Here is a 51,516-nt window from a genome sequence, read left to right as displayed (position 1 = left end):
TAATTCATTGTATCAGCTAATTAACTTTCTTGCAAGCGTTTTTTTAAATTATTTTAATTCGTTTTCGCTCGTTTTGTTCCTTAGCAGAACAGTTATTAACTATACTATTTAAACTTAATTATGTCAACAACCTTTTTTATTTTAATATTTTAATAAAATATTTGTCTCCTTAACGACAAGGAATATCTTACCAAGAATTTAATTCTTCGTCAATAAAAATCTTAAATTATTATAAAATTAAAATTTATTTTTATTTTGTTTATCAATTTTCTGATATATTTGATTACAATACTAAAAACAAAAAGGAGATTACATATGGAAGTAATTAACTATTTAATAAGTTTCGTGTTACACATTGATCAACATTTAATTGAAATCGTCAATAATTTCGGTGATTGGACTTACCTTATCATATTTTTAATCATTTTTGTAGAAACTGGAGCTGTTATTTTACCTTTTCTACCAGGAGATTCTTTATTATTCGCTGCTGCGGCATTATCAGCCAATGCATCATATAATCTAGATATATGGATTTTCATAGTAATTTTCTTAACAGCATGTATATTAGGTGACTCTCTTAACTTTTTAATTGGTCATAAAATAGGAAACAAAATAACACAAAACAGAATATTAGGTAAATTTATAAAACAAGAGAACTTAGATCAAGCAAATAAATTCTTCGAAAAACATGGTCCAATTGCAATCTTCTTTGCAAGATTCTTACCTATCATAAGAACATTTGCACCTTTAGTTGGTGCAACAAGTGGATACAAATATAAAAAGTTTTTAAAATATAATTTAATTGCTGCCTTTTCATGGGTGACTTTATGTTGTGGTGCAGGATATTTCTTTGGAAACATACCAGTAGTTCAAGATAATTTCTCTTTAGTTGTTCTACTAATCATCATAATTTCGCTATTACCAATCTTTATTACATTTATAAAAAGCAAATTATCAAAAAAAGAAGTTGATTAAATCAACTTCTTTTTCTTTTAAAAATAAATAATATAGTTATAATCATATAAAAAATCATTAATATAAAAAAATATTGAAAATAATATTCTGGAAATACATTAATTATTGGATCCTTATCTGGATTAATCATCCAATAATTATTATTAAATAAAAGTTCGTGCAAACAATAAAATATTTCTTTAAAATCGGCTACTATAAAAACAATTAATATAATTAAGCTTAATTTATACTTATAAATAATTTTTAGAGGATTTATAAATAAATAACGATTGAAAAAAAATACATAAACACTAAGAAAACCACTAAATAATAATATTACGTTATTAAATTCAATTAAATGTTTTACTTCTTTAAAATGTGTAACTACATTATTAGAAATAAAAACATTATGTACTTTCAAATAATACTCAGCAGGAGAATTAAGATATTCAATAACAGATTTATACATACCATAATAAGATATATTTAGTTCATGACATTTTATCATTAATAAATATAGAAAATTAGAATTTAATGTTAAATAAAAACTAAAACTAATTATGAATAGATAAATAATTAGATTAGTAATTAAAATCTTATACTTCCCAAGTATCAAGACTATTTACCTCATAAGTAGGTTTATTTAATTGTTTATCAACGAAACTACTATTAGAAACACCCGTATAGACTATTAATGTATCAATACCAAAATTAATCCCAGCTTTAATATCAGTATTGTAATTATCACCAACCATTATTACTTCATCTTTATTTAATTGTAACTTTTCTAATGCTTTATTAAGAATTAATGTTTCGGGCTTACCTATTATTACTGGATTTTTTTGAGTAGAATATTTAACAAAATCAACAAGGGCACCAGCTCCTGGAAGCATCCCTCTTTCATTTGGAATGTTTGTATCTATATTTGTACCAATAAATTTAGCACCATTTTGAATTAATAATGTAGCACGAGTAAGTTTCTCATAAGTTACATCCCAATCTAAACCAATGACTACATATTTTGGATTATCAATAAATAAATTAAATCCTTTTTTTGAAACTGCATCTTTTAGTCCATCTTCCCCAATTACATATGCACTTTTATCTTCTACATTAGCATCTTGAGCTAAATAATCAGCAGTTGCCATAGCATTTGTATATACATTACTTTCATTTACTACGATATTATGATACTTCTTTAAAAAATCAACCACTTCATATGCTTTTTTGGTTGTATTGTTAGTTACAAATAAAAAAGGAATATGTTTATCTTTTAATTTATCTATAAATCTTTTAGCTGCATCAATTGATTCTTTACCTTTATAAATTGTTCCATCTAAATCAATTAAATAACCTTTATAATTTTTCATAACCTACTCCATTTTATTTTTTTGTACTATCTTAAATCCTCGATGTGCTCCATTTTTATATCTTGAATTAATATTAGATTTCTTAATCATATCTTTATCTACATATTTGGATTTTTTTGTTTGCTGTCTATTTTTTCTTACGTTATTATTTGAACTTTTTAAATCAACATTATGAAGGATAAAGTAAGGAGCACCAACATTTGACTTTTCAATCAAATAATCATCAATTGCTGAATATTTAAGAGCCTTACTAACCTTCTTAAAATCACTATAAAATCCTTTTAATCTTAATTGTCCATAACCCCAATCACCAACAATAAAATCATATTTGGTAAATATAGGATTAAATTTATTACTAAAATCTGAAAAGTGAAACGCATCTAATTTATTCGCAATAATTTTATATAAATGATTATTTATATAAATGCTTTCATTATCATTTTTTTCAATTCTAGCTAAATTTTTCCTTTCCTCATTTCTATTTGCTATTAAATCTTCAATTTCTTTATGACTCATATTAAACACCTTACCTAATCGGGTATATTTTTGAAAGCTTATCTGCAAAAACATCTCTTAATGATTGATTATAAATAATCCTATTTTTACCGGAAATTTCAATTGATGGAAAAAATGGAATAAATAAATAATGATCTAAAAGTGCAATTGTATAAAATTCATCTAATTTAACTAATTCATTATTATAAAATAATTTATTATCTTTATATTCTAATTTATCATATTTTAATAAACCAAAATACAAACCTCTAAATCCCATTCCTTTTTGTTCAAATTTTTTCAAAAACATCTTATTCTTTTCCATTTCTTTAAATAACCTAATTAAATCAGATCCTTTAAATGTTGAAACCATAACATGCATTGAATGAGGCAACATAGAATGAATATCTTTTTTAGTAATAATACCTTTTTTTAATTGATGTAAAAATAAACCATAATTCAAAACTCCAACACTTGCACCAGCCTTTTCTTCTATACCTTCTAAACCTATTTTTATCAATTCGTCATAAGACAAATTATGATCTAATTTAGCAACTTCAATTTCATCTAATTTTTCATTTCCTAATTTTTCAAGATTATAGACTTCCTTTTTATTTTCCAATCTTTTTAAATCATTAACAGACTCAACCATAGCTTTTTGTTTTATAGGCTTATTATAATTAAATTCAATTTTAATTTCACCAATATAATTTCCGTATTTACCAGCAGCAGTTAACAAACTATAATTTACTAACTTTCCTTCTTTTAATAAATGATGAGTATGACTTCCAATAATTAAATTTATTTCAGGAAATTCATCTGCAATCTTTTCATCATTACTAATCCCTAAATGTGAAAGTAATATTAAATAATCAAAATTATTTTGCCACTTATCTAATAATTTATGAATAGTATCGAATATATTTAATGGTATCCAATTCATATATTCATAAGTTGCATAAGGAAAAGTTAATCCAAAAATTCTAACTTTAGTTCCATCATTTAAATATATATCCTTTTTTTCAATTCCAAATTCTGGTATTTTACCTGTACTTTCATCAAGAATATTAGAAAGTAAAACATCAAAATTTTTATTAGAATACAAATCTAATAATTGTTGATGAGAATTAGTTAAAGCTTCATTATTTCCAATAGTTACCGCATCATAACCAACCTCATTTAAAAGTTTTGTATTATATTTACCATCAGTAGCCTCAGTTAATGGATGAAAGCGATCCATTGCATCTCCATCATCAAACTTTAAAACTTGGTAACCTTTATTTTGATATTTATCAGTTTCTTCTTTTATATACGCTTTTATTTGTGGCCAATGTTCAAAATGTGAATGTAAATCATTAGTATGTAAAATTAATAGCTTTTGTTTCATAAATATTCAACCTTCTATAATCAATCTTTATATCTATAATAACAAAAAATAAAAAAGGATGACTAAATTGTCATCCCTTTTTTACTTAATTTTATTTTTCTTATCTATATTAATTTTAAAAATAAATAGAACCGAAATCCAAATAATAGCACCTATTAAAGCAAATGCTGTTTCACGTTTCATTAACATTACTAATGCTACAAATACCATAAAACCAACTACAAAGAAATTAGTATATGGGAAAAATGGCATTTTAAATGTTAATTTACTAGTTTCTTCTTTAGTCAATGATTTACGATACTTATAATGTGCTAATGAAATTAATGACCAAGTAAATAGTAAACAAGTAGTGGCCACACTTGATATTAATTCAAATACACCATCAGGAATAACAATATTTAAAATAACGGCAATTGCTACAACGATTGAAGACAAAAGTACAGAGTTTCTTGGAACATGTCTATCAGATAATGTATTTAACTTCTTACCAAAAGTAGTTTTACTATCTGAAGTAAGCGTATAAAGCATTCTACCTGTTGTATAGATAGCACTGTTACATGCAGATGCAGCAGCAGTTAATACAACAAAGTTAATAATTGTAGCTGCTGATGTAATTCCTATACTTTGGAAAACTTGAACGAATGGACTAGTATTTGGTGAAATATTTTCCCAAGGGAAGATAGACATTAAAATAACTAATGATCCTAAATAAAATAAGATAATTCTAACTGGAATATCATTAATTGCTTTTGGTAAAACTTTTTCTGGATTTTGAGTTTCAGAAGCGGTCATCCCTACCATTTCAATTCCTGCAAAACTAAAAATAACCATTTGAAATGATAACAAGAAACCTGTAATTTGATGATTAAAAAAATGACCAGAAGCTAAGTTAGCAAATGTTGCATGTCCAACCGGTGTTTTATAATGGATAGCAATCAAAACTAATCCAGTAACAATTAATGCAATAATGGCAACAATCTTAATAATTGAGAACCAAAATTCAGTTTCACCAAAAGCCGCTACACTAATTGAATTCAATAAATAAATTAATAATAAAACTACCAGTCCAGTAACCCATTGCGGCAAATCAGGAAACCAGAATTTCATATAAATTCCTGTAGCTGTAATTTCAGCCATTGCAATTGAAATCCAAGTAAACCAATATGTCCAACCAGCAACAAACCCTACTTTATCACCTAAGTATTTAGTGATAAATGTTATAAATGATGGACTATCAATATCTGATAATAACAATTCACCTAATGCTCTCATAAATAAAAAACATGCAAGACCAGCAATTAGATATGCTAAAACAATTGATGGACCAGCGGAATGGATTGATTGACCAGCTCCAAGAAACAATCCAGTTCCGATTGTTCCTCCTAATGCAATCAATTGAACATGTCGTCCTTTCAAATTACGAGCCATTTTATTATTATTTGTGTTTTCTGACAATTTCTTCACTCCTTAATTCTTAATTGTTTAAAATTATACACACATTTGTATTTAAATGTTAAACATTTTGTTAAGCATACATTACATTCTAAATAATAAATGCTTTTAAATCAATAAAATTAAACGAAAAAATAATTAAATGAATTTTTTTCATTAAAGGTTGAAAAAAATACACTTCTATAGATAAGAAGTGTACCCATATAATTTATTTTTCTTGCTCTAATCTTTGAACATCTCTTACAATCATTAATTCTTCATTTGTAGGTACTAATAAAGTTTTTACTTTGGCGTCATCTGAACTAAGATCAATATCTTTGCCTCTAACATTATTCTTTTCAGTATCAATGGAAATACCTAAAAATGATAATTTTTCAGTGACCTCTTCTCTAATCATAATATCATTTTCACCAACACCTGCAGTAAATACAATAGCATCTAGTCCATTCATTTCTGCAGCATAAGATCCAATATATTTAATTACACGATTCATCCAAATATCTCTGGCTAATTTAGCTTTATGATTTTCTGCTTGAACTTTTTCTAAATCTCTCATATCTGCTGAAACTTCAGAAACACCAACTAATCCTGATTTTTTATTTAAAATATTCATCATATCATCGATATTATCAATACCTTCTTTTTTCATTAAGAATGGTAATAATGATGGATCAATATCTCCAGATCTAGTAGCCATTGTTAATCCTGCTAATGGTGTGAATCCCATTGATGTATCATATGACTTTCCATCTTTAATTGCACAAACTGAAGCTCCTGCACCTAAATGTAATACAATTAATTTAAGCTCTTCAAGTGGTTTACCAAGCATGTTAGCTGCTTTTTGTGAAACATATCTATATGATGTTCCGTGTGCACCATACTTTCTTGCTCCATATTTTTTATAAAATTCATAAGGAATGCTATACATAAAGTTTTCTTCAGGCAGTGAATTATGAAATGAAGTATCAAAAACAGCGACACTAGTTACATTAGGTAATATTTTCTTAAATGCTCTAATACCCATTAGATTTGCTGGTTCATGTAATGGAGCTAATTCAGTTAATTCTTCGATTTTTTTAATAACATCATCATCAATTACAACTGATTCTTTAAAGAATTCTCCACCCGCAACGATTCGATGACCAACACCTGTTATTTCATTGTAATCTTTAATAATATCAAGTGATAATAACTTATCTAAAACGATCTTAATTGCTTCATCATGAGTTTTAACATCTTGAACATCTTCAAATTTATTATCACCATATTTGATTTCGATTTGTGAATTATCTAATCCAATTCTTTCAATTGCCCCACTAACTAGTAATTTTTCATCAGGCATTGCAAATAATTTAAACTTTAATGTTGAACTACCTGCGTTAATCGCAATAATTTTTTCCATTATTATATTCTCCCTTTATTATCTTAATAAATCATTAGATTCCCATTTAACTAATTGTGAAATGAATTTTTTGACCTGTTTTACTTCTTTAAAAGATGGTAATTCTCCAAGCATAACTTTCTTAACCTGTTTAGAACTATTTCCATGTTTTTGAAGAATAATCAATGATTTTCTTGCACTTTTATTCATAAATAAATCACTTGGCAGATTAATTATTGATTGTAAATATGCATTATCTTGAATAAAAGAAAGTAATTTTTTCGATTCTTGAGTTTCAAATAAATTACTTGGAACTAAAAACAATCCAAAACCTCCATCATTAAGTTTATTAATTGCTTGTTCAATTAATAAATGATGAACATAAGAATGTCCTTGATCTGATTTAGTTACATAATTTTGAATATTTTCATCAATTGGATAATATCCAACTGGTAAATCTGATATTACTAAATCAAATTTATTTTTTAAAATTTGAGAAGTAGCATCTTGATGTATTAAATCAATATCAATATCTTGCATTTCACTACTTATACTTCCAACAGATATTAAAGAATCATCATTGTCAATTCCTGTTAAATCAATTTTTTTATTTTTATCAATTTGATTAAATAAAGCAAATAACAGATTACCACTTCCAATAGATAAATCTAATATTGAAATTTCATCTTTACCTATTTTATTAATAAAATTATCAACTAAAATAGCTATCAAATATGCAATTGAATCAGGAGTTATTTGATGATTAGATTGAATTTTATCTTCTTTTATGGCCTTTAACATTGCCATTTGAATTGATTTTCTTATATTTTCTTTTTCAAGATTTTTATAACTTATTTTTTTATATAATGATTTTAATTCATCTACTATCTTTGAACTAGGTTTATCGTTTTCGACTCTAACATCATTATTGATTAAGTTTTCAGCTGTCTCAATAAAAGCATCTAGATAAGAAGTTTCAAGTTCATTTTTTAAAACTTCACTAGATTGATCAAATATTTGAAATAAATTAATCGTTTCATTCTCTGACAGAACGATTCACCCTTTCTAGTTGCAAGTATATTTTTATGTACAACTATAATCTATAGTACCAGAAAATATAAGAAAAATTCAAGATTTAGAAGATTTCAAGTTAATCTTTATCTTTTTTTCATAATCATTAGCAAGACTATAATTGCTTTGAATTTCAATACTATTTCTTTGTAAAGAGTAAATCATTATTGGGATAAATATAATTAAAAAAATTAAAGATAATGCAGTTACATTTCCTTTTCTCATTATTCACTCTTCTTAAGATATGTTTTAAATATCTTTTTATTTTTATTTGTTTGTATTTCACTGATTAAAAACTCATTTTTATACTGCCAAAAAACATCTTCAACATTATCCATTAATGGTATGTGACCTCCATCTAAAGTTCTTAATCTAATCATATTTTTATATTTTTCTAAAACATATTTTTTATTATTAATTTCACTATAAAAAACTGGGGAATCATTATTCATTTCACAAAAAGTAAAATCGTAATTTTTATTTTCAATATTTTGAATATAAAAAAAGAAATCAGAAAAATCATCATTCTTTATTTTCTTTTGAATATATAAATAACTTGTAATTAATAATAATGAAATTGAAAAAATAAAAAGAGATACAATTGTTTCTATAACTGTAAATCCACTTTTATTCATCAAAACTTTTTTCATATTCAATTCTTCTTATCTCAAGATTTCTTCGACTATCTTTCAATTTTTTTTGAGAAATATTATCGAAAGACAAAAAAGATATAATTGCTATAGAAATAATTGTAATGCCGACAATTGAATCCATAATCGTAAATCCTTTTCTTTTATTCATAAATTTTATAAACTCCCCAACCTAATTGAAATGTCTGTCTTATATTCTTTTTTTTATTTTTAGAAGACCACATGATCGTTTTAGGACTAACAAATCCATTTTCACTAATTCTAACTGTATCATATTTTGTTGGTACTAAATCACTACTCAATTTTATAGTTTTAGTATGCATTTTTTTATTATAAAAATTTTTAAATATTATTTTTTCATCAGTAAAAAAATAAACGTTTGTTTCACATTTATGTTTTTTAGAAATCATAATTTCATACTGCCAAACTGAATGGAAATTATTCCAAAAATAATCATATTTTTGATTCATTCTTAATAAATTTAATCCTATAAAAAATAATCCTGAAAAAAAGCAAAAAATAATTAATACAATTAAACTTTCCAAAATACTAAAACCATTTTTATTTTGATTTAACTTGATTATCAATAATTTCAATTCCTTCTTTTCTTGCTGAATTAATTTGTTTTGAACTTAAATATTTATCTTTTTCTAATATTTCATATGTCACATCTTTACTATCATCATCACCCAAATATGAATCTACTTGTGTTTGAACGACTGACTTCATTGCATCTACATGAATTTTCTTTGCATTATTTTTTTGACCAATCACATTTGGAATAATAATCAAAATTAATAAAGAAATAATAAATAAGACAATTGTCATTTCGATTAGTGTAAAACCTTTTCTTTTCATTAAAAATCTCCTTTTATTGAACCATACATAGGTAACATAATTTTCAAATACGCTATAACAATTACAATTCCAATCACTAATAAAAATAGTGGTTGAATAAAAGTAATCAACTTATTAGATTTATTAATTAAATCTTGAAATTTTAGTTTAGAATAAACTAAAAAATTATAAGATATTTCAGTCTTAGAATTTCCTTGTTCTAAAAACACTTTAAATTCATCAGGAATAAAACTATATTTTTCAATTATTAAACTATATGAATTCCCCTGAGACATACTTTCATCTAATTCATATGTTAATTCTCTTAATAAACTTTTTTCATCGAAATTCATACATACATTTATAATATCTTTTACTTCTAATCCTTTTTTTAACATCAATGACAGATTCAAAGCCAAATAATAACCTAAATAATCCTTTAACAACAATTTTAATAATGGAATTTTTAGAAGTATCTTTAATTTAGATAAACTATTAAGTTTTTTAAAATGATAATAAAAAATTATTGTTGTAGTAAAAATTATTAAAAAGCATCCAAATATTATATACGTTAAATAAAAATTACTACTAGAATTATCCATATCAAATTGAGGAATAATGAAAGTATTTATACTAAATAAAATCAAAAATAATATAAAGCACAACATAATTGGATACAACATCAAATCCTTGATTTTTTTAATTTGCAACTTTTTCAACTTTAAAAAATCAATTATTTCTTTCAAACCATTAATAAAATTACCTTGTTTTTCAGCAATTATTAGTTGATTTAATATATCATTTTCTAATAAAAAATCTAATGAATCAGAAATTGAACTTCCTCTACGCAATGACATTTCAATATCAATCAAATCAGATAAAAATTTTGGAAACATAACCTTCATAAAATTAATACTTTGTTTTAAAGGAACTCCGGTTTTTAATAGATTATATAAGGTATTTAAAATCAACATTTGTTCTTTTTTATTAACCGAATTCATATTTCTTAAAATTTTCATATGATATTATTCCTTTCTTGCTTAAATCATTTATTTTTTTATTCCAATAATTCATTGCACCGAAATCATCAATACCTTCTTTCATTGTTATTAATCCTTTAATTTTTTTATCTTCTGAAATAATTAATCTTTGATATAAAATAGAATTTAAAGCTGATTCTAAATGATCTCTTTCTATTCCAAAGTTTAAAAATCTTTGAATTACCGATTCAGTATCCTTAGAATGAATTGAGCAAAAAACTAAATGTCCTGACAGTGCGGCTTTAACAGCAGCATTCGCAGTTTCACTATCTCTAACTTCTCCAATAATAAATACATCAGGTCTATGCCTTAATCCAACTTTTATTAAATCTTCATAAGTCATATCTGCTTTTTCATTAACTTCTAATTGTAAAAATTTATTTTCATATATTTCGACCGGATCTTCAATCGTCATTATCAAATTTTCATTAACAATCTTTTTTGCAATATGATATATAGTTGATGTTTTGCCTACACCTGTTGGTCCTGAAAAAATAACCAATCCTCTTCGATTCAAATTATCAAATAATTTATCAATAATTTCATAGTTATAAAATTTTTCATTCAAAGAACTATTATTATATATTATTCTAATTACTAATGATTCGTTTCCATTAAAATCTCCAACAGTTGATATTCTTAAATTAAGTTTTCTATCATTAAATTCATATTCAAATGAACCTAATTGCGGTCTTCTTCGTTCTGACAAAGACATCTTACTTTCAAATTTAAGTAAATTTATTACTTTATCTGCTTCTTTTGAATCTAATTCAATGCAAGTATGAATATTATCTGGTTCTTTATATTTAATAACATAACTAGTGTTACTAGTTGGTAATATATATATATCTGAAACTTGATTAGAAATAGAATATTCAATCATTTGCTTAATTGTATTTGGTATATTTCTCATTTAAATCACCTCTTATTTAAAATACGCAAAAAAAAAGAAACCTATTAAAGGTTTCTTTTTATTGAACATCTTCTTCTGGTAACTTAGCTGCTTCATATACATCTTGTACATCATCATTTTCTTCAAGTTCATCAATTAATCCTGAATATTGTGAAGCTTTTTCTGACGGTACATCAGTTATTGTTTCTGGAAACATAGTTACTTCAGCAGTATCTAATACATATCCAGCATTTTGTAATTGATCTCTAACTTCTGGTAATGAAGCAGTATCAGTGAAAACTTCGAATTTATCATCACTATTTTTCATATCATCAGCACCAGCATCTAATGCTGCCATCAACATAGTATCTTCATCTGTATCTTCAAGTTCATCTTTCAAGATAACAATATATCCCTTACGATTAAACATATATGAAACAGAGCCATTTGTTCCTAAAGATCCACCATGATGAGTAAAAGCTGATCTAACTGCTGATGCAGTTCTATTTTTATTATCAGTTAGAACAGAAACCATAATTGCTGTTCCACCTGGTCCATAACCTTCATAAGTTATTTCTTCGAATTTAACTCCACCTTGACCTGAAGCTTTATCAACAGCACGTTGAACATTATCTTTAGGCATATTAGCGGCACGAGCTTTTTCCATCTCTAAACGAAGTTGAGGGTTACTATCTGGATCAGGGCCACCCGCTTTTGCAGCTTGGTATAAGTTACGTGATATTTTTTGGAAAATTTTTCCACGCTTAGCATCCTGGGCATTTTTTCTCCCTTGAATGTTATGCCATTTTGAATGTCCTGACATGATTCAGCACTCCTCTCTCTTGTTCATAATTAGCAGCTTTAATTGTATCAATTAAAAAATATATTATCAAGTTAAATTATTTTGTTGAATTTCGTTTTTTTAGTGAGAAATTTAATAAGACGTTATTATCATCAACAACATCATCATTCATCAATTTCGTTAAAAGTCTCATTGAAACAGCACCCATATCATATAAAGGCTGGCTTATCGTTGACATTGTTGGCCTTGTAAATTCAGTAATCATAGTATCATTACTTGTGGCAACTTCAAAATCTTCTGGCACTCTCATCCCGGAATCTACTACTCCATTTAAAACACCAGCTGCTAATTCATCGTCACTAACAACAGCAGCAGATATATTAGAATTCTTTATTTTTGAACTTAATAAATATCCAGATTTGTAATCTTGCTTAGTACTTATAACAAGACTTTCATCATATTCAATCCCAAATTTTTTCAAAGCTTGTTTATATCCTGCTAATCGATAATTTTTATTAATTGGCCAATCTAATGATCCGCTAATAAATGAAATTTTTTTATTCCCATTATTTATCAACTCACAGGTTTGTGTAAAAACAGCTTGCTTGTAATCAATATTTACACTTGGTATTTTGTTTTCGTGATCAATAGACCCAGCTAAAACCATTGGTGTTCTCATATTATTTAACATTGATCTAAAATCTTCAGTGATTTTATTTCCCATATAAATAATTCCGTCGACTTGTTTTGATCTAAGTGTTTCGAGCACCTTTAACTCTTTTTCTTCATTTCCATCAGAATTAGTTAAAATAATATTGTAATCATACATAGATGCAATATCATCAATTCCTAATGCCAAAGCTGAAAAAAATAAGTTAGTTACACTTGGAATAATAACTCCAATTGTAGTTGTCTTTTTACTAGCTAATCCTCTAGCAACAGCATTCGGATGATAATTTAAATTTTCAATAACAGCTAAAACTTTTTCTTTTGTTTCTGGTTTAACATTATCATTTCCGTTAACTACACGAGATACAGTAGCCATTGAAACACCTGATTCCCTAGCTACATCATAAATAGTAATGGTCTGTTTTTTCATCAGTGTTATTGACTCACTTTCTATTAATTAATATTAGATAAATATAACAGAAATTTTTTTACCTATCAATAAAAAAAAGCTAGATAAAACTAGCTTTTAATAAGGTTCTTCTGTAGGATAAAAAGTTTCTGTACCATTTTTTAAATCTTTATAATTTAAATTTTCTTTATCAAATGATTCATTTTGCCTAATTTCATTCATACCATCAACAAAACAATCTTTCATATCTTCTTTGTAATCATTAATGTAATAAAATTTATCTAAAACAAAATCTTTTACATTTTCAGTAGCATCTAACAAATTATTTTTTAGTTTTATTTTTTTTAATTGATTTAAACTCTTATAACTAATTAAAGCTGTAGTTCCTGTTACAATTGCACCAAAAAATAAGGCCTTTTTTAGTCCCATAATAAATAATCTCCTATTTATTTTTCTTCTTATTTTTATTAGCAAACATTTTTCCAACAAAGCTTGCTCCAAAAGCAGTTACAGAATTTTTAACAAATGATCCTTTTCTAGATTTAAAACGATCACTTGCATTTCTTGTGGCATTATTTAAATCTGAGACACTTTCACCTAAATCCGAAGCTGCCTTAAATACTGGTTCAACTGTTTCGAGATTTTTATTAACATTTTCTAAAAGAACATTTGTAATTGATAAAATATCCTCTGTATCTTTTGTAATTATATCTAAATCGTTTGTAACAGAATTAATACTTTTATTAGCTTCTTTTAAAGTTTTGTTTAATTGAATAATAAAAATACATATAAACACAACTAATACAGCAAATGCTACTGCTGCAATAAGTGCTGCTATTTGTCCACCTGTCATCATTTTACCTCCTGAAATTTGATAACTTTACAATAGCATTTTGTTATCAATAAAACAATTATTAGACCGTTTTATTTTAGATATGAAAAAAATTTGATACACTAAAATAGCAATAAATAAACGGAGGTTTTTCATGAATTATCTTGCAATTAATATATTTAATAATAAAAATTTTGTTACTAAATATTTATCAAAATTCGATTGGGACAAAATTATTGTAACTTTTACTAATAAAATAATATCAATTATTTTGTTATCGATATTTTTTCTTGTAGTTACAAAAATTGGTCAAAGAATTATAAAAAAATTTTTCTATAGTCACGAAAAGAAAAGTAAAACTAAAGTTAGTGCTAAAAGAAATAAAACGTTGTTTACTTTAACTTCTAACTCATTTTCATATCTAATAATCTTCTTTTGGATATACTCTATTTTATCTACAGTTGGTGTTCCAGTTGGTACTCTAGTTGCTGGAGCTGGAGTTTTCAGTTTAGCTTTAGGTTTAGGTGCTCAAGGATTTGTTTCTGACATTGTTAGTGGTTTCTTTATTCTTTCCGAAAGACAACTTGACGTTGGAGAAAGAGTTACAATTAATAATATTTCTGGATTTGTAACTTCAGTTGGATTAAGAACAACTCAAATCACATCAGTAGATGGTACATTAAACTTTATTCCTAATCGAAATATAAGCATAATTTCCAATTTATCTAGAGGAGATATGCTAGCTACTATTGATATTAGAATATTCCCTGATACTCCAATCAATAAATTAGAAGAAATAATTAAAAACGTTAATAACAAACTTATTCCCGATGATGAAAATGTTATTGATGATCCAATTCTATTTGGAACATTAAATGCTCCAAATAATTCACTAGTTTATGAAGTTTTTATTCGAACTAAAAATGAAACTCAATTTGATACACAAAACAAATATTTAGCTGCATATTTAACTGAAATATCAAATAACGGAATAGAATTACCATCAATGGAATTTATTAATACAAAATAAAAAAATTCAAAAACACTAAAAGGATACTATTAAATAGTATCCTTTAATTTTTCTTTTAAATTTTCAATAGCATTTCTTCGATGACTTATTTTATTCTTTTCTGAAAATGAATATTCAGCTAACGTTTTTCCATTGACTACAAATAATGAATCATATCCAAATCCATTTCTTCCTTTTTCTTGATTAGCAATTTTACCATTCAATATACCATTAGCAACAATTTCTTTCCCATCTGGAGTTTCCAAAACTAAAGTACTTTGAAAAAAAGCATCTCTATTGTCTTTATTTATCATATTTTTTAATAACTTTCGATTATTAGCAGCATCATCATGATCTCCTGCATATCTTGCAGAATAAATGCCTGGTTCGCCATTTAAAGCTTTTACAACAAGTCCTGAATCATCAGCTACTACTGGAACATTCAAAGCATTTGCAATCGTTTTAGCCTTAATTCTCGCATTATCTTCAAAAGTTTTCCCATCTTCAATTATTACGGGCAAATTATCAAACTTATTTAATGATTCTATTGTTATATTAAGTTCTTTAAATAACTCTTCAAATTCTTTTATTTTCCCTTTATTTTCACTTGCTACTACAAGTTTATTAATCATAAATTCAAATCATCCTCACTTAAATAAATTTCATCTAAATCAATATTTAACCATTTACTACCAATTTGCTTAAAATTACTGTTATGACTTGTTGTATAAAATTTATATATAGGCATTTCAGACGTTTCATTTTTTAAATCATTTCGCTTTAAAAATAATTCTATTTTTCTAACTAATTCTACACCAGGGTCAATAACTTTAATATTTGGACTTAATTCTTGTTTGATTATATTTTCAATAATAGGAAAATGTGTACATCCTAAAACAAGAGTGTCAATATCAGTTTGATTTACATCAATTAAATTATTAGCAACCATTTTTTTTGATTTAGTACTTTTGTAGTCACCATTTTCCACTAATGAAACTAAATTTGGTTTGGCAAACTGGTGAACATCTATTTCAGCTTCGATTGACTTGATATTATCTTTATATGAATTACTTTTAACTGTAGAATTCGTCGCAATAATACCAATCTTTTTATTTTTTGAAACTTTGACTGCTTCTTGTGAACCAGCTTCAATAACTCCTAAAAAAGGAATATCAAAATGCTCCTCTAAATATGGTAAAGCGGCAGCTGTTGCAGTATTACAAGCAATAACAATTAATTTCACATTTTTTGTTTGTAAAAATTTACTAATTTTATAAGTATAATCAATTATTTGATCATTTGTTTTTTCACCATAAGGCATATGAATTTCATCCCCAACAAAAATAACATTCTCATTTGGAAATTCCTTCATAAACTCTTTTAGAACGGTTAATCCGCCGACACCGGAATCAAAAAAAGCAATTGGATCATTTTTCATATTAATCATTCCTTTTAATTTTTTATATTTCTATTAACTATTATATGATAAAATTAGTATAAAATATTAATTTATATTAATCCAACAGAAAGAAGCGTTTTAAGTTATATGAATAAATTGCAAAAATTTACTCAAGAAAATTCTGGCTCCGATAGTTGGGGAACTGAACTTTTACGAGATGATCTATTTAATCTCATATTTGAAGATGATACTAAAAGTATCATGTATTGGGCAGGAAAAGAATTAGCCCAAAAATATCCAATTATTACAATCGAGGATTTACCAATTTTTTTTGAAAAATCTAATTGGGGCACTTTAGAAAAAAAATCTGAATCTAAAAATGAAATTATTTTTACCTTATCAGGAAAATACAATGAATTAAGAATATCAGAAAATGATAATCCTGACTTCTCATTAGAGACCGGATTTCTTGCAGAATCAATTCAACAAATAATTGAAGCAGATACTGAAGCTGAGTTTAAAATTAAAAAAAATATGATTGAAATTAGATTAGTTTTTGACATAAATGAAAAAAGACCCAATTATAATGATAATAAACCACTTATTTTTGAAAGATAAAAAAAAGAAAGAACTTAATGTTCTTTCTTTTTTTAATATTCAGATAACATTTCTTCTAATTGTTCTTTAGAATGTAATCCAACAATTTGATCAACTACTTTACCATCTTTTTTAACAAGAAGTGTTGGAATACTCATAATTCCAAATTCTTTTGCAGTATCTGGATTATCATCAACATTCATTTTATAAAAATTAACTTTTGACGAAACTGAAGAATTTTCTGCTAACTCTTCAATTATAGGTGACTGCATTTTACATGGAGCACACCATGGAGCCCAAAAATCAGTTAAGCTCAATCCATTTTCAGTATCAGTAACAAATTTATTATCATTAGTATCATTAACCATAATAAAATACCTCCTTCTCTTATTAATAGTAAGTATAACAGTTTAAAAAATTTTTTCAAATAGATTGCATACAACTTATTTAAAGTTAACAACCATTGATCCATCACCACCATTACTTGGTGATGAAAATTCATACGAAGCTATTCTACGATTATTCTTTAAGTGGTTAATTACTCCTTCTCTTAATGCTCCTGTACCTTTTCCATGAATAATTGTAACACTCGGATAACCTGCAAGCATTGCTGAATCTAAATATGATTCTAATCTATTCATAGCATTTTCGTACCTTTCACCTCTCAAATCAAGTGAAGTTGATACTCCAGCTGAAGATGACTTTCTAACTGATGGTTTATATTGATTATTATCAGTATCAACATTAATTTTTTCCAAATCATCTTCATCTATTTTCATTTTTAGGATACCTATTTGAACATTCCATTCAGTTTCACCGGATTTTTTTAATAATACCCCTTTTTGACCATAAGACTTAACTAAAACATCATCATTTTCCTTAAATTGTTTTTTAGCTTTTGCTTTCCTTAAAACACGATTATTTTTTGGAATTGGATTTCTTTCTAAAGAATTAATCTCACCTTTTGCATCAATTAATTCATTTTCTTTTATATTGTGATTTGCTTTTGTTTGTTTGCTACGTAAATCAGCTATTATATCATCAGCTTTTTTCTTTGTCTTTGATACAATTTCATTAGCCTTCTGATCAGCTACAAATAACATGTGCTCTTTATTTTCTTTATATTTGGTATAATTTTTTTCTAAATCATTATACAAATCATTTGTTAATTCTATTGAATTTTCAAGTTCATCAGCTTTATCTTCAGCTCTCTTAGCTTGTGTTGTTAATTTTTCAATCATGTTATTAATTTTTTGACTATCATCATCAAATAAATTATTTGCATTGTCTATTATTTGAGTATTTAATCCTAACCTTTTAGCAATATTTAATGCATTACTTTTTCCAGGAATTCCAATTAATAATTTGTAGGTTGGTTTTAAACTTACATCATCAAATTCCATCGATGCATTAATTGTCTTAGGATGATTATATCCATAAACTTTTAACTCTGGATAATGTGTCGTTGCAATTACTTTAGCACCACAATTACTAATCCATTCTAAAATAGACATTGCAAGTGCTGCACCTTCTTTAGGGTCTGTTCCAGATCCTAATTCATCAATCAAAATTAAACTATTATTATTCATTTGCTTTAAAATATTAATAATATTTTCCATATGAGATGAAAAAGTACTTAGATTTTGCTCAATTGATTGATCATCACCAATATCAGCAAAAATATCATCTAAAACTGCAATCTGACTTTCTTCATTACAACTTATAAACATTCCAGATTGAGCCATTAGTTGTAAAAGACCAATTGTTTTAATTGTAATTGTCTTTCCACCAGTATTTGGTCCAGTTATAACAATTTGATTATATTCTTCTCCAATTGAAATATCATTACCAATAACTTTATTAGCATAAATTAAAGGATGCTTAGCATTTTTTAACTGAATAACATTATTTTCAGAAATAATGGGTTTAGTATAATTATTTATACCAGCATATTTTGCCTTAGCTGAAATTAAATCTAGTTTCGCTAAAGTATCAGAGTTTTGAGTTAATTCTAATTGATATGGTCTAATCATATTAGATAAATCCATTAAAATTTTTTTCTCTTCTTTTATTTCATCTAATTGGAATCTTTTCAAATCATTATTTAAAGAAATAACACTGGATGGTTCTATATAAAGTGTTTGTCCACTAGCACTTTCATCATGAACAATGCCACCAAACATATTTTTATATTCTGCTTTAACTGGGATTACATATCTTGAATTTCTAAAAGTAACAATTCCTTCACTCAAATATTTAGAATATTTACCAGATGTATATTTATTCATTTTCCCTTTAATATCATCTTCAAAACGAATTATTTTTCTTCTAATATTAAATAATTCTCTAGATGCACTATCTAGAATATTTCCTTGATAATCAATTGATATTTTAATTTTCTTAGTTAATTCGGGTAAAGAATAAAGTTCATCTACAACATTATATAATCTTGTTAAATCAACTTTATCATCAGACAATATTTCAAAAAAATTTTTTACTGAATCAGTTGCAATTAAAATTTTTCTAATTGTAGAAAATTCTGTTCCACTTAGATTAGCATCAATTGCTAATCTTTGAACTAATGGATTAATATTTTTAACTTTAGGAATCGGAATTTCTTTATTTAATTGATAAATACGATATCCATCCGCAGTCTCATCAATCATATCTTTTACATTTTCTTTATTATTTGATGGTTCTAATTGATTTAAATCATCTAATCCTTTTTCTGTTAGAATATAATTTGCAATTTTTTCTTTTATTTTATTATATTCTAATGTTTCAATTATTTTTGAATTCATTTTTTATCACTCACCTACTATTCCTATTGATTCAATAAAATTAAGTTAATTTGATTATAAATATATTGAGATATATCTGATTTATAATATTGATCTAAAATTAAATGATTATCATAATGTATACTTAAATAAATGATTAAGTATACTAATAAACAACCTAATATAACCGCAACTAATCCACCTAAAATTGAATTTAATTGTTTTAAAATAGGAAATTTTAAAATATTATCTAATAATTTAAAAATTGCTCTAACTATAATTGAAATAATCACAAATAAAGCAATAAAAATTATTAACTTAGTTAAATTATTTTTAGAATCTATTTCGATAATTGGATATAACCATTTTTTTAAAAATATAGTCATATAATTTAAACTAAAATATGAAATTAATAAAATTATTAAATATCCAAATAAACTTAATATTAGCTTAATTAACCCCTTTTTATATCCTATATAAAAAGAACTACAAAATATTAAAATAATTAAAATCGAAAAATACATATATAACTCCTAATCTTCATTACCTTTTTTTAATTCATCAATTTCAATTTGTTTTTTAATTTGATTAGACATTGAGTTAAAAGCAATTAAAATTGCCAAATCTTCATTACTACTATTAGGAGAACTAACTTTAAGTTGTTCTATTTGTTGATTTAAAAGTTCAGAAACAGCTCGCATATGTTCATCAGATGAATCTCCAATAAAAGTATATGTTTTACCTTGAATATCTGCTTTAAAACGTTTTTTATTGTTCATTCTTTAATACCTCTCTTAAATGATATTTTAGCATGATTTAAAAGAATTGACTAAAAAAGCACTGACATCATATCAGTGCTTTTAATTATTCTTCTTCGTTATCTTGTAAAAATGTATTCAACATTGATTCAACCATATCCCACTCGCCATCATCTTCAATTGGCATTAATTCTCCACCTTGTGGATCAGCTGGATCATCACCTTTTGGTAAGGCATATGCTTCAATATCAACTTCGTCATCTTCATTGCTACTTGCTTGATAAATGAAAATATATGAACGATCATAATCTTCAGATTCGAATGTGAATAAGACATCATAAAGAATTTCATTTCCATTTTCATCAACTAATGTAATTTGGTTTGATTCAGTTTCGTTACTCATAAAAGTCCTCTTTTCCATTATTGCAATAATTTGCCTTTTTTATCTAAATAACTTTGTAATATTAATCCTGCTGCTAATTTATCAATTACTTTTTTTCTCTTATTTCTTGATACATCAGCTTTTTCAATTAACATTCTTTCAGCTTCAACCGTGGTTAATCTTTCATCTTCAAAATCAATTGGTAATCCAAATTTATCTTTTAATAAGGAACCATATTTTTTTGCGGCATCAACTCTTGGACCAGAAGAATTATTCATATTTTTCGGTAAACCAATCACAAATCCAGTAACTTCATGCTCTTTAACTAATTCGCCAATTCGATCTAATCCAAAATATTCATTTTCTTCATCAATTGAAACAATTTCGATTCCTTGAGAAGTCCAACCTAATAAATCACTAATTGCAACTCCAACAGTTTTAGAACCAACATCTAGTCCCATCAATCTCATATAAACCCTACATTTCTTTACTATGATTATTAATATAAAAATTAAAAATCTCTTCAATTATTATATTACGATCATATTTTCTAATTAAATTTCTAGCATCATTATCTTGTGGAATATATCCTGGATCACCAGAAACTAGATATCCGGAAAACTGATCGTATGGATTATAACCTTTATTTATCAAAGTCTGATAAGCCTCTAAAATAATTTTTTGAACATCCTTTTGCTCATCACTTTTTAAATCTAACAAACTTGAATCTTTTTTTATATCCAATACAATCACCCCCGTGAAATTAATTCCTAGAGCTATAATACTAGATTAAACTAAAAACTACAAATTTAATCTCAAATTTCTTAAATATTTTCAAAGTATTTATTTACATTATTAATTGCATCATTTAATCCACTTGGATTGTCTCCACCAGCTTGCGCAAGTGATGGTTTCCCACCACCTTTACCACTAATAGCTAACGACAATTCCTTAATTAAATTTCCAGCTTTTATACCTTTATTTATTCCATCATCTGATACTGCAACTAATAAATTAGCTTTACCATTATCATTAGTTCCTAAAACTAAAACTTGTGATAAGTTTTGTTCTCTCCAATTATCAGAAAGTTTTCTTAATTGTTTCATATTAGTATTTTTAATAACACCTTTAATTACAGTAAAACCATTAATTTCAGAAACTTGTTTAAAAATATCATCTGATTTAGCATTAGTTAATTTGGCTTCTAATGATTCATTAATTTTTTCAAGATTTTTATAATCAGTTTGAATTGAATCTATTTTTTGTGGAATTTCTTCAATATTATTAGCTTTCAGTTTATTAAATACACTGTTTAATAAACTTTCTTTTTTATTAAGATATTCAAATGCATATTTTGAAGTAACGGCTTCAATTCTTCTAACACCTGCACCAACACCAGATTCTGAAACGATTTTAAATAATCCAATTTCATCAGTATTTTTCACATGATTTCCACCACAAAACTCAATTGAATAATTTCCTGCATTCACTACTCGTACTTCATCACCATATTTATCATCAAATAAAGCAATCGCACCCATTTCTTTACCTTTTTCAGGGGTTGTAATAGTTGTTTCTACATTTAAAGAAGCAAAAATTTTATCATTAACTTTTTGTTCAATCTTTAATAAATCTTCATCAGTTAACTGACCAAAATAATTAAAATCAAATCTTAAGTAATTTGGTTGAACTAAGGATCCAGCTTGCTTAGTATGATCATCTAATACATTTCTAAGTGTTTGATCTAATAAATGAGTAGCTGTATGATTTTTTTCAATATATTTATGTTTTATTTCATCTACTTCTAAAATATATTGTTCATTAGCTTTCATATCTTTAATAACTTTAACTGTGTGTAGATTTTGACCATTAGGCGCATGTTGAACGTCTGTAACTTCAGCTACTTTTTCTTTATCTACATTATAAATAAATCCAGTATCAGCAACTTGTCCACCCATTTCAGCATAAAAAGGTGTCTTTTCAAAAATCATTTCTACGACAGTATTTGCTTCTGCTAAATCAACTAATTTTTCATCATATATAATATCAATTAATTTTGAATCGTTAACTTTTAAATCAGTATATCCTACATATTCACTTTTATCAGTTAAATTAAGTAGTAAATCTCTTTGAACTTTCATAGATTTACTATCACTTCTAGCATCTCTAGCACGTTGCTTTTGAGCTTGCATTTCTGCATCAAATTCTTTTTCATCTACTTTAATACCAGATTTTTCTGCATATTCTTCAGTTAAATCTAATGGAAATCCATAAGTATCATATAACTTGAATGCATCTTCTCCGGAAATTAATTTCTGATTATTTTCTTTAGTTTTATCAATCACATCATTAAGTAATTTTAGACCTTCACTTAATGTCTCATTAAAACGATTTTCTTCACTCTCAACAATTTTACTAATGTATTCTTCTTGTTCTGCCACTTCAGGATATTGTGGCTTCATAATTTTGCCAACAATTTTCACTAATTTATTTAAAAATGTTCCATTAATTCCTAATTGATGTCCATTCATAAAGGCTCTTCTTAAAAGTCTTCTAATGACATATCCACGTCCTTCATTTGAAGGTAGTGCTCCATCACCAATTGCAAAAGTAATTGTACGAATATGATCGGCAATTACTTTAAAAGCAACATCTTGTTCTGCATTTTCTCCATATTTTTTACCATTAGTAAACTTTTCAGTTTCTCTAATAATAGGAAGAAATAAATCAGTTTCAAAATTTGTTTTAGCATCTTGAAAAACCGAAACAACTCTTTCAAGTCCCATTCCCGTATCAATATTTTTTCTTGGCAATGGTACATAAGTATTTTCTGGCGTATGGTTAAATTGTGAAAATACAATATTCCAAACTTCTAAATATCTTTCATTTTCACCACCAGGGAAGTTTTCAGGATCGTCATCAGAAACATTATTATATTCCTCACCGCGATCATAAAAAATTTCTGAATCTGGTCCTGAAGGTCCTTGACCAATATCCCAAAAATTATCTTTCATTTCGATAATATGATCATCGGACAATCCAACTTTTTTCCATAATTCTTTTGTTTCTAAATCTTCTGGATAAACAGTTACATAAATTTTTTCTTTATCCCAACCAAACCATTTTTCACTTGTAATTAATTCATATGCCCAAGGAATAACTTCTTGCTTAAAGTAATCTCCGACTGAAAAATTACCTAACATTTCAAATAAAGTTTGATGTCTTGGTGTTACACCAACATTTTCAATATCATTAGTTCTAATACTTTTTTGTGAATTAACTAATCTTGGATTCTTTGGAACAACAGAACCATCAAAATACTTTTTCATTGTTGCAACACCAGAATTAATCCATAATAATGAATCATCATCTTTAGGAATTAATGAAGCACTAGGTTCAACCGAATGTCCTTTTTCCTTAAAAAAATCTAAAAACATTTGTCTAATTTCACTACTAGATAAATTTTTCAATTATAATTCCTCCTTAAACAAAAAACACCCCTGCTAGCAAAGACGCCGGAACGCGGTACCACTTTACTTGCAACGATGTTTTCGTTAACCACTTTTAATGTTTTATTAAATTTATTAAATAGGTAGCACTAAATAAATTATCATCATCCTATTTCACCATTAAAGAATGTCTCTTCAAATAAACTTATTTAGCATGTCCTCATAATTAAAATTATACTGAGTATAATTAATAGTGTCAATTATTAGCGATAACGCTGCGAACTCTTTTTCTTTTGTTTCTTTTTAGCTCGAATATCTTGTTGAATTTTAACACGACGTTGTTGTTCTTCTTTTCTTTTAATAGTTCTTTGAATTTTTTTCTTATAACCAGGTTTTACATTTTTCTTCTTTTTATTAATTGTTCCTAATGTAGAACCATCTAAACTTGATTTAGGTTGATTTCTTTGGGTTCTTCTATTTCTATCATATGAATCAACAATTTCATCATTTTTAATTTCTTTTGGTTTAAACTTAATCTTCATTTTTTCTAAACTTGCAATTTCATCTTCTTCGCCAGGTTCATAAAGTGTAATTGCAGTTCCATTTAAATTATTACGACCAGTTCTTCCCACACGATGAATAAAATATTCTTGATCGGTAGGAATATCATCATTAATAACATGTGATACACCTTCAATATCAATTCCTCTAGCAGCTAAGTCAGAAGCAACAACATATTGATATTCTAAATTTTGAATTTGTTTCATAACTCTTTTTCTTACTCTTGGTTGAATACCACCATGAATTTCTGTAACTTTTAATCCTCGTTCAGTTAAATAATTACTAATTTCTGAAACTCTCTTTTTTGTATTTGCAAAAATAAGTACTAGATAAGGATTTCCAATTGTTAATAATTTATAAATTAAATCATTTTTATCTTTACCTTTGGTTGAAATTAGCCAATTATCAACATTTTTACTAATTACAGATTCTACTGGTACGTCATCTAAAACTGGATTAGACATATATTTTTTTAAGAATGGTTGTAATTTATTCGGAATTGTAGCAGAAAACACCATCATTTGAAGTTTTTCTGCCAAACGACCGGCTATTTTATCTACATCAGGTAAGAAACCTAAATCTAATGTCATATCAGCTTCATCAATTACTAATTTATCAGCCGTATGAATATCTAAACTACCATCATTTACTAAATCTAAAATTCTTCCTGGAGTTCCAATTACAATCTGAGGTTGTTCATTTTCCAGTTTATCTTTTTGTCTTTCCTTATCAGTTCCACCAACATAATTAGCAATTTTAATTGGTTTATCACTAAATTTAATTAACTGTTTTGCATTTTCATAAATTTGATATGACAATTCACGACTAGGTGTTGTAATAATGACTTGAACATATGGTTTAGTTTCCTCGAGCTTATTTAAAATAGGTAATAAAAATGCATGGGTTTTTCCACTACCAGTCGCAGACTTACCTATAACATCTTTTCCATGTGAAATAGTCGGAATAACTTTAGTTTGAATGTCAGTTGGAGTTTTAAAATTTATATCTTCTAAAGCTTTATATAAATAATCTTTAAAATGATAATCTTTAAAGTTGCTCATAAGGTTACCTTCTTTCTTATTGGTTATTAATCAATAATTGATTTAATTCACTAATAATTTGTTTAATTTCTTCACTGTCTTTTGCCTTTGCACCACTAGCAAGTGGATGACCACCACCATCATGTTTCTTCGCAATTTCATTAATTGATAAATCTTTTGATCTTAATCTAACTCGATAACTTTTGTCTTGATCTTCAACAAAAATTGCCCAAGTCTTAACTACATTAATTAGTCCTGGAAGTGGCACAACCGCATTTGTACTATGATCATTTAAATTAAATTGTTCAATTAATTCATCGGTTAATGTTATATAAGCTAGTCCACTAGGTAATATTTCTAAATTATTATATAAATAAGCTGATAATTTAGATAATGGTAAATCAATTTCATCTTCAATTTGAGAAACTTCAGTTGTAGAAAAATTATACTTTGCTAATTCACTTGCAGCATATAATGTTTCAGAAGTAGTCGACTGATATTTAAATCTTCCTGTATCTCCAACAATTCCAGCATATAAACTTTTAGCACCTGCATCAGTAAGTTTCAATTCATTAAATTCTTCAAATAATTGAAAAATAATTTCTGATGTGCTTGAAGCATTTTCTTGAACCAACATTAAATCGCCAAATTGATCATCATTTGGATGGTGATCAATTTTAATTAAATAATCACCAGTATCATATCTCATATCATCAACTCTTGGTTGATTAGCTGTATCAACTACAATAACTAATGCATCGCTATAAATATCATCAGACACATCGTCAGATTCGCCAATCCAATTAAATGTATCATATTGTTTACCAACTCGATAAATATTTTTTTCAGGAAATGATTCTTTTAAAATTTCTGCTAATCCGTTTTGAGATCCCATTGCATCAGGATCTGGATGAGCATGTCGATGAATAATAATATTTTTATAAGCCTTAATTTTTTCTAAAATTAATTGTTGAATTTCCATATAAACTTCCTTTTATTCTAATATATTAGCAATTAAGTATAACCTTTTTTTATTTTTAATTCAAAATTACTTATAATCGAACAAATCTAATTTAATATTTTCATATTTTAAATCAAATAATGTTGTTAAAGTAATGCCAATCAATCTAACTCCATTCTCAAATGATGGAAATTGATTAATTAATTCAAGTGCTAAATTAAAGATAACTTGATAATCATTCTCAATAAAATCATCAAATGATGTTCTTTTCGTAATTGTTTTAAAATCGTGATATCTTATTTTAATCACTATTGTTTTACCATGTAATTTATTTTCTTTAACAGTATTTATAACTTCCTTAGATATCTTCAATAATTCGGATTCAATATCTGATTCATTAGACAATAATTTACCATAAGTTCTTTCTTTTCCAACAGATTTTCTAATTTGATTATAACTAACCTCTCGATTATCAATTCCTCTTACTCGGTTAAATAAAATGTATCCAAATTTGCCAAAATGATGAATTAAATCATTTTGTGACATTTTATATAAATCAAATCCATTTTTTATATTTAATTCATTCATTTTAATTAAAGTTTTCTTACCGACACCTCTATATTTCTCAATTGGTAGAGCCATCAAAAAATCATGACTATCATTTTCAGAAATAACTGTTATACCAGCAGGCTTCTTAAAATCAGAAGCCTCTTTTGCTAAAAACTTACTAAAAGAAATACCAGCAGAACTAGTTAATTTGGTCTTTTCCCATATCTCACTTTGAATTAAATGTGCTAATAAAACTGGATTATCAATATCTTTTTTATTTTTTGTTACATCTAAATATGCTTCATCTAAAGCAACAGTTTCTATAATATCAGTATACTCATGAAAAATATCATGAATTTTTTGTGACATATTACGATATAAATCAAAATCTGGTGGTTGAAAAATACCATCTGGACATAATTTTAATGCTTCAATTGCAGAGATTGCAGAATGAACTCCAAATTTTCTCGCATTATAATTTGCTGTTGTTACAACACCTTTTCCACCATTTTTTCTAGGATCTTTTGCAACTATTAATGGAATTTTTTTATAATCCGGATTTTTTAATTCTTCAATTGAAGCAAAAAATGCATCCATATCAATATGAATTATTTTTTTATTTTTAAAATTATCATTATGCAAAATAAAATCACTTCATTTTATATTATAAATTGTCTTTAAACAAAAAAAATCTGGAAATACCAGATTATTCTTCATCGTCTTTTTCTTCTGTTTTTGTTTCTTCTACTGTTGCTTGACTAGGCTTTGAAGAACTAGCAATTGCATTAAGATCAAAGACTAAGTAGATTCCATCACAATCAAGTGTAACTGTACGGTTAGTTTGATCAATTTCATCAACTACCCCGTGTAGTCTTCCAATTGTTACTACCTTATCACCCTTTTCAAGGCTCTTTAAAGTTTCTTGATGCTTTTGTTGTTGTTTTCTCTGTGGTCTAATCATTAAGAAATACATTAATACAAAAAGAACAATAATTACAATAAAACTACCATATTGACTTGGCATAATTTCACCTCAATCTATTTAATAACATCAATTGTACTAGAAATTAAATCATTAGTCTATTAATTCAAAAAATTTTAATCTTTATTTATAAATGGAATATTAAGATGTTGATATGCTTTTTCAGTAACTACTCGACCTCTTGAAGTCCTCTTCAAAAAACCAATTTGCAATAAGAAAGGCTCGTACATTTCAGCGATTGTATCACTTTCTTCACCTATATTAGCAGCAATTGTATTAATTCCAACAGGACCTCCATTATACAATTCAATCATTGATTCTAATAATTTAACATCTGTACTATCTAACCCTTCACTATCTACCCCTAACATTTCTAAAGATTTATCAACAATTTTAATATCAATTTCATTAGTTTCAGAAACTTGAGCAAAATCTCGAACCCTTTTTAATAATCGATTAGCAATTCTAGGTGTTCCTCTAGATCTTCTTGCTATCTCATGAGTTCCTTGTTGTTGAATTTCTACAGAAAAAATATCAGCAGTTCTTTTTACAATTTCTTCCAAATCACTAATTTTATAATATTGCATTCTTTCAATAATTCCAAATCGATCTCTAAATGGTGCAGCTAAAAAGCCAGCTCTTGTTGTAGCACCAATTAAAGTAAATGGTGGTAATGGAAAATGAACAGGATGTGCTGTAGGTCCTTGACCAACAACAATATCAACAAAGAAATCTTCCATTGCAGAATATAACATTTCCTCAACTGTCTTAGGTAATCGATGAATTTCATCGATAAAAAGAACATCCCCAGGTTGTAATTCATTTAATAATGCTACTAAATCGCCAGGCTTTTCAATTGCTGGTCCATTAGTTGTCTTTAATCCTACTTCCATTTCATTAGCAATTACCATTGCTAATGTTGTTTTACCAAGTCCTGGAGGTCCATATAATAAAACATGATCCAAAGATTCATTTCTTTGCTTTGAAGCTTTGATATAAACATTTAATTTTTCAGTTATATCATCCTGACCAATATATTGATTAAAAAACTTAGGTCTTAATGTTTTCTCAATCTTATTTTCATTATCATCTTGTGCTTCATTTGAAATTATTCTTTCATCTTCCATTTATAAGTCCCTCCTTTTTTTAATTAGTTAGTAATTTAAGCCCTTCACTAATAAATTGATCTGTTGATAGATCACCTAAGGCACTTAAATTTTTAGAGATTTTCTTCACATTTGCATCAGTGAAACCCAAAGCTTTTAAAGCTTCTAAAGCATCATCAAGTTTTTTATTTTCAGTATCAATATTTTTAAATTCAAAAATATCAGTATTTTCAGTTTTAATTTTATCCTTTAAATCTAAAATAATCTGTTTTGCAGTTTTCTTACCAATTCCTGGGAATTTTGTTAAAAATACATCATCTTCATTATTAATTGCATTAATTAATCCTGAATTATCATTCCCCGCCATAATTGCTAAAGCACTTTTAGGTCCGATACCAGATACATTTAATAATTTTTCATATAATTCTTTATCAGCAAAAGTACTAAATCCATATAAAGCTTGCATAGAATCTGTTACTACATGGTGTACATAAACTTTGACTTTATCTTTACCTTCGTAAAAGTATGGATTTGATACATAAATTAAATAACCAACTCCATTACAATCAACCACTATATATTCTGGTGTAACATCAGCAATAGTACCGCTTATATATTCATACATTTTAAATCACCTATTATTTCATTAATCTTCTTCGTTATTTTTATGTGGATCTTGAATTCTTTTAAACATAGTTTCCATATCATTTTCAGAAAAGTGAATTAAAACAGGTCGACCATGTGGACAATTATATGGATTATCACATTCTCTAATATTTTTTAATAATTCTTTTGATTCTAATTCGTCTAAATGATGATTAGCTTTGATAGCTCTTTTACAACTCATCATAATTACAGCTTTTTCTCTAAATTTAGATAAATCTATTTTTTTATCATTTAAAACCCAATCAAGAATTTCTTTAACCGTGGACTCTTCTTGTCCTTCTTTAAACCATGCTGGATAGTTTCTAATAATAAAACTAGATTTACCGAAATTCTCGATTCCAATTCCAAATTGTTCAATTGATGATAAATTGTCATTAATTTTCAATGAATCAGTTATTGAATAATTTAAAACAAGAGGAACTAATAAGGTTTGTCGGTCTTTTGAAGTACTACCTATCTCATTTAAGTAAAATTCATAATTAATTCTTTCTTGAGCTGCATGTTGATCTAAAATATACAATCCATCTTCTGCTTCTGCCAAAATATAAGTCCCATGAAATTGTCCAATGTATTTTAAAATTGGAAAGATTGAATCTTTTATAATATTTTGATCACCAAATGGACTATTAGACTTTTCATTTTTATATTTAATATCAAAATTTTTAACATCTTGCTTTTGTAAATCTTCAATATCATTAATGATAATTTCATTAGGTTTATTTTCATTTAATTGAACTAATTTATCATCATTTTTTTGTTCAAAATTAACTTTAGGTGTTGAGTTTTCAAAACTAATTTCAGTTTGTTTTGTTTCTTTCTTATCAATTATATTTTTATTACATGCATCTGGAATTAAATTTTTAGTTGCTAATCCATTATCAATTAATTTACTGATTAAATTTTGTAATTCATCCTTTTTACTTATTCTAACTTCTTGTTTTGTTGGATGAACATTAACATCAACTAACTTTGGATCCATTTTAATATTTAAAACAGCTATTGGATACCTACCAATCATTAACTTAGATCCATAACCATTAATAATTGATTTATCGAGCATAAAGTCTTTAATATACCTTCCATTAATAATTAAGGATAAATATTTACGACTAGCTCTCGTTAGATCAGGTAAACTAACATATCCTGAGACCTCAAAGTCATTATCTGACCCTTCAATTTTAATCATTTGTTTAATAATATTTTTACCATAAATACCACTTAAAACTTGTTGTAAATCATTTCTACCAGAGGTTCTTAATAATTCTCTTTGATTGTGCTGCAACGAGAATGCAATATCTGGATGACTTAAAGATAAACGATTAACAATATCTGTTATTTTAGCAAGCTCAGTAGATTGAGATTTCATATACTTTAATCTAGCAGGTGTATTAAAAAATAAATTGGAAACAGAAATATAAGTTCCAGTTCTAGACTCTGATGATGAATTTTCAATAAGCTTACCACCATTTATTTCAATTCTTTTACCAACTTTACCTTCTTGAGCAGTTTTCATAATTAAATGTGATACAGAAGAAATACTGGGTAAAGCCTCACCTCTAAAACCTAATGAAGAAATTTGAAATAAATCATCACTGGAGTTTATTTTACTTGTTGCATGACGTTTAAAAGCTAATTCAACATCTGTACTTTTAATTCCATCACCATTATCAATAATCGTAATTTCACTAAGACCGGCATCTTTAACTGTAATATCTATTTGATTACTATTAGCATCAATCGAATTCTCTACTAATTCTTTAACTACTGAAGCAGGTCTTTCAGCTACTTCACCTGCAGCAATTTGATCAGATAATATAACAGGTAATTCATGTATGTCAGCCAAGTTAATCACTCCTTATTGATATTTTTCTTCCAAGTATAAACTTTATTCATTAAATCCATTGGAGTCATTGTCATTAAATCAAGATTCTTTAATTCATTTAAAATATCTTGATTGTTTTCATTATCATCTAAATTAAATAATTGCATTTGTGTTTCTTGTAAATCTTTATTATCTTTTGTTTTTTCAATTACTTCTTGATCTTGATGATTTTCTAAACTTTTTAAAATATTATCTGCTCTATTTAATAAATCATCAGGTAAACCAGCAAGCTTTGCAACATGAATTCCATATGATTTATCAGCTGGTCCATCTTTTATTTTATGAAGAAAAACTAATTTACCATTTTCTTCAACTGCTCCAACATGTACATTTTTTAAGTTATCTAATTCTTCAGATAAATTAGTTAATTCATGATAATGAGTTGAAAACAGAGTCTTAGCTTTTACTCGATTATGAATAAATTCAATAATTGCTTGTGCCAATGCCATCCCATCATAAGTTGCAGTACCTCTTCCAATTTCATCAAATAATAGTAAGCTTCGATCGGTAGCATTAGTTAAAGCATTATTTGCTTCTTTCATTTCAACCATGAAGGTACTTTCTCCTGAAATTAAATCATCAGCAGCACCTATTCTTGTAAAAATTTGATCAAATATAGGTATTTCGGCACTATCAGCTGGAACAAAACAACCAATTTGAGCCATAATTACGGTCAACGCTAATTGTCTCATATAAGTGCTTTTTCCAGACATATTTGGCCCAGTAATTAATAAAATACTTGATTCATCATTTAAATAGATATCATTGGGAACATAACTTTGATTTCCCATTACTTTTTCAACAACAGGATGACGCCCATTCTTGATTTTTAAGTCACGATTATCTAAATTAATTTTAGGTCGATTAAATTTATACTTTTCACTTATATCTGCAAAACTTTGAACTACATCTAGTTCAGAAACAACTGATGCTAAACTTTGAATTCTTGGAATCTGTTGCTTAATTTCATCTCTAATTTTTGTAAAAATCTCATATTCTAATATTTTTGATTTATCTTGAGCTTCAAGAATCATTTTTTCTTTTTCTTTTAATTCTGGAATAGTAAATCTTTCTGCATTAGTTAATGTTTGAACTCTTTCATAACGATCATTAGTTAGCTTAGATAAATTACCTTTTGAAATTTCAATATAATATCCAAATACTCTATTATATCTAATCTTTAAGTTACTTATTCCAGTATTTTCTTTTTCTTTTGTTTCTAAATCAATTAACCAATTTTTACCGTTATCCATTGCATCTCGATAATCATCTAATTTTTGATTAAAACCTGGCTTAATAATATCTCCTTCAGTAATTGAAATAGGAGGCTCATTATTTATTGCATTATCAATTAGATTAAATATATCCTCAATTGGATCTAATTGATCACTAAATTTTTTTAAAACTTTACTATTTAATTCTTCCAACACATAATTAATTTTTGGTATTTGATTTAAAGAAGTTTTTAATTGGATCAAATCTCTCGCATTTACTCCACCAAAAGAAATACGACCAACTAGTCTTTCTAAATCATAAACTTCAACTAAAAATTCTTGAATCTGACTTCTTTCATAATAATTATCTAATAATACTTGTACTAAATCTTGACGAAATTTAATTATATTAGCATCAACTAATGGATTTTCTAACCACTGTTTTAATTTTCTACCACCCATTGCAGTTTTAGTATTATCTAGCAACCAAAGAAGAGTTCCGCTTTTTTTATTTGTACGAATATTTTTCAAAATTTCTAAATTAAATTGTGAATTATGATCGATTTTTAAATATGAATCACTCTCAAACTCAATTGCTTTTTTTATATGCGACAAGCTTCTCTTTTGTGTTTCTAATACATAGCTCATTAACTGTTTAACTGAATCAATTAAAATTTTTTTATCAAGATTTTCAATAATTCCTTGAATATCAATTTCAGAGTTAATATTTTCGTTACTTTTGTTGTAATTTGAAATTAAAATCCCCATTTTTTTCATCATATCAATATATTTTTGTGGAATTTGATCAGAAATTACGATTTCTTTAATATTAAGTGTTATCAATTGATCAAACGCTTTTTGAAATTGATCATAAAAAACTGCTTTTAATTCTCCGGTTGATAAATCTACAAATGAAAAACCAAATTGTTGATTTTCATAATTTAAAGCACCTAAATAGTTATTATCTTTTGAATTTTCTTGTTTAATGGCAGTTTTTGTTCCTGGAGTAATTAATTGAACTACTTCACGTTTAACCATTCCTTTAGTTAATCGAGGATCCTCCATTTGTTCACAAATAGCTACTTTATATCCACTATCCACAAGAATATCAATATAATTTTGAGCTGAATTATGAGGAACTCCGCACATTGGAATTGGAGTTTCTGATTTTGTATTTCTTTTTGTTAAAGTAAGTTCCAATAATTGAGACCCTTTAATTGCATCTTCATTAAACAATTCATAAAAATCTCCTAAACGATAAAACAAAAAAGCATCTGGATATTGATTCTTAATTGCATAATATTGCTTCATCATTGGAGTATCTTCATTAGCCTTTGCCATCTAAAAAACCTCTTTCAAATTAAAGAACATTATATGGTTTACTATTACTAATTAATATTTTATCAATTTTTTTAGTAAATCCATTTTTATCCATATCAATTAAGCAACCAGAAAGAATATTATTCCCATTTTCTTCAACATTAAACCTTGAAGGCCTTTGTGTAAGAAATTTATGAATGACATTTGAATATTGCATTCCAATTACTCCATCGTCCGGTCCTGTCATTCCAACTTCAGTTAAAAATCCAGTTCCATTTTTTAAAACTTGATTATCATTAGTCTGTACATGGGTATGAGTACCTACTATCGCAGATATGCGTCCATCTAAATAAAGTGCCATTGCTTTTTTTTCACTTGTTGTTTCAGCATGAAAATCTATAAATATGTATTTAACATTTTCACTTTTTATTTTTGCTAATAAATCATCAACCTTTGAAAAAGGATCATCAATGGGATCCAAAAAGATACGACCTTGAAGATTAATAATTGCTACTTTTTCACTATTGACGTTCAATATTGTGTATCCTCTTCCAGGAACATTTTTTCCTGGAAAATTTAAAGGTCTTATTAATTTTTTAGTATTATCGATAAAATCAAAAATTTCAGCATTGTTCCAAGCATGATTACCTAAGGTTACTGTATCAGCACCCAGACTCATAATTTTTTTAAAATTTTTTTCTGAAATGCCTCGACCTTGACTTGTAGAATTTTCACCATTTACGACCGTAATCTGAGGTTTTAAATCATGTTTTAATTGTGGTAAATATTTTTCAAGCATTTCCATACCAGAATTACCAACAATATCACCAATAAATAATAGTTTCATTTAATTAACTCCATCTTTTAAATAATATTAATTTTACCACGTTTATAATTAAAATAAAAAAGACCAGAAAACTGATCTTTTATCTCGCATATTTAATTGATCTAACTTCTCTAATAACAGTAACTTTTATATGACCTGGGTGACTCATTTTCTGTTCAATTTCATTTTTAATATCTCTAGATAAAACAATTGCTTCACTATCATTTATTTTATCTGGATCAACAATCACTCTGATTTCTCTACCAGCTTGAATTGCAAAACTCTTTTCAACGTTATCAAAACTATTAGTAATTTCTTCAAGCTCTTCTAATCGATGAACAAAACTTTCAAGAGAATCACTCTTAGCTCCAGGACGAGATACTGAAATTTTATCTGCAACTTGAACCAATTCAGAAATTAGATAATGAGGCTCATATCTAGCACTTCCAGCTTTTATTGAATCAATTATTTCTGGAACCTCATTATATTTCTTAGCTAAATCTACACCTGATTCAACGTATGATGAATTAAGCTCTTCATTTGAAGCTCTTCCAATTTCATGTAATAATCCAGCTCTTCTTGCTAAGGAAACATCTTCATTAATTTCACCAGCAAAAACTCCAGCTAATTTTGATACTTGAATTGCTCTAGCTAATAAATTTTGTCCATAAGAAATCTTATATTTCAAACGTCCTACTAATTTAACTAAATCAGGATGCATTGAATGAATTCCTAAATCAAAGACAACTGTATCACCTGTTTCTTGAATTTGATTTTCGAGTTCTTTTTTACTCTTATCAACCATTTCTTCAATTCTTGCAGGATGAATCCTTCCATCGTTAATTAATTTCTCTAACGCCATCTTAGCAACTTCTCTTCTAATTGGATCAAACCCACTTAAAATAACTGCATTAGGCGTATCATCAATTATAAGATCAATTCCAGTTAATGTTTCAAAGGTTCGAATATTTCGTCCTTCTTTTCCGATAATACGACCTTTCATATCATCATTAGGTAAATTAACTACTGAAACAGTTGTTTCTGAAATAATATCAGCTGAACTTTGTTGAATTGCTTGCACAATTAATTGCTTAGAATTTTTTTCAATGTCCTTTTTAGTAGCAAAATAATTATCTTTAATCATTGCAGATCTTTGTTCTGACAATTCATCTTTAGTTTCATCAATAATTAATTTTTTTGCTTCCTCATGAGTCAAATAAGAAATTCTTTCAACTTCAGCTTTTCTCTGGTCAATCAATAAATCAGTTTGCTTTTGTTGCTTTTCGAGAGTTTTTTTATCGTTATTAAGCTTGTCAGCTTGACGATTTAAATTATTCTCACGCTTTTCAATGATATTATCTTTATGATCTAAAGATTCTTCTCTTTTAAGTAATCGATCTTCTTGTCGTTGAATTTCACTTCTTCTTTGCTTTAGTTCTTTTTCAACTTCAGTTCTATATAAATTACTTTTTTCTTTAGCCTCTAAAGTTGCTTCCTTCAAAGCAGTTTCTGCTTGACGGTTAGCATCTTCAATAATATCTGTAGCAGTTCGATGTGATTCAGATAATTTTTTTTCAACTATCTGCTTATAAAAAAACTGTCCACAAAAAAAACCAATAATAATAGCAATAATAACGATGATCGCGAGGGTTATTCCTGAAAACATATGATAGGACCTCCGACTCATCTATTTAATCATCGTTTATAAAACGATAACAAATTAATTTTAATGTTTGTTATGACTAGTGTCAACTAAACAATCAAAAAAAACCTCATAAGAGGTTTTATTGATTATCTTCATTATTTTCTGATGGTTTAGAATCTTCAGAAGTATCTTCTTCCATACCATAAGCTACTCTAACCTTAGTATTAACTTCATTAAAAATTTCAGGATTATCAGTTAAATATTTTTTTGCATTTTCTCGACCTTGTCCAATTCGATCTTCACCGTATGAATACCAAGATCCTGATTTATTAATTATGTCTTTTTCAACAGCCATATCAACAAGTTCACCACTTTGAGATACACCCTGTCCATACATAATATCAACTTCTGCCTTTTTAAAGGGAGGAGCTACCTTGTTTTTAGCAACCTTTATTCTTGTTCTATTACCAATGATATCACTACCATCTTTAATTTGTTCAGCTCTTCTTACATCTAATCTAATTGTAGAATAAAATTTTAATGCTCTACCACCAGGAGTAGTTTCAGGATTTCCAAACATAATTCCAACTTTTTCACGAATTTGGTTAATAAATAAAGCAATTGTTTTTGTTTTATTTATTGATCCTGATAATTTTCTTAAAGCTTGGGACATTAATCTAGCTTGTAGACCAACATGTGCATCACCCATTTCACCTTCAATTTCAGCTCTAGGTACTAAAGCAGCAACCGAATCCACAACAACTATATCAACGGCACCAGAACTTATTAAGGCATCTGTAATTTGTAACCCTTGCTCACCAGTATCAGGTTGTGATAAAAGTAAATCATCAATATTTACACCTAAATTAGTAGCATAAACTGGATCTAATGCATTTTCAGCATCAATATAAGCAGCAGTCCCACCGGACTTCTGTACTTCAGCAACTGCATGCAAAGCCATAGTTGTTTTACCAGATGATTCTGGTCCATAAACTTCAACAATTCTTCCTCTAGGATATCCACCAACTCCTAAAGCATTATCTAAGGCTAAAGAACCACTAGGAACAGTAGAAATTTGTGTATCAACACGATCTCCCATTCTCATTATTGAACCTTTACCAAACTCTTTTTCAATTTTTTTCAGAGCACCATCAAGTGCTTTTTCACGTTCATCAGCCATGCATAATCCTCCTAGCTTTTAAATAACTATCTTATACTATACTAATGATTATTATTAAAATCAAGAAAAAAAGGAACAAAAGTTCTGCTTTTAAATAATTTCAACTAATTTTTTAATTCCATAAAATACAGATTCATTTCTAATTTCATTTCTTGATAAATTATCATCTAAAGCTAATTCTAATTTAAAAAAATGATTATTTTGATCGATTATTCCAATCCAAACCGTTCCTGGATATTTATTTTCTAATTTATCAGGACCAGCTACTCCACTAAATGAAATTGCTATATCAGAATCGAACAATTCTTTAGAGCCTTTAGCCATAAAATAAACTGTATTTTCAGACACTACTCCATCCTGATTAATTACACTTTGTGGAACTTTTAATAATTTATTTTTAATTTCATTAGAATAAGATACAATCCCACCAAAAAAAACTTTAGATACTCCAGGAATTTCAGTTAGAGAACTTTGAAAAAGTCCTCCAGTTAAAGACTCAGCAGAAGTAATTGATAATTCTTTTTCAGATAATTCTTTTACAAAATATTTGAAATAAAAATCACTAATTACATCATTTTCATCAACATTTAATTTATTTAATAAATTGACACTAGGTTTTTTATCTAAAATTAAATATATTTTTTCATCAGTACTAGTATCCTTAATTAAATATTCATCTTCATCTAATTCATTTTTAATTTGATAAAAAGTATCTTTATTTAAAAATAGACCATATCCATACATAAAATTTACCCCTTTATTAAATACGAATTATTTTTAATTAAAAGAATCAGAAAAAACAGATTTATTTTGTTTAAAATAATCATATCCAGAATAAACTGTAAATATTAGACAAATATACAATAAAATTAAGCCCATTTGAATTCCCATGTTATTAAACAGAACATTATTAAGCATTAAAATAATAATTGCAAACATTTGTGTAAAAGTTTTTATTTTTCCAGGCCATGCTGCTGCTAAAACTTTCCCATTATTTTCAACAATTAATAATCTTAATCCTGTCACAGCTAATTCTCTAGCTATAATAATAACTACAACCCAAAATGGAGCAATATTCTGACTAGTCAAATAAACTAAAGCAGTCATTACTAATAGTTTGTCTGCCATTGGATCCGCGAATTTACCAAAATTAGTCACTAAATTATTTTTTCTTGCGATTTGACCATCTAAAAAATCAGTTAAACATGCAATAACAAAAACAACTGTTGCATATAAATTTGATGTTGGTATTAAAGTATTTAATATATTAACACTACCTAAATTCATTGGTACTGAAACAAGTAATAAAAAAACGGGAATCAAAAAAATTCTAAATACAGTTAATTTGTTTGGTAAATTCAATATGCTATCTCCATTCTTATTATTAAAATAACGATTGAATCTAATCAATCGTTATCTAATAATTTTTATTTAAAACTAAATTTAATTGTTCTAGTGTAAGAATTACCACCATTTTCAGGACTAGGTATTTTTACTTTCTTACCATTAATTACAATATTAGTAGATGCTGCATTGCCTAGATTCAAACTAATATTTTTATCAGTAGAATTAAGTTTAACAGTATGAGGACTATTTGTATCAACAATTCCAGACCAAGTATTATCTCCATCAGAAGTTAATGAAGTCCATGCTCTATTGTTACTACTTAATTTAATAATATTAACTTTTTTACTTGTAGAAACTTTAAAAGATACATCACTACCACTTTGACTAACTTTTGAAATTGAAGTAGTTTTTGATTTGTTTTTTATTTTTTTATTTTTAGTTTTAGTTTCTTTTTTTGCATCTTGATTGTTATCTCTTTTGCTTTCTTTATTAGATTCACCGGAAACAGAAATAGATTGATTATCATTATTACTACTATTATTAGATAATTTAGCTGATGCAAACCAAATGACTAATAAAATTAATAGTACAATTCCAACAATTACTGATATTGAAAAAGCACCTTTTATTTTAGAATTTCTTTCACTAACTTTATTCTTAGCAGATCTAGTTTCAATAGTATTTTCACTAATCTTATCCATATATTCATTAGTATTTGTATCTGGAATGCTATCTTCATAATCATCAAGTAATTCATTACTATCGAATCCAAGAGTTGCTGCATATTGCTTAGTAAATGCCCTTATATAAAAATCTCCAGGAAGTTCATTCAAATTATTTTCTTCAATAGCAATAAGATACTTCTTTTGAATTTTAGTTTTTTGTTGGATTTCATCTAATGACAATCCCTTTTCAATTCTTGATTGTTTTAAGCGATCACCTATATTTAAATTATTATTTTCTTCATTTTCCATAATTAAAATTCTCCAATTTATCTATTTCAATCATTGTATCATAATTATTTAAAAAAATTAATTTCGATTATTTAATTATATTAGTAACAAAATTTTTTGAATCAATAAATTTTTTAAATGCTTTTTTTATATCATTTAAATTAATTTCATTAATAATATTAATTTCATCAAAAATATTTATAAATCCATTTTCAATTGAACCTAATTGACTAGATAAGTCTTCTAGAGAATTCATTGATGATATTCGATTACCAATTATCTCTTTCTTTTGTAAATCAATATCATTTTTTAAACTATCAATTTCATCGGGAATTGAATCCATTAAATTTTTAATTGCATTAATAAAATTTGTAGGTTGAGTCGTTTCGTTAATAAAAATAATAAAACTATACATCGGCTCAATTTCAAAACTAAATTCAAAAGAATCATCAATAACTTTTTGATTATATAAATCATTTAAATAACTAGAATTTTCTGAAAATACCGAATTGAATAAAATTTCTAAACATAATTCGTACTTTGTTTTATTCAAAAAAGATTCTTGAATTAGATTTCCACGATATGCAATAGCAACCTTATTTTGATGTAAGTTCATATCTGAAATATTATTTTTAATTAGATTATTTTTACTATTTTCTAATTCCATTTCAGTTTTGCTTATTGCATCATGTTGTTCAAATTTATGATATGGCTTTTCAATTTCAATATTTTTTATATTTTTCATCATTTCATCTAATTCAAAATGACCAACAATTGTTAATGTCATATTTTCTGGTATATAAAATTCTTTATACACATCATATAAAATCCCTTCGTCAATTTCATTTAAAGATTGTACTGTCCCAGCAATATCACTACTCAATGAAGTATTAGGAAATAAATTTGAAATTGTATCAAAATATATCTTAGAATTTGGATCACTAGCATACATTAATATTTCTTGTTCAATAATTCCAATTTCTTTTTTGATTTTATCTTTTGAAAAATATGGTTCTTGAACCATATCTAGTAAAATTTTAATATTTTTTGATATATTTTTAGTAGCAGAAAATAAATAATTTGTACTATTAAAACTTGTAAAAGCATTAGAATAAGCACCATTATTATCAAATAAATCTGTAGAATCATAGTTTTTTTTATCAAACATTTTATGTTCTAAAAAATGCGCAGTTCCTTCAGGTATTCGTCTTATTTTATTATTTATTTCAATTTGATTATTAATCGATCCGAAATTTAATTTTAAATTAGCATAAGTAGCATTGTAATCATTCTTTGGTAATAAAATCACATTTAATCCATTATCTAATTTTTCATAAAAAACTGTTTCATTAAATTCTTGATATATTTTTTTAATCATTAGATTCACCTACCAATAAATGAATTGCTTGTATTTTTATTGTCTTTAAAAAATTAGAAATATTGTCTTTAGAAATTTTATTAATAACTTCAATACCCTGAGAAGGTTCAAGTATCAAATTAAAATAATTAGATATTGTCATTTCCGAAACGATTCCTTTTTGACTATCAAATTTCGTCAACAAATCATCTACCAGTGTTAATTTTGTATTTTTTAATAACTCATCAGAATAGTCTAATTTAATAATTCTATCAATTTGTTCATTAATTAAATCAATAACTTGATCCTTATCTTTAGCATTAATACCAGTTTGTATAGTAAACATTTCATCAAAAATATTGTAATTGGAATTAACGTAGTATGCTAAACTATTTTTCTCTCTAATTTCATCAAACAATAAAGAATGATTATTAGAAGTTAATAATCCATTTAAAACCAAAGAAATAAAATAATTATTTATACTATTTTGAAATGGTAAATAATATGCAAGTCCAAGTATTGATCCATTACCTTGATAATTTTCCGTTTGTTTAATTAATTCGTGTTTTGAAGTGGAAATAATATTAGATTTAGATTTGTCATGATTTTTTTTATAATTAAACATTTGATTAAATTCATTAATAAAATCAACATTTTCAAAATCACCTAACAGTTTAATTTCTATATCATCTTGATTAATCATATTTTCATAATATTGATAAACCTCTAAATTATTTAAATTTTGATAATCAATTTCATTGCCTATAATCAAAGCTGAATTTTCTGGATTATCTTTAAAATATAGTTTTTTTAATTGTGAACTTGAATAAAATCTGGGATTATCTTTTAAACTAACCAAATAATCAATCATATTATCTCTTTGAAGTTCAAAATTCTTTTTATCAAATTTTTTTCCATCAGCTAATGGATTGAATATTACACTCTTCAAAAAACTTATTACTTCTAAAAATAATGATTTTTTCTCTGAAATATAATTTTCATTAACAAAATTAATAATTACTCTTAAAATATGTTGATTAGAAACTTTTAATACTGTCACTGCAAAATTAGCACCATACATTTGAGATAATTTCTTTGCTAAAATTGATTTTTGAGGATATTTTTTATTAGAATCGTCCATTAAATCTGCTAAAATTGCTCTTTTAGCAAAATTTTCAATTTTAATATTCGTTATAAAATCAATCACTATTGTATTATTTTTAAATTTTTTTGTAAAAAAATAATCAACATTTATTCCATTATTAAGTTTCAATATTTTCCTCCATTAAAAAATAAAAAACCCTTTTAAAAAGAGTTTTTATTTTTTGAAAAAGTTTTTTTCAACTTTCCCCAAAATCCATTTTTTTCAGTTTTTATTTGCATCAAAGGTACATCATCACCTAAAATCCTTCTAGCAATATTACGATAAGCTTGTGAAACGATATTTTCACTATCTAAAACAATTGGTTCTCCATGATTAGAAGTTGCTATAACTTTATCGTCATCAACAACAATACCTAATAAATCAACACCTAAATGATGGGTTATTTCATCAACATCCATGACTTCACCGTGATCCATCATGTCAGGTCTAATTCTATTTATAATTAATCTAGGAACTTCTTTTAACGGATTTTTTTCAAGTAACCCAACAATTCGATCAGCATCTCTAACTGCAGAAATTTCAGGAGTCGTTACAATAATTGCACTATCTGCACCAGCAACTGAATTAAGAAAGCCTTGTTCAATTCCAGCTGGACAATCAATTAATACATAATCGAATTGTTCTTTCAATTCTTCAACAATTTTTTTTACTTGTTCTTCATTTATAGCATTTTTATCTGTGTTTTGTGCAGCTGGCAATAGAAATAAATTATTTTCAAATCTTTTATCTTTTACTAATGCCTTATTTAAATTCACTTTTCCATTAACAACATCTAAAATATCATACATAATTCGATTATCTAAACCTAATATTACATCAAGGTTTCTTAATCCGATATCCAAATCTAATAAACAAACTTTTTTATCCATTAATGCTAATGCTGATCCTAAATTAGCAGATGATGTTGTTTTACCAACTCCACCTTTCCCAGAAGTTATAACAATCGCTTTTCCCATTATCTAGTACCTCCAATTTCATTAAAAAACTTAGGATTAATACTTTTTAAAGCATTTAAATTTCCATTATCTAAAATATGTAAATCATTTACATAAACTACTGATTGTGAACTATTATCATTCAAAAAATTTGATTCAGATAAAATTTGATGTTGTTCACCAATTCTAACTTGTTGAGCACTATCAATTTTACCAATTATTAACTTATCTTCATAATTTGGAAATCCTGCATGAATTATTCCTTCAATATCACCCAAAACATAAACATTTCCAGTAGAAACTAATTTTCCACCTTTATGTATTTTACCAAAAACAAGAACATCACCATCAATTTTTTCATATTGACCATTTCTAATTGTTTGAACAGTTTTAAAAGTACGTCCTTCATTCTTGATTTTTAACGCTTCTTCTTTAGTTATTACATTAGAAATAATTGATTTAACTTCAAAAAAATCATACTGCTTAAACAAACTTAAAATAAAATCTTTTTCATTATCTTTTAATAATCGATTCCCTGTATTTAACTCAAACATAATACTCTTGTTTTTTTTGATTTTTTTATCACTAGATAAATCATCCAAAAGATTAGAAATTTCATCAATAATTACTTTAATATCACAGGTTTCATTTATTTTAAGTTCATAACCATTTTCATTACCTTTCAAAATAACTTGATTCATTTTAATTCTCCCATTCTATCTTAAAAAAATTATATAATTTTTGTATTGGAAAGTACATAATAGCATAAATTAAAATATTAAATATTAAAGTTGGCCATAAAACGAACACTAAAAAGGGACTTCCACTAATTGAAGCAATTTTTGATAAACGGTCTAAACAATAACTTATCGACATTACAACTGTAATATCAATAAAAAAAATTAAAATTGATGAAAAAAAGAATGGATTAACAACTTTTAATAAATATCTAGTTAAAAAAACAATTAAAGGAATTATAAATAAAAATATACCAATTATTCCAATATAGTATGAATCGTAAACATATCCAAAAACAAATGACCAAATCATAATTTTAACATCATAATCTTTTAAAAATATTACTGCCATTACAAACCACATAATTGTTAAATAAGGAACCATTAAAAATGTATTATCAAATTGTAAATTAAAAATTTGAGTTATAGTTCCATCAAGAAAAAATGAAAGAAATGCACCAATAACGAAGATAAGAGTTATTTTTGTATCTTTAATCATAGTAATCTCCCTTATTCATTTTTACTAACCACAGTTACAACATCAATATCATTCATATTTGCGGCCGGTCTAATATAAATCTTAGATGGTAATCCAGAAGAATCTTTACTAGATGAATAAATTTCTCCCACATATAATCCCTTAGGAGTTATTCCTCCTAAACCACTTGTGATTACTTTATTACCATTTTTTAAAGAAGTTTTAGTAGTTGTACTTCCCATAACTAATTTACCTGATGAACTTGAAGTCCCACTAATCAATCCGTTAACTGTTTTCCCTTTATTAGAAGTTTGGACGGCAAACTTATCAGAATCAGGATTATTATCAGTAATTAGCTGGACTTTACTATTATTTCTATTCACTTCAATTATTTTACCAACAAGTCCTTTATTAACAACAACTGCCATATTTTTCTTAATTCCATCATTTTGTCCTTTATCAATAATCAATTGTCTTTGCCATGCTGAAGGAGTTCTTGAAACTACGGTTGCATTAATTTGATTATAACTTGTTAATGTTTTGGTTAAATTAAGTTGTTCTCTTAATTTTTTATTCTCATCCTGGATAGCTTCGTCTTTTACTTGAGTTGCAGTTAATTTATCAGTTTGCTTTTTTAAATGATCATTTTCTTTATAGGTATTTAACAAATTACCGGTTGATTTCACAAAATTACTAATTCCTCTTGTTGGAACAACCACAATTTTACTTGTAAACGCAACTACATCATTTCCAAATTGCTGAATAAATAATGGAGTTGATTTATTTTTTCGAATAAAAGTTGATCCTCCAATTAAACCAACACTTATTATAATTATTAATATAATTATAAATAATCGTTTTGTAGAAAAAAACTTTTTCATTGTCTTCCTCCAATATTTAATAAAATAAATCAGCGGGCATAAAATCGACCCGCTGATATTTTATTTGTCAATTTTTAATACATTAATACTTTTTAAAGATTCACCGGTTCCAATTGCAACACAGTCTAGTGGTTCATTTGCAATTGTTACTGGTACTTTAGTTTCCTCAGATATAATTGAAGAAAGGTTACGCAATAAAGCACCACCACCAGTTAAAACAATTCCATAATCAATTACATCAGCAGAAATTTCTGGTGATGTTTCTTCTAAGGTCTCTTTAACTGTTTTAATAATTTCATAAACATCTTCATGAATTGCTCTAGCAATATCTAATGAACTAATTTCAATAGATTTAGGTAAACCAGTTAGCAAATCTCTTCCTCTAACCATTTCCGTTTCTGTTTCACTAGCTTTAACTTCAGATGCAGACCCAATATTTTTCTTTAATTTTTCAGCTGTTGGTTCCCCAATTAATAAATTATAATTTTGTCTGATATAAGTAACGATATCTTCATTAAACTTATCTCCAGCGATTCTAACTGATTTAGATGAAACAATTCCTCCTAATGAGATAGTTGCAACATCAGTAGTTCCTCCACCGATATCAACAACCATGCTTCCAGTTGGATCCATAACTGGAAGTCCGGCTCCAATTGCAGCTGCAAATGGTTCTTCAATAACATAAGCATCTTTAGCACCTGCTACTTTAGTAGCATCAATAACTGCCCTTTTTTCAACAGCTGTAATTCCACTAGGGACACAAACCATTACATATGGCTTAGTTCCTCTGTTACCGAGTGCTTTTTCAATATAGTGTTTAATCATTGATACAGTAGTATCATAATCAGCAATTACACCATCCTTCATTGGTCTAATTGCTTCAATACTTCCTGGAGTACGTCCAATCATTGATTGTGCCTCTGTACCAACAGATACTATTTCTCCAGTTTTAGTACTTTTAGCTACAACTGAAGGTTCTCTCAAAACGATTCCTTTTCCATCAACATATACAATAGTATTGGCAGTTCCTAAATCAATACCAATATTTTTACTCCCAAATCCAAACAAATTATTCATCCCTTCATTTTTTAATTGATTTTAAAATGATTTATAGTAATTTTTAATGACTTCAGTATACCACATCATTGTAATATTATTCATTGCTTAGATAAAAGCTATAAATTTTCTTAATTTTTAAATAATCCTAATTTTTTTCTAACTTCTGAAATAAAAAGCAAAGATCCAGTAAATAAAATATTATTTTTATTCTTTTTTGATTCATATGCATCTATCCAGTTTTCATAAAAATCAATCTCAAACTTTTTTGCATAATTATTTAATTTAGCTGTTGGTCTATTTTCATTTACATTAAAATTAGTTAAAACTAATTCTATATTTTTATTATAAAGTAGTTCATATATCATATCTAAATAGTCTTTATCTTCAAATATCGCTAAAATAACAACAAGTTTATTCCCGAATTGCCCTTGTATTATCATATTATTTAATTCTTTAATGGCCGGCAAATTATGTGCTCCATCAATATAAATATCAGGATTACTATTAATTTTTTCATACCTACCTGGCCATGTAGTTTTATAAATAGATTCAAGAACAATATTTTCATCAATCAATTTTTCATCTAAAATAAATTTCAATGCTTCAATTGCAACAGTTGCATTTAAAATTTCTACCTGATTATTCATTAACATCTTATTACTATCTAATATAAAATTTTGATCAATTATTTTATATAATGCTTGATCAATTTTTTTAAAACCATAATCTTGATTGAATCTAGCAATTTTAGCATTTCTAGAGATAGCTACTTGATTAATTTTTTCAAAAATTGAATCATTTACTTTACCGACAACAACATTAGTATTTTTGGTTATGACATCTGCTTTATTTTCTGCAATTTTTTCAACTGTATTACCTAACAATTTAGTATGATCAAGTCCAACATTAGTAATAATCGTTAAGATTGAATCTACAACATTAGTTGAATCATCTCGACCACCTATTCCTGCTTCTATAAGTAAATAATCAACTGGATTTTTTTTAAAATAAATAAACATAATAGCAGTAATTATTTCAAATTCAGATGGTGATAAATCAGGATTACTATTATCAATATCTTTAACAATTGGGAAAATAAAATTAACAATATCTTCCAAATCGTCATCTGAAATAGATTTATTATTAAAAGATATTCTTTCATTAAATTTCACAATAAAAGGAGAAATAAAAGTTCCAATTTGATATCCATGTCCGATCAAAATATTTTTCAAAAAAGTCAAAGTAGATCCTTTACCATTTGTTCCGACAATATGAATAGTTTTATTTTCGAACTGTGGATTATCTAATTTATTTAGTAAATTTTTCATTCTTGCAAGTCCAGGATTTTTTTGAATTCTTGGTCTGCCATGAATAAAATTTAAAGATTCTTCATAATTAATAATTATTCTTCCTTTCCTGATAAAAAAGACAGCATAATTGCTGTCTTTTATTATAGAGAATTTTTAACTTCTTCTAATCTACGTTTTGCAGTATCTAATTTAGTCTGATTATCTATTCTCTTTTGCTTTTCTTCTTCAACCAATTTTTCTGGCGCATTATTAACAAATTTTTCATTTGCTAATTTTCCATTAGCACGTTTTACTTCAGCTTCAAAATTCTTAATATCTTTTTCAATTCTTGAAATTTCTTCATTAAGATCTACTAATTCAGCTAATGGGATACTAATTTCAGCATCAGAAATTACCGATGTCATTGATAAATTAGGTACATTAATATCATTACCAATTTCTAATTTTTCAGGGTGACAGAAACGATCAATATAATCACGATTACTTTCAAAAACTTCTTTTAGTTTTTCATTATCAGTTTTAATTAAAATATCTACTGAACTAGACATTGGAGCATTAGCTTCAGAACGAATATTTCTAACAGCCTTAATTAATTCAATCAAACTATTCATATCTGATTCAGCGTTATTATCATCCAATTCTGATACATATTCTGGATACTTAGCATTAACCAACGATTTACCTTCATGAGGCATTGTTAACCAGATTTTTTCAGAAATAAATGGCATTACTGGATGAATTAAACGAAGAGTTTGATCAAGAACATATCCTAAAATATTTTGAGTATTAATTTTAACTTGTTGATCATCACTATTTAATTTTTCTTTACTCATTTCAATATACCAGTCACAAAAATCATTCCAAATGAAATTATATAGAGCACGATTAGCTTCACCGAAATTAAATTTATCAAATTCTTCAGTAACATGCTTAACTAATTTATTTAACTTAGAAATAATCCATTTATCTGCTAAATCCCATTCACTCTTATCAGGTAATGTAATCTTATCTAATCCATCTAAATTCATAATTACATAACGACTAGCATTCCAAATCTTATTAATAAAATTCCAAGCAGAATCCATTTTAGTATATGAAAAACGTAAGTCTTGTCCAGGTGTAGTTCCATTAGATAAGAACCAACGCAGTGAATCAGCTCCATATTTGTCAATAACATCCATTGGATCAATTCCGTTACCTAATGATTTACTCATCTTTCTACCTTGTTCATCTCGAATTAATCCATGGAGTAAAACATTTCTAAATGGAGCTTGTTTAGTAAAGTGTTTACTTTGAAAAATCATTCTTGAAACCCAGAAAAAGATAATATCTTCACCAGTGACCAAAGTGTTATTAGGGAAATATCTTTGGTATTGTTCTGATTCTTCATTAGGCCATTCTAGACTTGAAAATGGAACTAATGCTGACGAGAACCATGTATCTAAAACATCTTGGTCTTGTTCCCAATTTTCAATATCTTTAGGAGCTTCTTCTCCAACATACATTTCACCAGTTTCTTTGTGGTACCAAGCTGGAATTTGATGACCCCACCATAATTGTCTTGAAATAACCCAATCATGAATATTTTCCATCCATTGATTAAATGTATTTTCAAATCTTTTTGGAACAAAATTTACTGCATCATCAGTTGATTGATTAGCAATTGCATCTTTAGCTAATGGTTCCATCTTTACAAACCATTGTGTTGATAATCTTGCTTCAACTTGTACTCCAGTTCTTTCTGAATGTCCAACTGAATGAACGAGAGGGTCTATTTTAATAATTAAATCTAAATCTTTTAAATCATCAACCATTGCTTTTCGAGCTTCAAAACGATCCATACCAACATATTTGCCAGCATTTTCATTCATTGTTGCATCTTCATTCATAGTGTTAATACGTTCTAAATCATGGCGATTTCCTACCTTAAAATCATTAGGATCATGTGCAGGAGTTATTTTAACCATTCCAGTTCCAAAATCTTTATCAACATAAGCATCTGCAATAATTGGAATTGTACGATTAATTAATGGCACTATTAATTCTTTACCAACTAAGTCCTTATATCTTTCATCATCTGGGTTAACAGCTACAGCTACATCTCCCATCATTGTTTCAGGTCTAGTTGTAGCAATTTCAATATAGTCATTCCCATTAAATATTGTTCCATCTGCAAATGGATATTTAACATGATAAAATGCACCTTTATCATCTTGGTGAATTACTTCAATGTCAGACAAAGCAGTTTTTGCTTGTGGATCCCAATTAATGATGTATTCAGCACGATAGATTAATCCTTCATTGTATAAATCAACGAATACTTTTTTAACGGCCTTAGATAAATTATCATCTAGTGTAAAATATTCTTTATCATAATCTAATGAAAGTCCAAGCTTAGACCATTGATCATGAATTGTTTTAGCAAATTCATTTTTCCAATCCCAGACTTCATCGACAAATTTTTCACGACCCAAATCGTATCTTGTAATACCTTGTTCTTTTAATTTAGCTTCTACTTTAGCTTGAGTTGCAATTCCTGCATGATCCATTCCTGGAATCCAGCTGGTGTCATAACCTTGCATTCTCTTTTGTCTAATCAACATATCTTGTAAAGTCGTATTCCAAGCATGACCTAAATGTAATTTACCAGTAACATTTGGTGGAGGTAATACAATTGAGTATGGCTTTGCTTCTTTATTTTCATTTGGTTTAAATTCACCATCATTTAACCATTGTTGATACATTCC

At 26.7% G+C, this 51,516-nt stretch carries 53 protein-coding genes (1 of these 53 only partly in view); 3 read left to right on the top strand and 50 right to left on the bottom strand.

The genetic code is table 11. The features are described from left to right. Positions 1 to 324 precede the first annotated feature (324 nt). Entirely contained in the window at positions 325 to 975 is a 651-nt protein-coding gene (locus tag GSH19_RS06775) for a VTT domain-containing protein (RefSeq protein ID WP_237027348.1), read from the top strand. Between the two features lies 1 nt (position 976). On the opposite strand, the gene GSH19_RS07275 is transcribed toward GSH19_RS06775, so the two are convergent. The 17 genes from GSH19_RS07275 to GSH19_RS06695 all read right to left on the bottom strand — a co-directional run bounded on the left by GSH19_RS07275 (position 977) and on the right by GSH19_RS06695 (position 14,265). Further along, positions 977 to 1,570, bottom strand: a complete 594-nt coding sequence (locus GSH19_RS07275; RefSeq protein WP_370636171.1) for a TIGR01906 family membrane protein — start codon at positions 1,568 to 1,570, stop codon at positions 977 to 979. Next, on the bottom strand, positions 1,551 to 2,324 hold the full coding sequence (locus GSH19_RS06770; RefSeq protein ID WP_237027331.1) for a TIGR01457 family HAD-type hydrolase: 774 nt from the start codon (positions 2,322 to 2,324) through the stop codon (positions 1,551 to 1,553). The genes GSH19_RS07275 and GSH19_RS06770 overlap by 20 nt, the downstream gene beginning before the upstream one ends. A gap of 3 nt (positions 2,325 to 2,327) precedes the next feature. After that, entirely contained in the window at positions 2,328 to 2,840 is a 513-nt protein-coding gene (locus GSH19_RS06765; protein ID WP_237027330.1) for a YutD family protein, read from the bottom strand. A gap of 10 nt (positions 2,841 to 2,850) precedes the next feature. Then, positions 2,851 to 4,206, bottom strand: a complete 1,356-nt coding sequence (locus tag GSH19_RS06760) for a bifunctional UDP-sugar hydrolase/5'-nucleotidase (protein WP_237027329.1) — start codon at positions 4,204 to 4,206, stop codon at positions 2,851 to 2,853. Positions 4,207 to 4,287: 81 nt separating this feature from the next. Then, positions 4,288 to 5,661, bottom strand: coding sequence for an amino acid permease (locus GSH19_RS06755; protein WP_370636170.1), 1,374 nt, complete (start codon positions 5,659 to 5,661; stop codon positions 4,288 to 4,290). A gap of 205 nt (positions 5,662 to 5,866) precedes the next feature. Continuing rightward, a complete protein-coding gene (locus tag GSH19_RS06750) occupies positions 5,867 to 7,060 on the bottom strand; it encodes an acetate/propionate family kinase (RefSeq protein WP_237027328.1) in 1,194 nt (397 codons plus the stop codon). An 18-nt stretch (positions 7,061 to 7,078) separates the two neighbouring features. Continuing rightward, positions 7,079 to 8,056 carry a class I SAM-dependent methyltransferase gene (locus GSH19_RS06745; protein ID WP_370636176.1) on the bottom strand — a complete coding sequence of 326 codons (978 nt, stop codon included), beginning with the start codon at positions 8,054 to 8,056 and terminating at the stop codon, positions 7,079 to 7,081. Between the two features lie 278 nt (positions 8,057 to 8,334). Then, a complete protein-coding gene (locus GSH19_RS06740) occupies positions 8,335 to 8,760 on the bottom strand; it encodes a competence type IV pilus minor pilin ComGF (RefSeq protein ID WP_237027326.1) in 426 nt (141 codons plus the stop codon). Next, complete coding sequence (locus GSH19_RS06735) at positions 8,738 to 8,911, bottom strand: hypothetical protein (RefSeq protein ID WP_237027325.1); 174 nt, start codon at positions 8,909 to 8,911, stop codon at positions 8,738 to 8,740. Before GSH19_RS06735 ends, GSH19_RS06740 begins: the two co-directional genes overlap by 23 nt. Then, positions 8,904 to 9,356, bottom strand: coding sequence for a hypothetical protein (locus GSH19_RS06730; RefSeq protein ID WP_237027324.1), 453 nt, complete (start codon positions 9,354 to 9,356; stop codon positions 8,904 to 8,906). Before GSH19_RS06730 ends, GSH19_RS06735 begins: the two co-directional genes overlap by 8 nt. Beyond that, the gene (gene comGC / locus GSH19_RS06725; protein ID WP_237027323.1) at positions 9,322 to 9,618 is read right to left on the bottom strand and encodes a competence type IV pilus major pilin ComGC; all 297 of its coding nucleotides are present in this window, start codon (positions 9,616 to 9,618) and stop codon (positions 9,322 to 9,324) included. Before comGC ends, GSH19_RS06730 begins: the two co-directional genes overlap by 35 nt. After that, complete coding sequence (locus GSH19_RS06720) at positions 9,618 to 10,616, bottom strand: type II secretion system F family protein (protein WP_237027322.1); 999 nt, start codon at positions 10,614 to 10,616, stop codon at positions 9,618 to 9,620. The genes comGC and GSH19_RS06720 overlap by 1 nt, the downstream gene beginning before the upstream one ends. Beyond that, positions 10,585 to 11,550: a competence type IV pilus ATPase ComGA gene (gene comGA, locus GSH19_RS06715; RefSeq protein ID WP_237027321.1), complete on the bottom strand. Its 966-nt coding sequence runs from the start codon at positions 11,548 to 11,550 to the stop codon at positions 10,585 to 10,587. The genes GSH19_RS06720 and comGA overlap by 32 nt, the downstream gene beginning before the upstream one ends. A 58-nt stretch (positions 11,551 to 11,608) precedes the next feature. After that, complete coding sequence (locus tag GSH19_RS06710) at positions 11,609 to 12,352, bottom strand: YebC/PmpR family DNA-binding transcriptional regulator (RefSeq protein ID WP_237027320.1); 744 nt, start codon at positions 12,350 to 12,352, stop codon at positions 11,609 to 11,611. Between the two features lie 76 nt (positions 12,353 to 12,428). Further along, positions 12,429 to 13,430 (bottom strand): catabolite control protein A, encoded by a 1,002-nt coding sequence (ccpA, locus tag GSH19_RS06705; RefSeq protein WP_237027319.1) that lies wholly within the window; start codon positions 13,428 to 13,430, stop codon positions 12,429 to 12,431. Positions 13,431 to 13,526: 96 nt separating this feature from the next. Beyond that, complete coding sequence (locus tag GSH19_RS06700) at positions 13,527 to 13,838, bottom strand: hypothetical protein (RefSeq protein ID WP_237027318.1); 312 nt, start codon at positions 13,836 to 13,838, stop codon at positions 13,527 to 13,529. 13 nt (positions 13,839 to 13,851) lie between these two features. Further along, entirely contained in the window at positions 13,852 to 14,265 is a 414-nt protein-coding gene (locus GSH19_RS06695) for a DUF948 domain-containing protein (protein WP_237027317.1), read from the bottom strand. A gap of 130 nt (positions 14,266 to 14,395) precedes the next feature. Here GSH19_RS06695 and GSH19_RS06690 point away from each other — a divergent pair, with 130 nt between their 5' ends. Then, positions 14,396 to 15,271: a mechanosensitive ion channel family protein gene (locus GSH19_RS06690; RefSeq protein WP_237027316.1), complete on the top strand. Its 876-nt coding sequence runs from the start codon at positions 14,396 to 14,398 to the stop codon at positions 15,269 to 15,271. Positions 15,272 to 15,300: 29 nt separating this feature from the next. Here GSH19_RS06690 and GSH19_RS06685 read toward each other — a convergent pair whose 3' ends face one another. Together GSH19_RS06685 and murI are read right to left on the bottom strand one after the other, a co-directional pair. Then, complete coding sequence (locus tag GSH19_RS06685) at positions 15,301 to 15,882, bottom strand: XTP/dITP diphosphatase (RefSeq protein WP_237027315.1); 582 nt, start codon at positions 15,880 to 15,882, stop codon at positions 15,301 to 15,303. Beyond that, entirely contained in the window at positions 15,879 to 16,688 is an 810-nt protein-coding gene (gene murI / locus GSH19_RS06680; protein WP_237027314.1) for a glutamate racemase, read from the bottom strand. Before murI ends, GSH19_RS06685 begins: the two co-directional genes overlap by 4 nt. Positions 16,689 to 16,796: 108 nt before the next feature. Here murI and GSH19_RS06675 point away from each other — a divergent pair, with 108 nt between their 5' ends. After that, positions 16,797 to 17,267 carry a DUF2507 domain-containing protein gene (locus GSH19_RS06675; RefSeq protein WP_237027313.1) on the top strand — a complete coding sequence of 157 codons (471 nt, stop codon included), beginning with the start codon at positions 16,797 to 16,799 and terminating at the stop codon, positions 17,265 to 17,267. A gap of 32 nt (positions 17,268 to 17,299) precedes the next feature. Here GSH19_RS06675 and trxA read toward each other — a convergent pair whose 3' ends face one another. From trxA to GSH19_RS06520, 31 genes are all read right to left on the bottom strand, one after another. Then, positions 17,300 to 17,614, bottom strand: coding sequence for a thioredoxin (trxA, locus tag GSH19_RS06670; RefSeq protein WP_237027312.1), 315 nt, complete (start codon positions 17,612 to 17,614; stop codon positions 17,300 to 17,302). Between the two features lie 75 nt (positions 17,615 to 17,689). Next, the gene (locus tag GSH19_RS06665) at positions 17,690 to 20,047 is read right to left on the bottom strand and encodes an endonuclease MutS2 (RefSeq protein WP_237027311.1); all 2,358 of its coding nucleotides are present in this window, start codon (positions 20,045 to 20,047) and stop codon (positions 17,690 to 17,692) included. Between the two features lie 23 nt (positions 20,048 to 20,070). After that, the gene (locus tag GSH19_RS06660) at positions 20,071 to 20,550 is read right to left on the bottom strand and encodes a CvpA family protein (RefSeq protein WP_237027310.1); all 480 of its coding nucleotides are present in this window, start codon (positions 20,548 to 20,550) and stop codon (positions 20,071 to 20,073) included. A gap of 9 nt (positions 20,551 to 20,559) precedes the next feature. Then, positions 20,560 to 20,805 (bottom strand): cell division protein ZapA, encoded by a 246-nt coding sequence (locus GSH19_RS06655; protein WP_237027309.1) that lies wholly within the window; start codon positions 20,803 to 20,805, stop codon positions 20,560 to 20,562. A gap of 85 nt (positions 20,806 to 20,890) precedes the next feature. Then, entirely contained in the window at positions 20,891 to 21,187 is a 297-nt protein-coding gene (locus GSH19_RS06650) for a DUF1292 domain-containing protein (protein ID WP_237027308.1), read from the bottom strand. A 17-nt stretch (positions 21,188 to 21,204) separates the two neighbouring features. Further along, the gene (gene ruvX, locus GSH19_RS06645; protein WP_237027307.1) at positions 21,205 to 21,636 is read right to left on the bottom strand and encodes a Holliday junction resolvase RuvX; all 432 of its coding nucleotides are present in this window, start codon (positions 21,634 to 21,636) and stop codon (positions 21,205 to 21,207) included. Between the two features lie 7 nt (positions 21,637 to 21,643). Beyond that, the gene (locus GSH19_RS06640) at positions 21,644 to 21,910 is read right to left on the bottom strand and encodes an IreB family regulatory phosphoprotein (protein WP_237027306.1); all 267 of its coding nucleotides are present in this window, start codon (positions 21,908 to 21,910) and stop codon (positions 21,644 to 21,646) included. An 80-nt stretch (positions 21,911 to 21,990) separates the two neighbouring features. Continuing rightward, positions 21,991 to 24,636: an alanine--tRNA ligase gene (alaS, locus tag GSH19_RS06635; RefSeq protein WP_237027305.1), complete on the bottom strand. Its 2,646-nt coding sequence runs from the start codon at positions 24,634 to 24,636 to the stop codon at positions 21,991 to 21,993. A 242-nt stretch (positions 24,637 to 24,878) separates the two neighbouring features. Beyond that, positions 24,879 to 26,237, bottom strand: a complete 1,359-nt coding sequence (locus GSH19_RS06630) for a DEAD/DEAH box helicase (protein ID WP_237027304.1) — start codon at positions 26,235 to 26,237, stop codon at positions 24,879 to 24,881. Positions 26,238 to 26,253: 16 nt separating this feature from the next. After that, positions 26,254 to 27,198 carry a bifunctional oligoribonuclease/PAP phosphatase NrnA gene (locus GSH19_RS06625; RefSeq protein ID WP_237027303.1) on the bottom strand — a complete coding sequence of 315 codons (945 nt, stop codon included), beginning with the start codon at positions 27,196 to 27,198 and terminating at the stop codon, positions 26,254 to 26,256. 66 nt (positions 27,199 to 27,264) lie between these two features. Further along, on the bottom strand, positions 27,265 to 28,368 hold the full coding sequence (gene dinB / locus GSH19_RS06620) for a DNA polymerase IV (protein WP_255700274.1): 1,104 nt from the start codon (positions 28,366 to 28,368) through the stop codon (positions 27,265 to 27,267). A gap of 64 nt (positions 28,369 to 28,432) precedes the next feature. After that, the gene (gene yajC / locus GSH19_RS06615) at positions 28,433 to 28,750 is read right to left on the bottom strand and encodes a preprotein translocase subunit YajC (protein WP_237027302.1); all 318 of its coding nucleotides are present in this window, start codon (positions 28,748 to 28,750) and stop codon (positions 28,433 to 28,435) included. Between the two features lie 74 nt (positions 28,751 to 28,824). Continuing rightward, a complete protein-coding gene (gene ruvB / locus GSH19_RS06610) occupies positions 28,825 to 29,835 on the bottom strand; it encodes a Holliday junction branch migration DNA helicase RuvB (RefSeq protein ID WP_237027301.1) in 1,011 nt (336 codons plus the stop codon). Positions 29,836 to 29,854: 19 nt separating this feature from the next. Further along, positions 29,855 to 30,439 carry a Holliday junction branch migration protein RuvA gene (gene ruvA / locus GSH19_RS06605; protein WP_237027300.1) on the bottom strand — a complete coding sequence of 195 codons (585 nt, stop codon included), beginning with the start codon at positions 30,437 to 30,439 and terminating at the stop codon, positions 29,855 to 29,857. 21 nt (positions 30,440 to 30,460) lie between these two features. Continuing rightward, complete coding sequence (mutL, locus tag GSH19_RS06600; RefSeq protein WP_237027299.1) at positions 30,461 to 32,323, bottom strand: DNA mismatch repair endonuclease MutL; 1,863 nt, start codon at positions 32,321 to 32,323, stop codon at positions 30,461 to 30,463. Positions 32,324 to 32,328: 5 nt separating this feature from the next. Beyond that, positions 32,329 to 34,917 carry a DNA mismatch repair protein MutS gene (gene mutS, locus GSH19_RS06595; RefSeq protein WP_237027298.1) on the bottom strand — a complete coding sequence of 863 codons (2,589 nt, stop codon included), beginning with the start codon at positions 34,915 to 34,917 and terminating at the stop codon, positions 32,329 to 32,331. 19 nt (positions 34,918 to 34,936) lie between these two features. Beyond that, on the bottom strand, positions 34,937 to 35,743 hold the full coding sequence (locus tag GSH19_RS06590; protein WP_237027297.1) for a TIGR00282 family metallophosphoesterase: 807 nt from the start codon (positions 35,741 to 35,743) through the stop codon (positions 34,937 to 34,939). 79 nt (positions 35,744 to 35,822) lie between these two features. After that, positions 35,823 to 37,388: a ribonuclease Y gene (gene rny / locus GSH19_RS06585; protein WP_237027296.1), complete on the bottom strand. Its 1,566-nt coding sequence runs from the start codon at positions 37,386 to 37,388 to the stop codon at positions 35,823 to 35,825. Positions 37,389 to 37,506: 118 nt separating this feature from the next. Beyond that, a complete protein-coding gene (gene recA, locus GSH19_RS06580; protein WP_237027295.1) occupies positions 37,507 to 38,547 on the bottom strand; it encodes a recombinase RecA in 1,041 nt (346 codons plus the stop codon). 90 nt (positions 38,548 to 38,637) lie between these two features. Then, positions 38,638 to 39,291, bottom strand: coding sequence for a CinA family protein (locus tag GSH19_RS06575; protein ID WP_237027294.1), 654 nt, complete (start codon positions 39,289 to 39,291; stop codon positions 38,638 to 38,640). 33 nt (positions 39,292 to 39,324) lie between these two features. After that, positions 39,325 to 39,909 (bottom strand): CDP-diacylglycerol--glycerol-3-phosphate 3-phosphatidyltransferase, encoded by a 585-nt coding sequence (gene pgsA, locus GSH19_RS06570; protein ID WP_237027293.1) that lies wholly within the window; start codon positions 39,907 to 39,909, stop codon positions 39,325 to 39,327. A gap of 65 nt (positions 39,910 to 39,974) precedes the next feature. Next, the gene (locus GSH19_RS06565; protein WP_237027292.1) at positions 39,975 to 40,868 is read right to left on the bottom strand and encodes a RodZ domain-containing protein; all 894 of its coding nucleotides are present in this window, start codon (positions 40,866 to 40,868) and stop codon (positions 39,975 to 39,977) included. A 67-nt stretch (positions 40,869 to 40,935) separates the two neighbouring features. Further along, complete coding sequence (yfmH, locus tag GSH19_RS06560; protein ID WP_237027291.1) at positions 40,936 to 42,225, bottom strand: EF-P 5-aminopentanol modification-associated protein YfmH; 1,290 nt, start codon at positions 42,223 to 42,225, stop codon at positions 40,936 to 40,938. After that, the gene (yfmF, locus tag GSH19_RS06555) at positions 42,218 to 43,477 is read right to left on the bottom strand and encodes an EF-P 5-aminopentanol modification-associated protein YfmF (protein ID WP_237027290.1); all 1,260 of its coding nucleotides are present in this window, start codon (positions 43,475 to 43,477) and stop codon (positions 42,218 to 42,220) included. The genes yfmH and yfmF overlap by 8 nt, the downstream gene beginning before the upstream one ends. Before the next feature lie 32 nt (positions 43,478 to 43,509). Beyond that, positions 43,510 to 44,325 carry a septum site-determining protein MinD gene (gene minD, locus GSH19_RS06550; protein WP_237027289.1) on the bottom strand — a complete coding sequence of 272 codons (816 nt, stop codon included), beginning with the start codon at positions 44,323 to 44,325 and terminating at the stop codon, positions 43,510 to 43,512. Next, complete coding sequence (locus GSH19_RS06545; RefSeq protein WP_237027288.1) at positions 44,325 to 45,005, bottom strand: septum site-determining protein MinC; 681 nt, start codon at positions 45,003 to 45,005, stop codon at positions 44,325 to 44,327. The genes minD and GSH19_RS06545 overlap by 1 nt, the downstream gene beginning before the upstream one ends. Before the next feature lies 1 nt (position 45,006). Continuing rightward, positions 45,007 to 45,540, bottom strand: a complete 534-nt coding sequence (gene mreD / locus GSH19_RS06540; protein WP_237027287.1) for a rod shape-determining protein MreD — start codon at positions 45,538 to 45,540, stop codon at positions 45,007 to 45,009. 11 nt (positions 45,541 to 45,551) lie between these two features. Further along, positions 45,552 to 46,400, bottom strand: coding sequence for a rod shape-determining protein MreC (gene mreC, locus GSH19_RS06535; protein ID WP_237027286.1), 849 nt, complete (start codon positions 46,398 to 46,400; stop codon positions 45,552 to 45,554). 60 nt (positions 46,401 to 46,460) lie between these two features. After that, positions 46,461 to 47,468: a rod shape-determining protein gene (locus GSH19_RS06530; protein WP_305067597.1), complete on the bottom strand. Its 1,008-nt coding sequence runs from the start codon at positions 47,466 to 47,468 to the stop codon at positions 46,461 to 46,463. A gap of 119 nt (positions 47,469 to 47,587) precedes the next feature. Further along, on the bottom strand, positions 47,588 to 48,787 hold the full coding sequence (locus GSH19_RS06525) for a folylpolyglutamate synthase/dihydrofolate synthase family protein (protein WP_237027284.1): 1,200 nt from the start codon (positions 48,785 to 48,787) through the stop codon (positions 47,588 to 47,590). A gap of 122 nt (positions 48,788 to 48,909) precedes the next feature. Then, positions 48,910 to 51,516, bottom strand: partial view of a valine--tRNA ligase gene (locus GSH19_RS06520; RefSeq protein WP_237027283.1) — the 3' portion only. It continues 54 nt past the right edge of the window; 2,607 of the gene's 2,661 nt are visible here — the last part of the coding sequence; its start codon lies beyond the right edge, outside the window — the gene reads right to left on this strand; it ends in the stop codon at positions 48,910 to 48,912.

Source organism: Lactobacillus sp. S2-2, assembly GCF_021698855.1.
In the GTDB taxonomy this organism is placed as follows: domain Bacteria; phylum Bacillota; class Bacilli; order Lactobacillales; family Lactobacillaceae; genus Fructilactobacillus.
Note: the sequence above shows the minus strand (reverse complement) of the source record. Positions and strands in the feature narration are given on the sequence as shown.

Bases quoted from the DNA above. Each gene is read 5' to 3' on its own strand.
- GSH19_RS06770 (WP_237027331.1), bottom strand. From the start codon at position 2,324: ATGAAAAATTATAAAGGTTATTTAATTGATTTAGATGGAACAATTTAT.
- GSH19_RS06765 (WP_237027330.1), bottom strand. From the start codon at position 2,840: ATGAGTCATAAAGAAATTGAAGATTTAATAGCAAATAGAAATGAGGAA.
- GSH19_RS06760 (WP_237027329.1), bottom strand. From the start codon at position 4,206: ATGAAACAAAAGCTATTAATTTTACATACTAATGATTTACATTCACAT.
- GSH19_RS06750 (WP_237027328.1), bottom strand. From the start codon at position 7,060: ATGGAAAAAATTATTGCGATTAACGCAGGTAGTTCAACATTAAAGTTT.
- GSH19_RS06740 (WP_237027326.1), bottom strand. From the start codon at position 8,760: ATGAAAAAAGTTTTGATGAATAAAAGTGGATTTACAGTTATAGAAACA.
- GSH19_RS06735 (WP_237027325.1), bottom strand. From the start codon at position 8,911: ATGAATAAAAGAAAAGGATTTACGATTATGGATTCAATTGTCGGCATT.
- comGC (WP_237027323.1), bottom strand. From the start codon at position 9,618: ATGAAAAGAAAAGGTTTTACACTAATCGAAATGACAATTGTCTTATTT.
- GSH19_RS06720 (WP_237027322.1), bottom strand. From the start codon at position 10,616: ATGAAAATTTTAAGAAATATGAATTCGGTTAATAAAAAAGAACAAATG.
- comGA (WP_237027321.1), bottom strand. From the start codon at position 11,550: ATGAGAAATATACCAAATACAATTAAGCAAATGATTGAATATTCTATT.
- GSH19_RS06710 (WP_237027320.1), bottom strand. From the start codon at position 12,352: ATGTCAGGACATTCAAAATGGCATAACATTCAAGGGAGAAAAAATGCC.
- ccpA (WP_237027319.1), bottom strand. From the start codon at position 13,430: ATGAAAAAACAGACCATTACTATTTATGATGTAGCTAGGGAATCAGGT.
- GSH19_RS06700 (WP_237027318.1), bottom strand. From the start codon at position 13,838: ATGGGACTAAAAAAGGCCTTATTTTTTGGTGCAATTGTAACAGGAACT.
- GSH19_RS06695 (WP_237027317.1), bottom strand. From the start codon at position 14,265: ATGATGACAGGTGGACAAATAGCAGCACTTATTGCAGCAGTAGCATTT.
- GSH19_RS06690 (WP_237027316.1), top strand. From the start codon at position 14,396: ATGAATTATCTTGCAATTAATATATTTAATAATAAAAATTTTGTTACT.
- GSH19_RS06685 (WP_237027315.1), bottom strand. From the start codon at position 15,882: ATGATTAATAAACTTGTAGTAGCAAGTGAAAATAAAGGGAAAATAAAA.
- murI (WP_237027314.1), bottom strand. From the start codon at position 16,688: ATGAAAAATGATCCAATTGCTTTTTTTGATTCCGGTGTCGGCGGATTA.
- GSH19_RS06675 (WP_237027313.1), top strand. From the start codon at position 16,797: ATGAATAAATTGCAAAAATTTACTCAAGAAAATTCTGGCTCCGATAGT.
- trxA (WP_237027312.1), bottom strand. From the start codon at position 17,614: ATGGTTAATGATACTAATGATAATAAATTTGTTACTGATACTGAAAAT.
- GSH19_RS06665 (WP_237027311.1), bottom strand. From the start codon at position 20,047: ATGAATTCAAAAATAATTGAAACATTAGAATATAATAAAATAAAAGAA.
- GSH19_RS06660 (WP_237027310.1), bottom strand. From the start codon at position 20,550: ATGTATTTTTCGATTTTAATTATTTTAATATTTTGTAGTTCTTTTTAT.
- GSH19_RS06655 (WP_237027309.1), bottom strand. From the start codon at position 20,805: ATGAACAATAAAAAACGTTTTAAAGCAGATATTCAAGGTAAAACATAT.
- GSH19_RS06650 (WP_237027308.1), bottom strand. From the start codon at position 21,187: ATGAGTAACGAAACTGAATCAAACCAAATTACATTAGTTGATGAAAAT.
- ruvX (WP_237027307.1), bottom strand. From the start codon at position 21,636: ATGAGATTGATGGGACTAGATGTTGGTTCTAAAACTGTTGGAGTTGCA.
- GSH19_RS06630 (WP_237027304.1), bottom strand. From the start codon at position 26,237: ATGAGCAACTTTAAAGATTATCATTTTAAAGATTATTTATATAAAGCT.
- GSH19_RS06625 (WP_237027303.1), bottom strand. From the start codon at position 27,198: ATGGAAATTCAACAATTAATTTTAGAAAAAATTAAGGCTTATAAAAAT.
- yajC (WP_237027302.1), bottom strand. From the start codon at position 28,750: ATGCCAAGTCAATATGGTAGTTTTATTGTAATTATTGTTCTTTTTGTA.
- ruvB (WP_237027301.1), bottom strand. From the start codon at position 29,835: ATGGAAGATGAAAGAATAATTTCAAATGAAGCACAAGATGATAATGAA.
- ruvA (WP_237027300.1), bottom strand. From the start codon at position 30,439: ATGTATGAATATATAAGCGGTACTATTGCTGATGTTACACCAGAATAT.
- mutS (WP_237027298.1), bottom strand. From the start codon at position 34,917: ATGGCAAAGGCTAATGAAGATACTCCAATGATGAAGCAATATTATGCA.
- GSH19_RS06590 (WP_237027297.1), bottom strand. From the start codon at position 35,743: ATGAAACTATTATTTATTGGTGATATTGTTGGTAATTCTGGTATGGAA.
- rny (WP_237027296.1), bottom strand. From the start codon at position 37,388: ATGTTTTCAGGAATAACCCTCGCGATCATCGTTATTATTGCTATTATT.
- recA (WP_237027295.1), bottom strand. From the start codon at position 38,547: ATGGCTGATGAACGTGAAAAAGCACTTGATGGTGCTCTGAAAAAAATT.
- GSH19_RS06575 (WP_237027294.1), bottom strand. From the start codon at position 39,291: ATGTATGGATATGGTCTATTTTTAAATAAAGATACTTTTTATCAAATT.
- GSH19_RS06565 (WP_237027292.1), bottom strand. From the start codon at position 40,868: ATGGAAAATGAAGAAAATAATAATTTAAATATAGGTGATCGCTTAAAA.
- yfmH (WP_237027291.1), bottom strand. From the start codon at position 42,225: ATGATTAAAAAAATATATCAAGAATTTAATGAAACAGTTTTTTATGAA.
- minD (WP_237027289.1), bottom strand. From the start codon at position 44,325: ATGGGAAAAGCGATTGTTATAACTTCTGGGAAAGGTGGAGTTGGTAAA.
- GSH19_RS06545 (WP_237027288.1), bottom strand. From the start codon at position 45,005: ATGAATCAAGTTATTTTGAAAGGTAATGAAAATGGTTATGAACTTAAA.
- mreD (WP_237027287.1), bottom strand. From the start codon at position 45,540: ATGATTAAAGATACAAAAATAACTCTTATCTTCGTTATTGGTGCATTT.
- mreC (WP_237027286.1), bottom strand. From the start codon at position 46,400: ATGAAAAAGTTTTTTTCTACAAAACGATTATTTATAATTATATTAATA.
- GSH19_RS06525 (WP_237027284.1), bottom strand. From the start codon at position 48,787: ATGAAAAATTTACTAAATAAATTAGATAATCCACAGTTCGAAAATAAA.